52 protein-coding genes, 1 tRNA gene and 1 pseudogene are annotated in these 55,730 nt (G+C 54.6%); 25 read left to right on the top strand and 29 right to left on the bottom strand.

The window, feature by feature from the left end:
- The 12 genes and pseudogenes from M0Q23_07955 to M0Q23_07900 all read right to left on the bottom strand — a co-directional run.
- A partial coding sequence (locus tag M0Q23_07955; protein MCK9528557.1) for a hypothetical protein occupies positions 1–325 on the bottom strand: 325 nt, incomplete at its 3' end.
- Positions 322–1,641, bottom strand: coding sequence for a 4Fe-4S binding protein (locus M0Q23_07950; protein ID MCK9528556.1), 1,320 nt, complete (start codon positions 1,639–1,641; stop codon positions 322–324). The genes M0Q23_07950 and M0Q23_07955, both read right to left, overlap by 4 nt.
- Before the next feature lie 107 nt (positions 1,642–1,748).
- Positions 1,749–2,210: a 4Fe-4S dicluster domain-containing protein gene (locus tag M0Q23_07945; protein ID MCK9528555.1), complete on the bottom strand. Its 462-nt coding sequence runs from the start codon at positions 2,208–2,210 to the stop codon at positions 1,749–1,751.
- The gene (locus tag M0Q23_07940) at positions 2,210–2,509 is read right to left on the bottom strand and encodes a hypothetical protein (GenBank protein ID MCK9528554.1); all 300 of its coding nucleotides are present in this window, start codon (positions 2,507–2,509) and stop codon (positions 2,210–2,212) included. The genes M0Q23_07945 and M0Q23_07940 overlap by 1 nt, the downstream gene beginning before the upstream one ends.
- Before the next feature lie 360 nt (positions 2,510–2,869).
- A pseudogene (locus M0Q23_07935) lies at positions 2,870–4,246 on the bottom strand (molybdopterin-dependent oxidoreductase).
- Position 4,247: 1 nt separating this feature from the next.
- Positions 4,248–5,087, bottom strand: coding sequence for a 4Fe-4S binding protein (locus tag M0Q23_07930; protein MCK9528553.1), 840 nt, complete (start codon positions 5,085–5,087; stop codon positions 4,248–4,250).
- A gap of 10 nt (positions 5,088–5,097) precedes the next feature.
- Positions 5,098–5,583, bottom strand: coding sequence for a hydrogenase iron-sulfur subunit (locus M0Q23_07925; protein MCK9528552.1), 486 nt, complete (start codon positions 5,581–5,583; stop codon positions 5,098–5,100).
- Between the two features lie 19 nt (positions 5,584–5,602).
- Positions 5,603–7,306 carry an FAD-dependent oxidoreductase gene (locus tag M0Q23_07920; GenBank protein MCK9528551.1) on the bottom strand — a complete coding sequence of 568 codons (1,704 nt, stop codon included), beginning with the start codon at positions 7,304–7,306 and terminating at the stop codon, positions 5,603–5,605.
- A 4-nt stretch (positions 7,307–7,310) separates the two neighbouring features.
- Positions 7,311–8,549 carry a 4Fe-4S binding protein gene (locus tag M0Q23_07915; GenBank protein MCK9528550.1) on the bottom strand — a complete coding sequence of 413 codons (1,239 nt, stop codon included), beginning with the start codon at positions 8,547–8,549 and terminating at the stop codon, positions 7,311–7,313.
- A 59-nt stretch (positions 8,550–8,608) separates the two neighbouring features.
- Entirely contained in the window at positions 8,609–9,298 is a 690-nt protein-coding gene (locus M0Q23_07910; GenBank protein ID MCK9528549.1) for a 4Fe-4S dicluster domain-containing protein, read from the bottom strand.
- A 187-nt stretch (positions 9,299–9,485) separates the two neighbouring features.
- A complete protein-coding gene (locus tag M0Q23_07905) occupies positions 9,486–11,309 on the bottom strand; it encodes a hypothetical protein (protein ID MCK9528548.1) in 1,824 nt (607 codons plus the stop codon).
- Positions 11,310–11,314: 5 nt separating this feature from the next.
- Positions 11,315–12,016 carry a 4Fe-4S dicluster domain-containing protein gene (locus M0Q23_07900; GenBank protein ID MCK9528547.1) on the bottom strand — a complete coding sequence of 234 codons (702 nt, stop codon included), beginning with the start codon at positions 12,014–12,016 and terminating at the stop codon, positions 11,315–11,317.
- Positions 12,017–12,839: 823 nt separating this feature from the next.
- On the opposite strand from M0Q23_07900, the gene M0Q23_07895 reads away from it, so the two are divergent.
- The 6 genes from M0Q23_07895 to M0Q23_07870 all read left to right on the top strand — a co-directional run bounded on the left by M0Q23_07895 (position 12,840) and on the right by M0Q23_07870 (position 18,396).
- Positions 12,840–13,622, top strand: coding sequence for a DUF364 domain-containing protein (locus tag M0Q23_07895; protein ID MCK9528546.1), 783 nt, complete (start codon positions 12,840–12,842; stop codon positions 13,620–13,622).
- A 7-nt stretch (positions 13,623–13,629) separates the two neighbouring features.
- Positions 13,630–14,133 carry a molybdopterin-guanine dinucleotide biosynthesis protein B gene (mobB, locus tag M0Q23_07890; GenBank protein MCK9528545.1) on the top strand — a complete coding sequence of 168 codons (504 nt, stop codon included), beginning with the start codon at positions 13,630–13,632 and terminating at the stop codon, positions 14,131–14,133.
- Positions 14,134–14,318: 185 nt separating this feature from the next.
- A complete protein-coding gene (locus M0Q23_07885; protein ID MCK9528544.1) occupies positions 14,319–14,678 on the top strand; it encodes a hypothetical protein in 360 nt (119 codons plus the stop codon).
- A gap of 118 nt (positions 14,679–14,796) precedes the next feature.
- Positions 14,797–15,279 carry a transcription elongation factor GreA gene (gene greA, locus M0Q23_07880; protein ID MCK9528543.1) on the top strand — a complete coding sequence of 161 codons (483 nt, stop codon included), beginning with the start codon at positions 14,797–14,799 and terminating at the stop codon, positions 15,277–15,279.
- Positions 15,280–15,324: 45 nt separating this feature from the next.
- Positions 15,325–16,284, top strand: a complete 960-nt coding sequence (locus M0Q23_07875; GenBank protein ID MCK9528542.1) for an MBL fold metallo-hydrolase — start codon at positions 15,325–15,327, stop codon at positions 16,282–16,284.
- 87 nt (positions 16,285–16,371) lie between these two features.
- Positions 16,372–18,396: a long-chain fatty acid--CoA ligase gene (locus M0Q23_07870; protein MCK9528541.1), complete on the top strand. Its 2,025-nt coding sequence runs from the start codon at positions 16,372–16,374 to the stop codon at positions 18,394–18,396.
- Positions 18,397–18,590: 194 nt separating this feature from the next.
- On the opposite strand, the gene M0Q23_07865 is transcribed toward M0Q23_07870, so the two are convergent.
- The 5 genes from M0Q23_07865 to M0Q23_07845 form a co-directional block, all read right to left on the bottom strand.
- Positions 18,591–19,025: a hypothetical protein gene (locus M0Q23_07865; GenBank protein MCK9528540.1), complete on the bottom strand. Its 435-nt coding sequence runs from the start codon at positions 19,023–19,025 to the stop codon at positions 18,591–18,593.
- A 276-nt stretch (positions 19,026–19,301) separates the two neighbouring features.
- Positions 19,302–19,757, bottom strand: a complete 456-nt coding sequence (locus M0Q23_07860; protein MCK9528539.1) for an ACT domain-containing protein — start codon at positions 19,755–19,757, stop codon at positions 19,302–19,304.
- A 5-nt stretch (positions 19,758–19,762) separates the two neighbouring features.
- Complete coding sequence (locus tag M0Q23_07855; protein MCK9528538.1) at positions 19,763–21,061, bottom strand: phenylacetate--CoA ligase; 1,299 nt, start codon at positions 21,059–21,061, stop codon at positions 19,763–19,765.
- 109 nt (positions 21,062–21,170) lie between these two features.
- Positions 21,171–21,566, bottom strand: a complete 396-nt coding sequence (locus tag M0Q23_07850) for a universal stress protein (protein MCK9528537.1) — start codon at positions 21,564–21,566, stop codon at positions 21,171–21,173.
- 236 nt (positions 21,567–21,802) lie between these two features.
- Positions 21,803–22,282, bottom strand: a complete 480-nt coding sequence (locus tag M0Q23_07845; GenBank protein MCK9528536.1) for a polyhydroxyalkanoate synthesis regulator DNA-binding domain-containing protein — start codon at positions 22,280–22,282, stop codon at positions 21,803–21,805.
- A 281-nt stretch (positions 22,283–22,563) separates the two neighbouring features.
- Here M0Q23_07845 and M0Q23_07840 point away from each other — a divergent pair, with 281 nt between their 5' ends.
- The 5 genes from M0Q23_07840 (at position 22,564) to M0Q23_07820 (ending at position 24,390) form a co-directional block, all read left to right on the top strand.
- The gene (locus M0Q23_07840; protein MCK9528535.1) at positions 22,564–22,842 is read left to right on the top strand and encodes a hypothetical protein; all 279 of its coding nucleotides are present in this window, start codon (positions 22,564–22,566) and stop codon (positions 22,840–22,842) included.
- A 73-nt stretch (positions 22,843–22,915) separates the two neighbouring features.
- The gene (locus M0Q23_07835) at positions 22,916–23,197 is read left to right on the top strand and encodes a hypothetical protein (GenBank protein ID MCK9528534.1); all 282 of its coding nucleotides are present in this window, start codon (positions 22,916–22,918) and stop codon (positions 23,195–23,197) included.
- Positions 23,198–23,353: 156 nt separating this feature from the next.
- Entirely contained in the window at positions 23,354–23,554 is a 201-nt protein-coding gene (locus tag M0Q23_07830; GenBank protein MCK9528533.1) for a hypothetical protein, read from the top strand.
- A gap of 25 nt (positions 23,555–23,579) precedes the next feature.
- Positions 23,580–23,876, top strand: coding sequence for a hypothetical protein (locus tag M0Q23_07825; GenBank protein ID MCK9528532.1), 297 nt, complete (start codon positions 23,580–23,582; stop codon positions 23,874–23,876).
- 10 nt (positions 23,877–23,886) lie between these two features.
- Positions 23,887–24,390: a hypothetical protein gene (locus tag M0Q23_07820; protein ID MCK9528531.1), complete on the top strand. Its 504-nt coding sequence runs from the start codon at positions 23,887–23,889 to the stop codon at positions 24,388–24,390.
- 207 nt (positions 24,391–24,597) lie between these two features.
- Here the strand turns inward: M0Q23_07820 and M0Q23_07815 are convergent, their stop codons facing one another.
- From M0Q23_07815 to M0Q23_07795, 5 genes are all read right to left on the bottom strand, one after another.
- Positions 24,598–25,650, bottom strand: a complete 1,053-nt coding sequence (locus M0Q23_07815; GenBank protein MCK9528530.1) for a GAF domain-containing protein — start codon at positions 25,648–25,650, stop codon at positions 24,598–24,600.
- Entirely contained in the window at positions 25,647–26,900 is a 1,254-nt protein-coding gene (phaC, locus tag M0Q23_07810; protein MCK9528529.1) for a class III poly(R)-hydroxyalkanoic acid synthase subunit PhaC, read from the bottom strand. The genes M0Q23_07815 and phaC overlap by 4 nt, the downstream gene beginning before the upstream one ends.
- A gap of 29 nt (positions 26,901–26,929) precedes the next feature.
- On the bottom strand, positions 26,930–27,817 hold the full coding sequence (locus M0Q23_07805; protein ID MCK9528528.1) for a hypothetical protein: 888 nt from the start codon (positions 27,815–27,817) through the stop codon (positions 26,930–26,932).
- A gap of 191 nt (positions 27,818–28,008) precedes the next feature.
- Positions 28,009–30,222, bottom strand: coding sequence for a TerB family tellurite resistance protein (locus M0Q23_07800; protein ID MCK9528527.1), 2,214 nt, complete (start codon positions 30,220–30,222; stop codon positions 28,009–28,011).
- A 114-nt stretch (positions 30,223–30,336) separates the two neighbouring features.
- A complete protein-coding gene (locus tag M0Q23_07795) occupies positions 30,337–30,771 on the bottom strand; it encodes a MaoC family dehydratase (GenBank protein ID MCK9528526.1) in 435 nt (144 codons plus the stop codon).
- A 326-nt stretch (positions 30,772–31,097) separates the two neighbouring features.
- On the opposite strand from M0Q23_07795, the gene M0Q23_07790 reads away from it, so the two are divergent.
- Positions 31,098–32,993, top strand: coding sequence for a GNAT family N-acetyltransferase (locus M0Q23_07790; GenBank protein MCK9528525.1), 1,896 nt, complete (start codon positions 31,098–31,100; stop codon positions 32,991–32,993).
- Between the two features lie 12 nt (positions 32,994–33,005).
- Positions 33,006–34,079 carry a mannose-1-phosphate guanylyltransferase gene (locus M0Q23_07785; GenBank protein ID MCK9528524.1) on the top strand — a complete coding sequence of 358 codons (1,074 nt, stop codon included), beginning with the start codon at positions 33,006–33,008 and terminating at the stop codon, positions 34,077–34,079.
- Between the two features lie 128 nt (positions 34,080–34,207).
- Here M0Q23_07785 and M0Q23_07780 read toward each other — a convergent pair whose 3' ends face one another.
- Complete coding sequence (locus M0Q23_07780; protein MCK9528523.1) at positions 34,208–35,086, bottom strand: helix-turn-helix transcriptional regulator; 879 nt, start codon at positions 35,084–35,086, stop codon at positions 34,208–34,210.
- Positions 35,087–35,557: 471 nt separating this feature from the next.
- On the bottom strand, positions 35,558–37,621 hold the full coding sequence (locus tag M0Q23_07775) for a LysM peptidoglycan-binding domain-containing protein (protein MCK9528522.1): 2,064 nt from the start codon (positions 37,619–37,621) through the stop codon (positions 35,558–35,560).
- Positions 37,622–37,758: 137 nt separating this feature from the next.
- Here M0Q23_07775 and metF point away from each other — a divergent pair, with 137 nt between their 5' ends.
- The 3 genes from metF to glk all read left to right on the top strand — a co-directional run bounded on the left by metF (position 37,759) and on the right by glk (position 39,974).
- The gene (metF, locus tag M0Q23_07770; GenBank protein MCK9528521.1) at positions 37,759–38,646 is read left to right on the top strand and encodes a methylenetetrahydrofolate reductase [NAD(P)H]; all 888 of its coding nucleotides are present in this window, start codon (positions 37,759–37,761) and stop codon (positions 38,644–38,646) included.
- 62 nt (positions 38,647–38,708) lie between these two features.
- Positions 38,709–38,785, top strand: a tRNA-Arg gene (locus tag M0Q23_07765).
- A 187-nt stretch (positions 38,786–38,972) separates the two neighbouring features.
- On the top strand, positions 38,973–39,974 hold the full coding sequence (gene glk / locus M0Q23_07760) for a glucokinase (GenBank protein MCK9528520.1): 1,002 nt from the start codon (positions 38,973–38,975) through the stop codon (positions 39,972–39,974).
- Between the two features lie 213 nt (positions 39,975–40,187).
- On the opposite strand, the gene cfa is transcribed toward glk, so the two are convergent.
- From cfa to M0Q23_07745, 3 genes are all read right to left on the bottom strand, one after another.
- Positions 40,188–41,303: a cyclopropane fatty acyl phospholipid synthase gene (gene cfa, locus M0Q23_07755; protein MCK9528519.1), complete on the bottom strand. Its 1,116-nt coding sequence runs from the start codon at positions 41,301–41,303 to the stop codon at positions 40,188–40,190.
- A gap of 230 nt (positions 41,304–41,533) precedes the next feature.
- Positions 41,534–41,842, bottom strand: coding sequence for a hypothetical protein (locus M0Q23_07750; GenBank protein ID MCK9528518.1), 309 nt, complete (start codon positions 41,840–41,842; stop codon positions 41,534–41,536).
- A gap of 40 nt (positions 41,843–41,882) precedes the next feature.
- Entirely contained in the window at positions 41,883–42,116 is a 234-nt protein-coding gene (locus M0Q23_07745) for an SDR family NAD(P)-dependent oxidoreductase (protein ID MCK9528517.1), read from the bottom strand.
- 543 nt (positions 42,117–42,659) lie between these two features.
- Here M0Q23_07745 and M0Q23_07740 point away from each other — a divergent pair.
- The 5 genes from M0Q23_07740 to M0Q23_07720 all read left to right on the top strand — a co-directional run bounded on the left by M0Q23_07740 (position 42,660) and on the right by M0Q23_07720 (position 46,533).
- A complete protein-coding gene (locus M0Q23_07740) occupies positions 42,660–42,899 on the top strand; it encodes a hypothetical protein (GenBank protein ID MCK9528516.1) in 240 nt (79 codons plus the stop codon).
- 102 nt (positions 42,900–43,001) lie between these two features.
- On the top strand, positions 43,002–43,892 hold the full coding sequence (locus M0Q23_07735) for a hypothetical protein (GenBank protein MCK9528515.1): 891 nt from the start codon (positions 43,002–43,004) through the stop codon (positions 43,890–43,892).
- Between the two features lie 70 nt (positions 43,893–43,962).
- A complete protein-coding gene (locus M0Q23_07730) occupies positions 43,963–44,715 on the top strand; it encodes a DUF554 domain-containing protein (protein MCK9528514.1) in 753 nt (250 codons plus the stop codon).
- Between the two features lie 553 nt (positions 44,716–45,268).
- Positions 45,269–45,799, top strand: coding sequence for a hypothetical protein (locus M0Q23_07725; protein ID MCK9528513.1), 531 nt, complete (start codon positions 45,269–45,271; stop codon positions 45,797–45,799).
- Positions 45,800–45,843: 44 nt separating this feature from the next.
- A complete protein-coding gene (locus tag M0Q23_07720) occupies positions 45,844–46,533 on the top strand; it encodes a transglutaminase family protein (GenBank protein MCK9528512.1) in 690 nt (229 codons plus the stop codon).
- Positions 46,534–47,173: 640 nt separating this feature from the next.
- Here the strand turns inward: M0Q23_07720 and M0Q23_07715 are convergent.
- Both M0Q23_07715 and M0Q23_07710 read right to left on the bottom strand, forming a co-directional pair.
- Positions 47,174–47,719, bottom strand: coding sequence for a macro domain-containing protein (locus M0Q23_07715; protein MCK9528511.1), 546 nt, complete (start codon positions 47,717–47,719; stop codon positions 47,174–47,176).
- Between the two features lie 567 nt (positions 47,720–48,286).
- Entirely contained in the window at positions 48,287–48,571 is a 285-nt protein-coding gene (locus M0Q23_07710; protein MCK9528510.1) for an integration host factor subunit alpha, read from the bottom strand.
- A 1,629-nt stretch (positions 48,572–50,200) separates the two neighbouring features.
- Between M0Q23_07710 and M0Q23_07705 the strand changes: the two genes are divergently transcribed.
- The 4 genes from M0Q23_07705 to M0Q23_07690 are packed head-to-tail and all read left to right on the top strand — an operon-like array spanning position 50,201 to position 55,713.
- Positions 50,201–51,058: an NAD(P)H-dependent oxidoreductase subunit E gene (locus M0Q23_07705; protein ID MCK9528509.1), complete on the top strand. Its 858-nt coding sequence runs from the start codon at positions 50,201–50,203 to the stop codon at positions 51,056–51,058.
- 22 nt (positions 51,059–51,080) lie between these two features.
- A complete protein-coding gene (locus M0Q23_07700) occupies positions 51,081–54,254 on the top strand; it encodes an FAD-dependent oxidoreductase (protein MCK9528508.1) in 3,174 nt (1,057 codons plus the stop codon).
- A complete protein-coding gene (locus tag M0Q23_07695) occupies positions 54,247–54,918 on the top strand; it encodes a 2Fe-2S iron-sulfur cluster-binding protein (protein MCK9528507.1) in 672 nt (223 codons plus the stop codon). Before M0Q23_07700 ends, M0Q23_07695 begins: the two co-directional genes overlap by 8 nt.
- A gap of 27 nt (positions 54,919–54,945) precedes the next feature.
- Positions 54,946–55,713 (top strand): hypothetical protein, encoded by a 768-nt coding sequence (locus tag M0Q23_07690; GenBank protein MCK9528506.1) that lies wholly within the window; start codon positions 54,946–54,948, stop codon positions 55,711–55,713.
- Positions 55,714–55,730 lie beyond the last annotated feature (17 nt).

Here is a 55,730-nt window from a genome sequence, read left to right as displayed (position 1 = left end):
TCGTCAGAACCAGGAAATCAATGCCGGCGAATTTCAGCTGGGGGCCCGTCCGCAAGGTGAGGGGAATGGTGCTGATCCGTCCCTGGGGCGTAGGAAAAGTGGCCGCCAGGAGGCAGGAAGCCGGGGCGAAGCTGCCCGTCAGGGGCCCGGTTCCGAAGATGATCGGGTTGTCGTCTTTGTATGTTTCCAGGAGGGCAGTGTTGAGAGCGGCACCTCCCAGGTATTCGTCAACGAGGGACTGGTCCAGGGGGTGAATGTCGACGGACTGGCCGTCCAGATCCACCACGGCGATCGTTTTATTGTAGTGGGTATCGAAAAAGGTCATAGTCTTCCCTCTTCCGGAATCCCCGGAACCCCCTTCTGCCATCGGAATCGGACCTTGGCCGCTCCGTAGGGACATCGATCAACACAGCGCAGGCACATAATGCATTCCGTCATGGGTATTGTCGGTGACACGCCTTCCCGCAGCAGCCCCCGGTCGATGATGCCCATGGGGCAAACGTCCACGCACTGGGTGCAGGAGAATTTCTTGCAGCGTTTGGCACCGATAACGATTTTGAGGAGCCCGATTCTTGTGAGAATCGCCAAGAAGGCGCCCACGGGACAAAAGTAGCGGCACCAGGAACGTCGCTGAGCGATTTCCGTGGAAGCCAGGATGGGAACCACGGCCAGTTCGGCGCCGCGCATAAATCCTTGAACGCCGTAAGAACGGCAGAGAGTTCCGATGGGACAGACGACGCAGAAGGCTTGGAATCCCATCACGGCGCTGGCACCGACGGCACCGCCGAGAATACCGTATTTCGTGAGACGGCTCGAGAGAAACTTCGGCCAGCCGAGCTTTTTCGGCACGAGAGTGCCGATCACATCGAGGACAAAGCCGAAGGGACAGACCCATCCACAGAAGACGCGGCCCAGGAGGAGGGTAAGTATGGTGAGGGCCAGGGCCGCGGAGACGGTCGTCAGTACGATGGTTTTCGAGGCGGCGATGTTCTGAAGTATGCCCGTGGGACAACTCAGGGTTACTTGGCCGACTCTGAAGAAACAGAAGGTGCCCATAAGTATCATAACCAGGAGCAGGAATGAGACAAGTTGGACAGTCCAGCGGAGACCTTTGATCCAGCGGACAAATTTTCCTCTGGTGAGGGTGAGGGCCTTCTCCGGGCAATGCTTGACGCAGAGGGGATCGCCGTCACAAAGATCGCACTTGTTGATTCCTCGGGTTTCATTGTCTCGAAGGGGGGCCGCTTCGGGACAGGCAAGAATACAGAGACCACATTCAACGCAAAAGGCCTTGTTGATGCGGACGATACCGTTTTCTTCAGATTTTTCTATAGCCCGGGTGGGACAGACTTCCAGGCAGAGGGGCTTCCGGCAATGTTGGCAGTAGAGGGCGAAGTTTTTTCCTTCCCTCTCGCGGCGGATGACCTTGATGCTTGCAGAGGTTGGCGCGATCTTCGTCCGGTTCCTCTGGGAGCAGACCATCTCGCAGGTGCCGCAGCCCGTGCATTTGGCGGGATCGAAGAGTATGCTGGGATTCCTGGCGGGCATGACGTAGTCCGCCAGGAATGCACGTTCCTTATGGCGGGGGCGCAGTTCTTCAAGTCCCAAGATGGTGTCCTGTTGTTTCACTGGTTCCGGCATCGGTTTTACTTCCTTAAGAATAGGGACGTACTTAACTTATTAACTTACGTTATGATGCAGCATCAGAGACGAACAAGTTAATAAGTTAAGTACGTCCCTCCAATCTGTCAGGCGTTCCGTATCACGTAGACGTTCCGTCGACAGGCGGGGCATACCTTCAGGAGCTCAAGCACCCGGGGAACCTCTCCGGCCAGACGGGAGATAACGAAGTCTTCCACGGGAACGGCGACGAAGCGGTCACCGCAGTGAGCACAGACCCGTATCCTGTCCACTGCCCCTTCCCTGAGGGCGATGTTCCGCATACCCCGGATCAGGTCACGACAACTTACGCCCTGGGGGCACACATCGGTACCGGCATTGCATTCCGTACAATACCAGAGGTTCTTGTCATGAAGCAGGTCTTCCCCCATGAGGGCCCTCTTGATGATGCCCCGGGGCGACATGACGATGGAGAAGGTTTTGTACATCTGTGCCATGGGGCAGACGCCCACACAGCGGCCGCACTCCACGCACCCGTAGATAGCGGCGTCACGCTTCACCTGGCTGGCGGTTTTGTTCGTCCCTTCCATCAGGACCCCTCTTTTTTTACGCGCACGGCGCAGACTTTATATTCCGGCGTTTGCGCCCGAGGATCCAGGACCGGGTTGGTAAGGGTGTTGACCCGGGCCTCGGTGAAATGGAAGGGAATGAATATGGACCCCTTCCTGATCCGATCGGTTATCATCGCGTCCACGACGATGCTGCCCCGGCGGCTGGAGACATGCAGGGCATCACCCTCGGCAACGCCAAGGGAACGGGCGTCTTCAGGGTTGATCTCTCCATAGGCCCGTGCCGCCTCGCGATTGAGCCGCCCCGAACGGCGGGTCATGGTACCCGTGTGGTAGTGGGCAAACATGCGGCCCGTGTTCAGGTAAAAGGGATAATCCCCGTCGGGCAGCTCATGGGGAGGGGTGTGGTTCGGCACCACGAAGAGACCTTTACCCCGGGTGAACCGGTCTTGGTGAAGAAATCTTGTTCCGGGATGCTCGTCGTTGGGACAGGGCCACTGCAGCCCCTGCCGCTCCAGGCGGCCGTAGGAAATGCCGGCATAGGAAGGCGCCACGCGGTTGATCTCCGCCAGGACTTCCCCGGGGCCGCCGTAGGTAAAGTCCAGGCCCAGGGCGATTCCCAGAAGGCAGAGTATCTCCAAGTCGGTCTTGGTGGCGGCAATGGGATCAACGGCCTTTCGGACCAGTTGAAAGCGCCGCTCCGTGTTGGTAAAGGTCCCTGACTTCTCGGCAAAGCTGCAAGCCGGAAGGACAAGGTCGGCAAAGCGGGCCGTCTCGGTCATAAAGATGTCCTGCACGATGAGGAAGTCAAAGCGTTGGAGCGCCTCGATGACCTGGGTCACATCGGGGTCCGAAAGGGCCGGGTTCTCGCCCATAATGTAGAGACCACGGACCTCCCTGCCGGCTCCATTGATCATCTCCATCAGGGTAAGGCCCGGTGTGTCCGAGAGGGACCGCCCCCAGGCCGCCTCGAATTTCTGCTTCACGGCCGCATCGGCCACGGACTGGTAGCCGGGATAGACATTGGGCAGGCTACCCATGTCGCAGGCACCTTGGACGTTGTTCTGCCCCCGTAACGGGTAGACGCCGGAATGTTCGGTGCCCACGTGGCCGCAGAGCATTGCCAGATCACAAAGAGCCGCCACGTTGTCGGAGCCGCAAACGTGCTGGGTGATTCCCATGCAATAGACGATGGCCGCTTCCCTTGCCCCGGCATAGATTTCGGCAACCTGCCGAATGATCTGCGGCTTTATGCCCGTGTGTCGCGCTGCCTCCTCGACAGGCCAATCCTCCAGGAACTCAAGAAGCGCGTCGAAACCCTCCACTCTGCTTTGGATGAAATCCTCCTTGTGAAGCCCCGAATCAACAATGTGGCGCATCATGCCCGCGATGAGAGGGATGTCCGTACCGGGCTCGGGGGAGAGGTGCATATCTGCATTGTCCGCAACGGCTGTTCTTCGAGGGTCGACCACTATGACGGTGGCTCCCGCGTCCATGGCCTTGTAGATCTGCCCCATAATGATGGGATGACTTTCCGCGGCATTGGAACCGATGATGAAGACGCACTCCGCTCCGGCAAGGTCGGCGATCGAGTTTGTCATCGCTCCGCTTCCGAAGGTCTGGACCAGACCTACAGTCGTCGGAGCGTGTCAGAGCCGGGCGCAATGATCCACGTTGTTGGTCTGAAACCCTGCCCGAATAAGTTTCTGGAAGAGATAATTCTCTTCGTTGGTACACTTGGCCGACGAGAGCCCTCCGATGGCGTCGCCGCCATGGGTATCGGCGATCTCTCGGAGTGTGCCCGCGGCGATGGCGATGGCATCTCCCCAGGATATCTCCTGGAAGGAATCACCCTTCTTCACCAGGGGATGGGTCAGCCGCTCGGGGTGGTAGACGAATTCGTGGGCCGACCAGCCCTTGATGCAGAGCTGTCCCCGGCTCACAACGTTCCGACGGTCCGGTAGCGTGTCCACGACCCGGCCGTCGACCGTCTTCAGCAGCACGCCGCATCCGGTTCCGCAGTAGGGACAGATTGTTCGTGTAAATCGTACGTCCATTTTAATCTCGTATCGTGTTGATCCATTCAGGCAGGGCCCGCTCTTTCTCGGGCGCCGTGATGAAGTCTGCCAGAATGGGCGATCGTTCCGAGGCATCAAGCCCCGGTTCATATCCGTAGGTTTCCTTCAGGGCCTTTCGCATGGAGTGCTGGAGTGCCACCAGAGGAATGCCCGCGGGGCAGGCTTCCTGGCAGGCTCCGCAGGCCACGCAGGTGTCGGAGAGGTGAAAGGCTCGTATGAGGTGGAAGGAAAGTATCTCTGTGGGGATCATCCCTCGCCGCACCCAAGGCTCACCCTCCAGTTTGCAGGGGTCACAGACGCAGATGGGACAGGAGTTTCGGCAGCCGTAACACTTGACGCAGCGCCTCAGCACCCCGGCCCAGTGTTTCATGCGTTCGTGACTGTCTCCCTCGAGCAACGCCCGCACGATATCGTCCTGAAAGGGGTCCACCCCCGGAACGGCATTGCCGACGTCGAGCTTCGACGGAACGGGACGGTCGCAGAGGCAGACCCGGGCCTGTTCTTCGCTGCAGGCGATGCCGACGATGATGAGGGCCTCCGCATCGACCTGGTTTCTCTTGATGAGTTCAAAGAGCGCCCGCTCATCGCAGCCACGACAGAGCACGGCAAGCCGCCATCCCTCGGGAGCGGTCCGGAGGATTTCCATGGCCGGTTTCGCCAGGGGCCACTTCGGATCCAGCACGAGGGAGTCCAGAGCGGCGGAGACGGTAAAGACATGGGGCACGATGACGCCGGCCGGGCCCTGCATGAGGCCGAATACGGCCTGCGCTTCCCCGTCCATGAGAATTTTTTTCAGTTTTTCCCGTGCTTCGTTAACCATGGCGTCCCGCTTATCTATACTCCTTCACAGCTCCAGCTCTGAAGGGTATCCAGGGTGAAAGGGGCTTCTTTGTTTTGATCAGAGCCGTGAAATCCTGTATGATACCGGCGAACTGGTGGTCCTCATGGGCCGTTCCGAAGGAAACCAGAAGCCTGTCCCGACCGATTCCCGTACCATCAAGAAGTTCGCGGAGGAGCTCAAGCCGTTTGACGGCCGTATGATTCGCGTCGTTGAACCGGCAACCACCCAGGTGGCACCCCATGACGACGACACCGTCGATGCCGTCGGCAAAGGCCCGTATTACCGCGTCGGGCTCCACTGAAGCGGCACATTCCACAGGAATAACCCTGAAATTCGGGGGCAGAGCGATGCGCTTCCGTCCGGCGCCGTCAGCGCCGATAAGACCACACCACTTGCAGGCGAAGACCAATAGGCGGGCGTCGACTGCGGGTCGGGTCGTTTCAATCGGAATTTCAGGAGTGCCTGTCTTCGTCATCGGTTCAGTCGGTCCTCGTTCATGAAAAAGCTTTTTCTATCATGCCGAAGATGGAACGGGTGCTTGCCTCCGGTATCTGCATGGTCCCGTTGGGGCAGACGGACAGGCAGCTGCCGCAAGCCTTGCACCGGAACTTGTTCACCCTGCTCACCATTCTGAAAGTTCCCCCATCCCGGCGCCGCTGCAGCCGTATGGCATCGAAGGGGCAGACGGCAGCGCAGTTGCCGCAGCCGGAGCAGGAATCGTTGTCCGCCCTGGCGTGACCGAGTTTCGGGCCCGGGACGCGGCTCAACTCCGAGGCCGCCAGGGTTTTCCCGGCCAGGAGGCCCACCGCCTTCATCGCTGCCGCTTCACCCTGGAGGGCAGCCTGCTCCGATGAAACAGGCCAGCGGGCGGAACCGCAGATGAAGACACCGTCGATACGGGTCTCCACAGGATGGAGCGGGTAGATCTCTCGAAAGAAACCGTAGCTGTCGAGTTGAAGACCAAAGTGGACTGCCAGGACAGGCGTGTCAACCCCGGCCACAAGGGGCGTGCTGAGAACCACAAGATCCGCCGGAATCGTCCGGGTCACGCCGCTGATGCTGTCCCGGACCTCCACGGATTCCACCGTATCGATGCCCTTAACCTTCGGCGGATCTTCCGGGGAAAACCGGATGAACTGGACACCCATGGCCATGGAGCGGCGGTAGTACGACTCCAGGACGTTACCCGGCGTCATGATATCCCGGTGGAGAATCCATGCCTGGCCCTCTTCCTCCTCAATGATCCGCATGGCGTTTTTGATGCTGGCGGGACAACAGGTAGTGGCACAGTAGGGGCGCTCGTCGCAGCGGGCACCGACACACTGGATGAAGACGGCTTTCTTGCCCTCCACCAAGTTCTTCTTGAAACGGCCTTCCAACTCCATCTGGGTTATGACCTTTTTGAGTTCGCCGTAGCGGTAGTGGCCTTTGGGCAGAAAGATCCGCCCGCCCGTGGCGAGTATGACAGCACCGAAGGTTTCCTTGTATTCCCTGTCGCCGGAGGTGTAGCGGACTCTGAAGTTGCCTGCGTAACCCGAGACGGAAACAATGTTTGCCCGCGGGCGGAGGGTAGAATCGGGATGTGCCTCGATGGCCTCCCGCAAAGGACCGAGTCTTTCCGCCGGGGTGATGTCGTCGGGATAGATTTTTGAAATGAGGCCAAGGGTTCCCCCCGGCTCAGCGCCCCGCTCCAGGATGGTAACGGCGATACCGCATCGGGCCAGAGCGGCGGCGGCGGCGAGACCGGCAGGACCGGCACCGATCACGAGGACTCGGCCGGCCGGCTTCACGGTCACGTCGGCGGAGGCCTCTTTGTTGTGCAGGGAAATCAAGCCCATCTCAAGGAGGTCCACCGCCTTTTTCTCTGCCTCCGGACCATCGTTCGCATGTATCCAGGAACAGCCTTCACGGAGATCGACGAGTTGTACCCGGGAGGCGGGAATACCTTCTTTAGCCAGATCCTGAAGGAGCCTGTCACCACGCGCCAGGGGCGAACAGGCGGCAACCAGAACGGATTCGTCGTGCTTGTTCATTGACTCGGCAAGGCCGGTCATGCGGCCCTCTCGGCAGAGTGCTTCGTCGACGGTCACCGAGGCTACACGAGGATCCTTCAAGAGACGGGTGCGCAGTGCCTCGCAATCGACGACCCGATCGATTTCATCGTAGCAGGTGCAGAGAAAAACGGTGCTTTGTTTCATCGCTTTATCCCCTGCCTTTTTCACGCGTTACACACTGCATAACCGACGAAGAGGCATGAAGAACAGCCTCGGCGATATCGGCCGGCTCGCGGCTGAAGCCGCAGGCGAAACGCGAGACATCATCCCCTGCCCGGTCTACGAAGCCGTCACCGTCCAGGGCGACCGGTGCAGGCGCTCCCGGACTCGATGGAACCAGTGACGGCCGCAGATTTCCATTCAGTACTACCAGGTCGAACCGCTCCAGGCGGATCTTCTGTGCTTCCGTGTCTTCATAGTTCAGGGCAAGGGCGGAGCCGTCAGGCATAGGCCGGATGAAGCCGGGCCGGGCCCTGACGAGATTCACGCCGGTGGCCATGTGAAGGCTTTTCAGGCCGTAGTCGTAGTAATCACGTCCAATAGTACGCAGGTCGGTATAGAAAATGGTGCAGTCGATCTCCGGGGATCGCCGCTTGACCCACTGGGCCTGCTTCAGCGCGTGCATACAGCAGACGCCGGAACAGTAGGGAAGCAGACGGAGGTCCCGGGCTCCCGCGCACTGTATGAAAGCGATGGAACGGGGCGGCTGCTTGTCGGAACGGCGCAGGATACGGCCCTGGTTGGGGCCTGACTCGGCTGTCCATTTCTCAAACTCCAGGGAGGTCATTATGTCCCGATGGCTTCCGTAGCCGAATTCAGCCAGCGGTGTCAAGTCGGCCTCCCGGAATCCCGTGGCCCAGACTATGTCGGCCACGGACAGCACCACGTAGACGGAGGGCCGCCTGGTATCTATGGCATCAGTCGGACAGACGGCTGGGCATGTGCCGCATTGTGTGCACTGTGTCTTGTCGATAAAAAAAGAGGGTGGGCTGGCATGCTCCCAGAGAGGACGGATAGCCTGTTCCGGGCAGATGTCTCTGCATCGGCCGCAGAAGACACAGAGCGATTCGTCGATCCAGCCGGGCTCACCGGTTATGGTGACGGTGTACCCCTCCGGCTCCGGATTGATGGTGGTAACGTTCGATGTGAGGTAGATTCGAATATTCTCATTCTCCTCAACACGTTTAATCTCCGTCCAGAGAGGGCAGAATGCACAATGATCACCGGGATAAATCTTGTCCAGCTTTGCCACCTGGCCGCCAAGTCGGGGGGCGCTGTCAACAAGCTCCACCTCCCGGCCCAGGGCGGCAAGGTCCAGGGCGGCGATAAGCCCCGCAACACCGCCACCGACGACCAGAACAGGTTTATGTGATCCACTTTCCGTCATGAACAATAGCCTCTTACAGGATCCTCGCGGGAATGCACTTCGGGGCGATCGGACCGCCGTCAGTCGATCAATCCGTGATATCGTGCCAACTGCCTGATTCTCTCCACGAACCAGGTTTTGAAGTCCGGCGGAGGGAACCGGAGGGGTTCCGTACGGTTTTCAAGCTTTACAGTCACACGCTTCCCGGGCTGTTCAGAGCGCGTGTACTTTTCGTAGAAGATGACGATGGACTTGGGGTCCGTGGGACATCGTGCCTCGCACCGGGCACAACCGTTGCAGTTCTCCTCAATGACGACAGGGTTACCGTCCACCATTTCTATGGCGTTGTACCGACAGGCCCTCAAGCAGTTGTTGCACCGCCTCTGCCCCGACCACGGGAGGCAGGTCTCGCGGTTGATACGGGCGTTGCCGATATCGATTTCTTCCTCAGGAATTTTCTGGATGGCGTTAGTGGGACAGATACGGATGCATTCCATACAGAAAATGCATTTTTTGAAATCCAGGACCGGTGTTCCCCAGTTCACCATACCGTCACTGAATCCCGCCGGGTGGAGGGCATTCACGGGACAAGCCTCGATGCACTGATGACAGCGGGCACAGAACTTGAGGAACTCTTCCTCAACAAGTGATCCCGGGGGGCGGGGAACAGCCCGGGCTCCGGTAATTCCGAAGCCCGAGAAAACAACACCCGAGGCGACACCGGCGCCCAGAATATACAGGGCGTCCCGGCGCGACCACTTCTTGGACATTTCTTCAACTCCGATGAGGTCAGGTCTTCTTTTTTGTCACTCTTGATTTCCCTGTCAAAGGCGCAGGGCCTCGCAGAATAGAGGAGTATACCATGCTCCAGGAGCCATGAACATGAAAAAGACAAAAAAAAACCTGACCCCTTGAACAGGGCAGGCATGTAAACCTGCCCTGCCGGGGATGCAGTTTTTACAGTGTATATTTTTTCCGGGCTTCCTTGACATCGTCGATCATGAAGTCAAGCCCGTAGTTCTTGAGGGCCTTCTCCGTGGGGACACCCTTATCATCCCAGCCGAAGTGGGCATAGACAGAATCGTGCATCTTCCTGGTGTCCTCGTCGGTCCAAACGGCACCCTTCTTCGGACCTTCCGGAAGCGGTTCTTTCCGCAACCGGGCGGGAAGCATGTCGTCCTTGGAGCTGATGCCTTCCCGTACCTGGATGCAGCGTTCGATTGTCATGATCCGCTTTGATATGGCCCAGTATTCGTCATCGGTCATGTTCCACCCGCAGAGAGGGTTGAGCATGGCCACGTGGGAGGCCGGAATTTCCGCTCCGTGAGTCAGCCCCACGAAGGAACACATGACAAGGGAATTGAACATGGCCATCAGTCCCAACCCACCGGGGCTCGTCCCCTCATGGTGGTCCCCGCCGCAGGTGCCCATGGCATAGCTGTAGCCGCGGGACTTGTCGCCCCGGGGATCGTGGGCAGCGAACTCCTTACCCTTGGTGACAACGGCCCATGCTTCCGATCCCTTGCCGATTTCTCTCGACATCCCGGCAACGCCCTTGGCAAGAAGCTTGCCCGCCCTTCCTTCCTGTTTTGTTATTTTCTTGATAAGTTCCATGTAGGCATCGCCGTCACCCCACTTCACGTTGATGCCGTCAAGGTCGGCCGCTTTCAGAACACCTTTCTCGACACATTCCGTAGTAAAGGCTAGAACACCGCCAAGCGAGATGGCATCGAGACCGTAGGCGTCAGCCGCTTCAATGAGGCCCATCATGGGGGCAAACTCCCTCATGCCCAGGTTGCTTCCCAGAAGACCGCCCGTCTCGTACTCGGGGCCTTCCGCCACCAACCCGTAGTACTTGCCCTCTTCCCGGATGACACCGTATTTCATGCAGTGTACCGGACAGTTGTTACAAGCCGCGTGGCGCTTCCAGAAGGTTCGGTTTGCCTCCTCGCCGCCGATGTTATAAATATCCGGCCACCAGGTGGTCTGGAAGTTTTTTGTAATCAGTGATCCGTCAACCCAGTGTTTCAACTCCAGGAGACCGGCTGAGCCCCAGCGCTTTATACCCTGCCAGGCCTCTCGTTGCGTGGCGAATTGCTTCACCGCCACGGCCGCGGGCAGAAATTTGGCGTTGTCAACCACCGGAACGGCTTTTGTGCCGCTCATCGCGATTCCCTTCAGCTTCTTGTTACCCATAACCATACCCGTGCCTGTTCTCGCCGCGGCCCTGAAGCGCTCGATGATGACACAGGAATAGGGAACCCCGTTTTCGCCGGCCGGTCCGATAACGGCCGTTCTGGCGTAGGGATTGCAAACGTCATGTTTCATTGTCTCTTCTGTTTCGTAGGTATCCTTACCCCATATCTTCGACGCGTCCCGGAACTGGACCTTGTCATCCTGAATATAGAGCCACACGGGCTGGGCCGACCGGCCCGTGATGTAGATGCCGTCCCATCCGGCCCATTTGATCTCGTTTCCGAAGTGGGCCCCGACTTCGGCGTGGCTGAGAAGGCCGTTATGGGGGTTTATGTTCACGAAGCTGGTCCGGGTCGCCACACAGAAGGTACCGTTCAGCGGACCGGTGCCGATGAAAATGAACGCGTCTTCCGCCAGCGGATCTTTCCCCGCTTTATACTCCGAGGCAATGTAGTAAGCGCCCAAACCGCAACCACCCATGAACTTCCGGGCTGTTTCGTCAGACAGGGGACGCACTTTCGATGTCTGTTTCGTAAGATCAATCTCGAGTACTTTTCCGAAATATCCTCCGTTTGGTGTCGCCATCGTGGTCACCTCCTTCCGCCGTCTGTATTGGGATAGAAGAGGAGTTTAACCAAATCCTCCCCTGCTTCCTCGGGTGTTACGTTGCGGAATGCCTGGTTGACACCGAATCCCAGCCTGTTACCCAACAGGCAGGGCCCCTGCGGATTACCCGATTGGGCAAGACAGGCCTTGACGCACTGGGGGTCACCGCCGCATAGATCGCAGAAAAGCGGCTGTCCCGTATCGGGGTTGACGCGGAGATAGTTGGCGGGACAGGCGTCTATGCACTCGAGGCACCGTGAACCAAGACAGGTATTCTCGTTGAGAATGATTCCGTTCGTATCCTTGTCTTTGTGAATTGCCTTGGGGGAAATCGGACAGGCCTCGATACAGGGAGCATCATCACAGTGCCAGCAGATTACGGGAACATCGACAATACCCTTGTGTTTGTAGACGTGCACCCTGGAAAGAGCCGGGCGGGTCACGCCATAGTGGTAGGTCGAACAGGCATACTCACAAGCCCGGCAACCCGTGCAGTTCTGACGTTCCGCGAACAGGTAGCGGCTCATAGGGCTCGGTGCCGCCTGTGCCTTCGCGGTTCGGGGGACTGCCGTGGCTACCGTCGCAAGAGCAACCACCCCGCCGGTTGCCGCAACGGCTCCTTTCAGGAATCCACGACGAGTCGTCCCACTTTCTAACACTTCCGGTATCCTCTCATCCTTTTCCATTTGTTACCTCCCTTCGCCACATGTCCTTTTCACAGGTTTAGCAGCATCGGATGTTTTCGACTTTGTACGAGCTCGCGCAGTGTCATAGTCTCGTAAACAGCCACTGGAACCATCAAATGCGATGGCTTTGTAAAAAAATCTGCGGGCAAGACGGGCAAATCCTGAAGAATGAGTAACACATGCGGTGCGCCGCAGTGACGAGTGATGCAACCCAACACAGCATCCGGCGATAGTGCCGGAGGTCATAGCCCGGTAACTTTTTACGAAGCCATCCTGTTCACGTTATTGAATTCACATACCTAACTCAAACACATGACCCGACGTATCGCAGGGCGATTCCTGAAAAGCCCTTCATGGTGATCAGTATGCCTTGAAAGGCTCCGCCTGTCAATAGGGGGAAAGGATTATTGTAAATTATTTCATAGGCTTAGAACGGACAACATGGTTATTATTGGTTTGTATTGGGTAGTAAGGGTTATATTTGGTTATATTTAGTGCGTCCTGAGAAAAAAATGAGTGGTCATCATACGGAAGCAACGCGGCATCCGGATATAGTGCCGGAGACATGCCTCCGGTACCATGTTACGAATCCGTCAATCATGACGGTCCCGTAAAAAGTCGAAAAACATCTGGTTGAGGATGGCTTCGTAAAAAGCTCCGCAGGCAAGGCGCACAAATCCTGAGGAATGAGGCGTACTTAGTGGTACGCCGCAGTGACGAAGGATGAAGCGCAACGCAGCATCCGGACTTTTTACGAAGCCATCAATCATGCCTTGACCGAGCGATTCCCCTTAGGTAAGTAAGATACTATGAGAGGTGGAAAATGATGATCACATACGGCTCAATCAGCAAAGCTATCCATGAAGAAGCGTACAAAAGGGCATCGTCTCTGGCCATTGAAGACGTCCGCATCGGTCTGGGCTATGTTGTCGTCCTTCTGGAAGGAAAGCGACTGGGACTGGCGGCGATGCTGAGACACAACCTCGGTCCGGGGTGTTCTGTATTCAAGAAGGCGGGAACTCTCGCCGCCGGTCGGGCTTCAACCCTGCTGAACCTCCTTGTGGATGGAAGAAGTTCCCTTGAAAAAGCCCTGGGTCTCGCCACGGCAAACGCGGTTCTCAATACAGATCATTCCGTAGCACAGGCCGGCACCGACGGAGACACCCTCGACCTGACAGGCCTCTCTTCCCGTGACCGGGTTGCCATGGTGGGATTTTTCGGACCTCTCGTCAAAAAAATAGAGAAGACGGGCGCGACCCTTACCATTGTTGAGCTTGACCCGGCCCGACCCGGCTACCGGAATGGCCGGGATCGGGACGAGGCTCTGGAGGGAGCAACAGTGGCCCTTGTCACAGCCACGAGTATTCTCAACGACACGGTCGAAGCAATCCTTAACCGACTCACCGGTACCCGGCATGTGACGGTATTGGGTCCCTCGACGCCACTGTACCCCGGCGCATTTCGGGGAACTCCGGTCAATCATCTTGGAGGTTCGGTCAGCCTGGACAATGAGACAATTTTACGGGTCGTGTCCGAAGGGGGCGGCACTCCGGCAATGAGGCCCTGGCTTCACTTTATAAACCTTCTGTGGCAGAGACAGGGATAATCGGGCGATGCCGTACATTTTGTCAATCGTGGGAAAATCGAATTCGGGGAAGACCACTCTTATTGAAAGGCTGATACCGCTTCTTGCCGAAAGAGGGTACCGGGTCGCCACGATCAAACACAACCGCCACGGCTTTGAAATCGACCACGAAGGCAAAGACAGTTGGCGCCACAGGCGTGCCGGTGCCGTGACGACGGTAATCGCTTCTCCCCACACGGTGGCCGTCATTGAAGACAGCAACCGGGATTACGACATACAGGAACTGGTAGACCGCTTCATTCGCGATGCCGATTTTGTCTTGGTGGAAGGATTCAAGGAAAACCCCTTCCCGAAGATCGAGGTGTCTCTGGCGGCGACACATCACGGCCTCATCTGCCTGAACGACGACACGCTCATCGCGATAGCGACCGACAGGCATCTTGATGATGTTCCTGTCCTCTGTTATGACATCAACGATGTGCCGGCACTCGCTGACCTGATGGAACGTCGTTTCAAGCCGACGAAAACATAGCCGGAAAGAGCGGGAATCGGCTGGTGAAATGTGCGAATACCCTGTCACGCCGAATGGTTCCCACGAGCGGGAACCGACATTCCACGCGACGGGTTCCGCTCTGAAGGATCAGGTACTGCACGGCATTAAGAAAGGACATTGCTCGACGTTGTACGAGGTCGTCAAAAAAGAGAATGCATCGTTCTATGGATCAGATACGATCACTTATTGATTCTATTACAGTTGCTGATGTTATAACGTGGGCGGTGGTGGTCCTGGTGGCCGGATTCATAGGTCAGTTCGGCAGAAAATTCGCGGAGCATCTCATAGAAAAAGCAAGGGGAAAAGAACAGAAGCCTCCTCGGGAAACGAAAAAGATCGAACGCGCCGGGAGTCAAACCGCCCTTTCGACTCCTGCTCGAACGGACGGACGTTCGCTGGAAAAAACAGATGCAGTGCCGACACCATTGAAAGACGACAAAGCTGCCAAGGAACGAAGCAAGATTGAGAAAAAAGCTGCGAAAGCGCTGCTCAAGCAGAAAAAGAAAGCCGCGTCTTCCGACTAGTGCCGTGTAAGGCCGAATCTTCCGGAACGAAGCTGCCGCTTAAGCACTGAACCACGATGCCCGAAGGAATAATAAAGCGTGACACGGTACTGAAGAGGAACGTACCGGAGGGGGTATCATGCAGAAAGTCCCGATCACGAAACCGGGATTTGAAAAGCTGAAAAAAGACCTGGATCACTTGAAACGGGTGGCGGTTCCGGAAAATATCCGGGCCATCGAAGCGGCGCGATCCTACGGAGACATTTCTGAAAATGCGGAGTATGAAGCGGCGAAGACAGAGCAGTCCTTTATCCAGGGAAAGATTCAGGAAATCGAGAACAAGCTTGCCGGTTCCCACATCATCGAGGTGAAGGACCTGACAAACGAACGGATCGTCTTCGGCTCAACGGTCACACTGGAAGACATGATGCGCAAAGAAACCATCGAATTTGTCCTCGTGGGCCCTTATGAATCGGATGTCAACAACGGTAAAATTTCAGTAACCTCGCCCATTGGGAAAGCCCTGATCGGGAAGGAAGTGGGACAGGAGGTTTCTGTCAGAACACCGGGAGGACTCAGACGGTTTGAGGTCGTAGACATCGCGATCAGGCCGCACCGCTAGTCTGGCGTTCCCTTCACAAAAAACAAGTGAAAGAGAGGAAGTGCAATGACTGACCCGCGCTCTATTGAAGCAGTGGACACCGTCGAGGTTCTCTGCCTGCAGGACAACTATATCGACATGGCCCTTCAAGACAATTCAACCATGGTGCGACGCGCGTCAATTCTGAAAAATGGTGAAATCAATAATTCAATACGAGCCGAGCACGGATTCTCGGTCGTGGTGAGAACAGGTTCGGGTGATACATGGCGCACCATGCTTTTTGATTTCGGCTTTTCCCCTGACGGCGCGGCCTGCAACGCGAAACTTCTCGGAGCTCCGCTGCATGAGATTGACAGTATGGCCCTCTCTCACGGTCACAGCGATCACACGGGGGGCATAGCACAACTCACTGACATGACCGGCAGGAACGGAATCCCGCTTTTCTGTCACCCCGGGGTATTCACTCCATTCCGTTATCTCGAACCTCTACCCGGATTCCTCATGCATTTCCCCCGATTTGATCGAAAACCCCTGGAGGACCGGGGAATCAGGATCGTTGAAACAACGGAGCCACAACCGCTTCCGGGAAACCATGTCCTGTTTCTGGGTGAGATTCCGAGAAAAACGGATTTCGAAAAGGGATTCCCCATCGCCTATCGGGACACCGGCGGGACAAAAGCATGGGACCCCATCGAAGACGATTCGGCCATTGTCATCAATCTCAGGGACAAGGGCCTCATCATCATTTCGGGATGTGCCCACGCAGGTATTGTGAATACGGTCATCCACGCAAAACAGGTTACCGGTATCGACAGTGTTCACGCCGTCATGGGAGGATTTCACCTCACGGGACCTCTCTTTGAAGCCATCATTGAAAGGACGACGGAGGAACTGATAAACCTGAATCCCGAATTTGTTGTGCCCTGTCACTGCACCGGCAGAAAGGCCACCATGTTCATGGAGCAGAAAATGCCGGATCGTTTTATATTCAACATGAGTGGCACCAGGCTGACCTTCCGGGCATGACCGGCCCGCAACAGGGCCTGACGGCCATCGGACGTTTTGCGATTTTTTACAGGATTATCATTCCTGATATGTAAACCAATGGAACGAATGGTCTTTGAAAAGGATACCCTCTGCGGTCTTTTTCATCGCCGGGCCCTCCGCCTGGGCGATGCGCGACGGTTTCTTTCCTCCCGCTTCAATGACCTCGGGGTACTCACAGACGAGTATCACCACATGACTTGGAAGACTGTACGGGACCAGGTTATTGATTTCGCCCGGGGACTGGTCGTGCTGGGTGTAGCGGCCGGTGACCGTGTTGCCCTGTTGTCTGAAAGCCGGCCCCGGTGGATCATTGCCGACCAGGCCATACAGGGAGCGGGCGCCATCGAAGTCCCCCTCCACACGACACTGACGGAGGATGAACTCGCATGGATGATGGCCGACAGCGGAGCACGGGTTATCGTCACCTCAACAGCCGACAAGGCGTCCATGGCCCTCAGAATGGAAGAGAAGACAGCCCCCCTCCCGGCGATTATTGTCATGGAGCCCTGGAATGGAGACAGGCCCGGCAATCTGTTGACCTTCAACGAAGTGATGGAGCTGGGGCGACAGGGAATATCCATACAGGAGATGGAAGACCGCATCGACAGTGTTGACCCCGATGATATCACGTCCATTATCTATACATCGGGAACAACGGGAACTCCCAAGGGTGTGGTCCTGAAGCAGAAACACTGGATGGCCAACATGAAGCAGGCCGCCAATTCCATCCTCATGCGGCGACAGCGGGAACGGGGAATCACCCTGACGCACTTGGTCCATCTCCCCCTGAGCCATGCCTACGGGAGAACGTCCGACTATCACGTTGGAGGACTTTACCAGGGAAACATTCTTGTCTTTACCGAACGTTTCGAATCCCTGGGAGAAACCATTCGGGAAATCCGTCCCAATGTCATCATCAGCGTTCCCCGCTTGTACGAAAAACTCTACGATCGGGTCCATTCAAACGTTGCGGGCCGGTCGCCCCGGGTACAGTCGATATTCAAATGGGCGAACACGGCGGGTATGGATTTTACCGGGGCAATGGCGGAAGGCAGAGTGCCCTCTCTTGCGTTAATGCTCCGGCTGTGGATTGCCAACGCGCTTGTTTTCGACAGCGTCAGAAAAAGGGCCGGCCTGGACCGTCTTGTCCTGGCCGTTTCAGGCGGCGGCAGTTTGTCCGGAGACGTCTGCAACTTCGTTCGATCGCTGGGAGTTCAGCTCAACGAAGGGTACGGCCTCACGGAAACCTGCGCTGTCCTGAATTTCAACGAACCGGAATTCAGTGACCGCTCTCTCAAAGAATCAACGGCCTGGCGCGGCCGACTCATTGATGGGCTTGTCAACCTCCTTGTCAGGGGACAGTCACAGGGCAGGAATCCCTTTGCCAGTCTCTCCCGGATCTGTACGCTCTATTTTATCAGCAGGAGTATCGGTTCCATGTTGTGTATAAAACCCGGCACGGTGGGGCGCCCGGTCATCGGAACAGATGAGCGGATAGCGGATGACGGGGAAATCCTCGCCCGGGGTCCCCAGGTATTCGAGGAATACTGGAACCTTCCCCATGAAACAGGACAGGCTTTCACTGAAGACGGGTGGTTCCGGACGGGTGATATCGGATGGTTCGACGATGATGGGTTCCTCTCTATCACTGACAGGAAAAAGAACCTCTTTGTCACGTCGGGAGGGCAAAACATAGCCCCTCAGCCCATCGAGCTGGCCCTGACGGCCCAACCCGGTATCGATCAGGCCATTCTGATCGGTGACGGAAGAAAATACTGCACTGCTCTTATCGTTCCCGACTTCGAAAAACTTTTCCAGTTCGCTGAATCCATGGGTCTCGCGGCATCTACACCGGAAGGGCTGGTGAACACCCCGGAAATCCAGGCACTCATACGAAGTCGGGTGGACGAGGTGAACCGCCGCGTGCCCCGTCACGAACAGGTGAAATATTGCTCCATCCTGACGGAGCCATTCCGGATCGAAACCGGCGAGTTGACACCGAGCATGAAGATGAAGCGGCGGGTCATCGAGGAGAAGTTCAGCCGGGAAATCGAGGCAATGTATCGGGATAGGGGCGGCGAGGATACCTGACCGCCCGAGGCGGACTGGGACGCTTTTTACGAGGGCGGAGACCTTTTGAATTTTGTCATTTCGAGGAGCATCGCGACGAGAAATCCCTGTCCCGGGCAAAGCGAGGGATCTTTTAGACTTCTCACATGCGTTCGAAGCGACGGGGGAGAGGTCGAAATGACGAAATCGATAGTTTTAAAGGTCTCAGCTTTCCATTAGAAGGAGCCCAACTGGCATACACTGATTTTAACTGCAAGAGCCTCGCAGGCCGAGGCCACGTCCATGCGGGCACAGCCTAATCTCCGGGCGACCTCCCAGCAGGCGGCGCAGGATATTCTGCCGTCCTCAAGAGCTTCTTCGATGGCCTGTTTCATCTCGGGTCTCACCTGAGCGGCGGGCTCGACAATCCGCCTTCGGGACCCGTACCCGAAGAGCCCCAGTTGGCATCGTGAAATACGGTACTCCAGGAGATCAATCGTCATCCCCACATCGGCGGGGTTCCTATTGAGTCTGGCGGCCGTCTTAAAGGCGTTCGCGCAACTAATCGTGCCGTCGCGGGCCAACTCTTCAAGCACCTCGGCCACCCTTCGGTCCGGTTCGGAACCCTTGGGGTGTTTCCCCGCGTAATTTCCTGCATCTTCATGGGTCATACCCTACCCCCCTTGTCATGAGACAGCGCTCTCCTTCGGAGGCGCGGATAACCGTTCGTCACTACACAGGATGATTTTACGGATTCATCGGTATTTGCCAAAGTCGAAAAACGTCCGATAGAGGACGGCTTTGTAAAAGGCTCCTCAAGGCACGACGCGCAGATCCTGAGGAAAGAGACGTACTTTGAGGTACGACGCAGTGACGAAAGAGAGAGCGCCATCAAGCCTCCGGCTCTCGTGCCGGAGGCATACCTCCGGTACCATTTTACGAAGCTGTCAGTATTTCATGTAATGGAACGGTTCGACAGCAGCCAAGGCATCCCTGTCGAGGGTCTCGAACTTTTCCGCTTTCAGAATATCCAGTGTTGTGTCTATCTGATCGATTTCGAGGACGAATACAGCCTTTTCCCAGCTTTCCAAAACAAATCCATATGCATTTTCAATATTTATGTTTTCTCGTGACAGCAGTTGAATCAGCTTGTCCAGTCCACCGGGCTTGTCCGGTATAACAACGGCCACCACGGGCTTGAGGCTGACCGTCAATCCCGCTTCCGCCAGGATCGCATGAGCCCGGTCGGGATCATCAACCAGCATGTTTATGACACCGAAAGCATCGGAACTGGAGATGGTAATGGCTCGAATGTTTATCTTGCCGGCCGCCATGAGTGACGTTACCTTTGCCAGGCGTCCGGGTTTGTTTTCAGCGAAGATAGAAAGCTGGTAGGCAACCATGAGACTCAGTCCTTTCTGTTGTCGATGACGCGAAGGGCCTTGCCCTCTGTTTTCGGCAGGCTGCCCGGTTCCACCAGTTCGACCCGGGGCGTTATGAGAATGTCACTCTGCAGCTCTGCCGCAATCTTTTTTCTCAATTGTTCCAGCTGTTTGAGGTCCCCTGAAAAAAACTCTTTCAACACCTCGACCCGAACGATCATCCGGTCATTATATCCTTCCCGCTCCAGAATAATCATGAAATCGTTACCCACTCCGGCGATCTCCATCAGTTTCTTCTCTATCTGTATGGGAAAGATGTTGACGCCCTTCAGAATCATCATGTCATCGGTCCGCCCCGTAATTCTTGCAATGCGACGGTGTGTTCTACCACAGCCACAGGGTCCTGGTATGAAACGGGTCAGGTCTTTCGTCCGGTACCGGAGAATGGGCATGCCTGTGCGTTTCAGTGTGGTCAGAACCAGTTCCCCCTCGACGTCGTCCTCGACAGGCTTCAAGGTATCGGGATCGATGATTTCAACAAAAAAATTATCTTCCCAGACATGGAGGCCCTCTTGGCAGGGACATTCGAAGGCTACTCCGGGACCGTTCATTTCTGACAGGCCGTAGGAGTTGTATGCCGTAAGGCCATAAAACGCCTCTATTTTCTGCCTCGTCTCTTCCGAATGGGGCTCCGCTCCCAGAAAGGCGATGCGGAGGCCGGTGTCCCTGCGAGGATCCAGGTCCATTTCCTCAAAGATCTCAGACAAATGCAGGGCATAGCTGGGAATGATATGTATGACGGTTGTTTCAAAGTCTCTCATGAGTTGTATCTGCCGTTTGCTGTTCCCCGCACCGGCGGGAATCGTCAGGGCTCCGATTTTTTCGGACCCATAGTGAAATCCCAAACCGCCCGTGAACAGGCCATAGGTCATCATGTTCTGAAATACATCAGTTTTTCTCATGCCTGCCATGTACATGGACCGTGCCAGAAGATTCGTCCAGGCTTCGAGATCCCCGGCGGTGTGAAATATGACCGTTGCCCGACCCGTAGTTCCCGAAGATGAATGCATTCTCACCAGTTCATCCTTCGAAAGGGCAAGGAGCCCATAGGGCCAGGCTTCCCTGAGGTCATCCTTGGTGGTAAGCGGTAATCTCTGAATGTCGTCAAGGGACCGGATCGATTTCGGATCGAGGTTCGTACGTTTAAAGAAATTTCCGTAGAACACCGAATCGGCGGCATTGTTTACGGTCTGTATCAACCCTTCGAGCTGCAACTCCTTCAGGGCTTGGGGATTCATGGTTTCCACTGCCGGTTCCCAGTACATGGTGCATCCAACCTCCGGAGATTTTTCTGCTGCGATGTATACATTGTCAGTTCCGCCGTATCTTCGTCCGACATGGCCGGCCACGGAGTTATCGGAACCCGGCGGAATTTTAAAACTTTATTGCTATGACAGGGCAACCGGCATTGAGAATGACATGTTGAGCCGTCGATCCCATGAGGAACTTCCCCACCTTTGATTTCTTCTGTACACCGACAATGATCTCATCGGCTTTTTTCTGTCTGGCATATTCCACAATATCTTCTCCCGGCGAAAGACCTCTCACCAGAAGACTTACTTCGCATGGAATTCCTTCCTTTTCAATCCGTTCCCTGGCCCGGTCCAGGGCGTCCCGCGCAGAATGAACGGTGTCGGCGCTGTCTTTCGAACCTCCCTCGAGGGATGTTACGAGGTATATGGTTCCATTGAAGGTTCGTGCATGCTCGATGGCCTTTTCGACCATTTTCTCCGACTGCTTCGAATGTCTGTAGGCAACAACAATATTCATATTCACCACACCTCCCTCGATCGAGAAACCCTCTGGATTATGCCGGCGGGCCTCCTCCGTCACACGAGTATGACCGGACCGCACTCACGCCGTACAGGGTGATATCTAGCACACATTGCGTGTGAGCTCAATTACACCGGGCGGACGGGAGCGGCTCTTCAGCCGGAGACTGGTCCCCTTACAGCAGAGTACTCGATTATGACACGCCTCCGGGAGGAAAGAATACAAGAACATGGTCACGTTTCGTTTTCGGACGAGGAAGATTCCGCCGTTTCACTCTCCCTGAAGGGATTGAAGCGAGGCTGAAAAACGGGCAGAGTCGCCATGGATTTCTCCGTCAGGGCCGACAGATCCATTCCAAGCCGCAACCATGCGCGAAACTGCTCATCAGCGGCGGCCCTGTAATTGAGATAGTTTTTTATAGTCTGCTCAAGATAGCTCTCAAAAAACTCGCTCAAGACCGTCTCCCCGTACTGAACGATGAGATGCAGCAGGGACACCGGCAAGAGGCTGTTTCTCCTTCGAGATTGTTCCAGTATGATCTGCGTCAGGATAAAAGCGGTCACATCCTCCCCGGTCTTGGCATCGGCAACGGCAATACGTCGTCCTTGTCGTATGGCTTCCATAACGTCATCAAGTTTCACATAGGCGCTCTTCTCCGTGTCGTAAAGGCGCCGGTTGGTGTATTTCTTCAGATTCAGCGTATTATTGTTCATGGGACTCACTTCGCATCTTTCTCTATTAATCACTATTCATACACAATGCTCAACCGCATTGCAACAACAAAGTGGCGAGCTGACGTGACTCATTGATGGGAACACATAGCATAATATCTTATATTACTTGATCTTTAGACTGACATCAGAAAAAATTTTACCGGAAACATTACAACAGAAAAATATGTTGCGTTGCAATAAATAATGCTTGACAAAGAAAGCGGCTCTGGTGTATTGCAAAAACATACATTCAAAACAACGTGACGAAAGGAAACAAATGTATGAACCAGACAAAGCTTGCCAGACAAATGATCGAGTTTTACAAGGCGACCTTTGATAACAGTTTCAACGCCCTGACCATTCTCCAGGAACAGACGGAGAAAATGGCCGGTCTCTTCCTGGATCAGTCGCCCTGGATCCCCAGGGAGGGCAAAGACACCGTAAAAGAATGGATAGCAACCTATAAGCGCGGCCGAGATATTTTCAAGCAAAATGTTGATGAAAGCTACGGAAAGGTCAAGGAATATTTCGCGACCGCCGGCAGGACTGAAGATACATAACCCGGCAGAAACACTGTACGGCACGGGAAACAGGGGACGAATAACCGCAAACAACATACCTAAGGAGGACGCTATGATGGATCCAAAGAACGTTGCACGACAGATGATACAGTTCAACAAGACCGCCTTTGACAACACCTTTGACGCCATGACTGTTCTGCAGGATCAGACGGAAAAGATGATGGGTTCCTGGATGGATCAGAACCCCATGTTGCCCGCCGAAGGCAAGAAAGCCGTCAACGACTGGCTCAAAGCCTACAGGAAGGGGTGGACCGATTACAAGGCAGCCGTCGATGAAAGCTACAGAAAGGTGGAAGAATTTTTTACCATCGCTGAAAAAGGCAAAAAAGGTTGAACGCACCGTGAGGTCCGCGTCGAAGCAATGATCTATCCGCCCGGCAACGATCACGTTTATCGCCTTGTTATGGAGTGCCAGGAAAAAGTGGCCGATGTCAACGAAACGTTGACTCAGGCCACTTTTGACTCCTTGAGCAGGCTGAACCGTCACTGAATGAGTCTTCTCGCCCAGGTCGGCACCATCGCTTCCGCTTGGGGAAAACCGGCTACGTCTCTGGTTGAACTTGAAAAGGCGGAACGTGAGTACACCGCGGAAACTACTCTGGAAACCATGCGGGCGGGCCAGCTTTACCTGTTGAGCCTGCTGGTCTATCTTCACGACTTCATACGGCACCCGAAGCATTGCCCTGGTTGAGTGCATGCGGCATCTCCCGGTGACAATGTTCGACAATCAATTGAATTTCAAAGATATTCAGGACAAGAGAGTCCGGTGGCTGATCTGTTATGCCGAAAAGGATGACCTTGTTGACAGGGACGCCGCTCTTGCGCCGCTGGATTTTGTTGATGCGGAAGTCACTGTTTTCCCCAAGGGGCACGGGGCCATTGCCACGTCCTGGTCCCGCCCGAAGTCTGAATTCGCTCTGCATAAGCGCTTCGGTGCCTATCGCGGCCCGGTCCGTTTCCAGCTCGACCTGGATGAAGAAGGCGACTCCCGTAACCGTTCAAGAGTATCATAGGAGGTGTCTCATGGACTCGCAATTTCTGGAATTCTGGGGTCAGTCTCTGCTCAACCTCGCTCGGGGGCAGCGCCGGCTTGAAGAGTTGAGCCGATGGATGAGCGGGACGGCTGGAGGAGCGGGTACCGACCGTCTCATCGATCTTTTTCGTACCTCCTACGGCCTCGACAAGCTGGAAAAAGACGGTCCCGAATACCTGAAACTCTTCGAAAAGGCGTCCCGTTCCTACCAACAGTCCCTTCGGGAATATCTATCACTCTTTAACGTGGTGCCCCGGGACGACATGGAAGCCCTTCAACGGGAATGCGACGCTCTGAAGGCTACAATCGCCGATCAGGAAAAGATCATCGGGCGCCTTAAGAACATCATCGACACGAGCGGCCGGACACCGGAAGAAGCAACCCGGGAACTCAAGAACCTGCTCGAGAAGCAGACCCTTGAGTTCCAGAAAATGATGAAGACCATGGGTCAGGCCTTCGTCCGGAAAGAAACAAAAAAATCAAGAAGCAGATAGGACGAGCTCGTAGAAAGTCTCCATACCTGTCGAACGCGATCGCTTTGTGAAAAAGCCCGCGGCAGGACGGGCAAATCATGAAGGATGAGACGTACTTCGAAGTACGTTACAGTAACGAAGGATGCGCCCCGACACGGCATCCGGCTGTAATGCAGGATGTTGCGTCCTCCGGTACCTTCTTATAAATCCACCGGACAGGAAACCAGGTCAGAACCAGCTGCGGTGTCTCCAGGTTTCCTCCTTCAGCTCCTTCATGTCGCTCTGTAGCATCAGATACAGGACAGCATTCTGGATCGCCAGCCCCCCCTGGGATGCCAGGGCCGTTACGTGCATTATCTCGTCCTCCGTAAAGTCCTTCAAAATACTGCTGTATAGACGAAGGACACCGATGACCTCGTCCTTTGCCCTGATGGGAACACAGAGGATAGAAACAATACCTTCTTTTTTCTTCGCCTCCCTGTACTGCACGCCCTCGTTCCGGGAAGCGTCTTTAATGACCACCGATTTACCCGAAAGGGCCTGGGCGATGCTTTTCTCCGCCGAAACGGGTCCCTTGTTCAGATACGTATCGCTGAGGCCGTGGCTGGCGACAAGGGTCAGATGCTTTCGCTGTTCATCGAGAAGGCGGATGCTTGCCGCCTTGACGCCGAGGGCCTCGGCTACATTGCTCGTCAGCGCCTGCAGAATGTCCTTCAGGTCCAGGCTCGCGTTGATATCCGCCGCGAGCTCGATGAAAATCCGGTTGTTGTCCCTGAGTTTCTGAATCAGACGGGCAGTTTCTATTGCCATGCCTCCATGCTCCGCGAGAACGGTCAGGAACGCGATTTCTCGATCGGTGAACTCCCGAGGCTCCGCCGTGTACAAGGCAAGGGTACCGATCATTTCCCCCCGGACCATCACTGGTACAACAAGAAGGGAGACGATGCCTTCCCGTTTCTTATGCTCCCGGTTGTTGTCACTCGATCCGGGATCCGTGGCGGCATCACGGTAATAGATAAAGCCCTTTCCCGTGAGCTCCGGCATTATCTTCCTGATATGGCTGATATCCGAATGCACATAGCCTTTGGAAAGCCCGGTGCTGGCCGCGAGAACATAGGTTCCCCTGTTCTCGTCGAGCAGAAACAGGGCGGCCGCCTTGCCCTCCATTGTCTCTGCCGCACTGCGCACTATCAGATTCAGAATTTCGTCTCGCTTCATGGTACTTCCAAAGACCCGCGAAACTCTCGTTATCGTTTTGAAATAGTCGTTTTGATCGCTCATGGTTTTTCCCCCACAGCCCTTTGTAACTCTTCCTGTTCAGAGACGGTTGTTCCGGCCGCCATTTTTCCGGCCGGGGAAACCCCTTCCCCCCCGGACTTCCACCCGGTTCCTCCGGACTTCTTCCCGGGCGCTTTTCCCTCCGGGGCACCTTTCTTGTTTCGAGACCGTTTCGGTTCGTCCCGTTCTTTGAGCCACTGGGCGATCCTGGGCGCGAACTCCCTCTGACTTTTCGAACTGACATATATACCTATGTGGCCTGTATCGAGTGCGATGTTCGTTGCGTCGGTACTGCCGGTCTTATGAATCAGCATGTCACAGGCCGCGGGCGGAACCAGGTGATCGTAAAGGCCATAAAAATTGAGGATCGGCATGGTAAGATTCTTCAGGTCAACCCTGCGCCCGCCGACCTCCATCCTGCTCTGGATCAGCAGATTCTTTTGATAACCGTCTTTTATAAACTGCCTGAATGTTTCACCGGGAACATCGGGACTGTCAAAAATCCACTTCTCCATACGAACAAAGTTCTCCACGAAGGCTTTGTTGTCCATGTTCTCAAAAAAACCAACGTATTTGTCAATCATGAGCCGAGGCGGGTTCATCAGGAGAAACCCTAAATTCATCAGGTCTGCGGGAATATTGCCGTAGCTGTCCACGAACCGGTCCACATCGATGTTTTTCATCCATACATGGAGGAGGCCCGTGTCGGTGTCGAAATTGGTCGGGGTAACGGTGGTGATGAGGTTCTTGATTTTTTCGGGATACAGGGCCGAGTAAATGACGCAAAAGGTGCCCCCCATGCAGATGCCCATGAGGTTTATTTTTTCAAGATCGTGCCGTTTGCGGATCAGGTCGACCACGTTGTTCATATAGCCGTTCACATGGTCATCGATCGTAAGGAACCGGTCTTTACGGGTAGGATAGCCCCAATCGATCATGTACAGATCGATTCCCTCATTGAGAAAGGTCTTCACCACACTCCGGTCGGGCTGAAGGTCCAGCATGGTCTCTCGGTTGATAAGCGCGTAGACAACCAGCAGCGGCACTCTGAGCTGCTGTTCGCCTTCGAGCAGGTAGTGCTTGAGTTTGACCCTGTCTTCTTCATAGACCACCTCATAGGGAGTCTCGGCAATATTCGACGACAGGGGACCAAGAAGAACCTCCGAGGCCCGCGCAACCCGCTCCTGTGTTTTTTCAGCATCTTCAGACAACTTGTCCAGGATGAGATCAAGGGGTATCTTTGGCTGTGTCATTGATCCGGCCTCCTTTCACGTCAGTCGAATCATCGCGATCCTTTCTCAAGCCGACTTTCCAGTTCCCTGACCTTTTTCTTCATCAGGTAGAGTTCTTTGTACAATTCATCCATTTCCCTGTAGGTCGGTATGGGCATGGACTGGAGCATATCCTGCAACACCTCGTTTCGGGATATGATGTATTCCGACAGATTACTCAAAAGAGTCTCCAGGGTCCTGGTGTATTCCGGGGACTTGAGAAGCGTCATGAAGTGACCTTCGAGAATCCTGATAAACATGGTGTAGTATTCCCGGGTTTCCTCGGGAAGCTTTCCATCTCCGGCCAGTTCGTCCAGACGTTGCTGCATGACTTTGAAAGATTGTTCGAAGGGCAGAAAGAGGAGCGACAGGAACTCAATGGCGACCATGTTCATCAGATTCACTTTGTCGAGAAACTGGTTTGCCCGTTCCTGATAGAATCTGGTCAGGCCCAGCTGGGGAACCTGCAGAAATTGTCTCAACTCCTCTTCATAAATATCTTTGAGGGCCTTGAAGAAATCCTGATCTACGGATTCAAGCTGGTAGGCTTCCACCCGTTGCCCGATGGTTCCGGCCCGTTCGATGGCTTTTTTTTGCATTTCGAAGCAGGCGTCCCACGTTGTTTCGGCAATCTTCATGAGTATGTCGGGCATCATGGCGGTTCCCTTTAAAACAGCATTGGCCGTTTCGGGTTCACTCATGAGCGCCTGCAGCGACTGCCATGTTTTCATGGCCGCCTCCCACGATTCGACAGACCGGCCCTTCTTCCCCGACTCCAGGCCGGATGAAGGCACGGCACTCACCATCTTTATAAACGTGGACATCATGTCACTGCCTGTTTTCAGCCAAGCCTCCGCGAGGGCCGGGCCGTCAGAACTATCCTGCCGACGATCATCCATCCCACACCTCTTTCGCTGTGGTCCCTGAAGTGCTGACTCTCTTTATCTGCAGATTAACATTGCAAAGAAGTGCTGTCAACTGCCGGGACCGCAGGAGGAGCAGCAAATGGATGTGCCCGGTTTGTGTTCTACGATGGCAGAAGGGGCGTTATATCCCCCGTCCTGGAAACCCACCGGAGTTTGCGGACTCCTCACCGTACCGGGAAGACGTTTGAAGAAGATTTCCCCGGCTGTTTATCGATTTCCAAAGCGTAAGAAATTTTTTCAAGCATTTCCTTTTCACGGTACGTGTACACACCGTCTGCGAGAGCCACCCGCCTGACGATCCCCATGGCATCCCGCCGTTCCTCCTCGCTCCGGATAAGCTTCGCCAGCGCCGCTATCGCCCGGCCTTCATCAATCTCCAGTAATCTCGCCTGGACCCGAATCATGCGCCTGAAATCACGAGGATGCAGCTTCTGCAAGACTTTGTGCGTCTGCGCTATATCCAAAGCTATTCCGTAGTGACGGCGGCTGATGGTAGGTGTCGATCGAACCATGGCGGCAATCGCGCGGATCAGCCCCTCTCCATAGCCTCCCTCTTCCGGTTCGGGAAGGGGCTTTACTGCCGAAATGTCCGGTTCTTCGACGGTCATCCCCCCCGCTTGAGACCCCACGTCTTCGGCAGGTCTGAAGAACGTCTTCAACAGATCGTTTTCGTAGACCATCCGGAACGTCAGCTCCTGGTAGCGGTCACGGGCATCGCGGTAGAGATTGAGGATGCCCGCCATATACTCGGAAAAGCGTTTCTCCATTTCGAGAAAAGGATTTCCCCCGTTGAGAGGTTTTCTGTGTCTGCGGGCCAGGTCGGCGATGTGCTTCAGGGGTTTCAGTGAGGGGTTCATGTCAGATATCATGACTCTCTGAAGGCGCAGAGGGTGCATCCACCGCATCAGTTCCCCCGTCAACTCCGTCGTCCCCATCTTGATCCACGGCCTCAAAAACACCCCGTACATGGACTCGTTCCAGTCCGAAACAGCATGGACAAACTCGAAGCTTTTTTCACTTTCCCCATCGTCGGCCATGGATGTAATGTCCGCCATGGTACGTTCTTCGAAGCGAGCTGCGAATTCTCCCGTTTCGGGGTCACCGTCGATCACCATTTCGTAGAGCCCGGGCGGAAGATAATCGATCATATCAAAATGGCCGATTATATTGCGATGTTCTTTTTTCGCCACACTTTTTGAGACAAAAATGCCCAAGTGGCCGATGTTTTCGTGGATAATGTACACTATGACCTGGCCCGCCTTTTTGAGTTCTTCCACTGAACCGTAAACGCGTGGAATCCAGTTGAGGGCCTGTTGAGGCGGTGTAATATTGTCGCCCCAGGAGGCAAATACCACGATGGGGCTTTCTATGTTCCGTATGTCGATGGTTTTGCCGGGGCGGAGCTCCAGCCTTCCCCGCTCCAGTTTATTGCCCACAAAAAGGTTGCTCACGATAAAATGAATTTCCTCATCGGAAAGATTGAAAAAACCACCCCACCATTTTTCGAATTCCAGGTACCGCTCTTCCTCTGTGTCAACATTGGCGTAGAGGTAGTATTGTTTGGCCCAGAGGGTGTTCGCCGGGTTCAAGGATTCGAAATTGTACACCAGGTTGGCACCGTCAAAGATGCCATGCCCAAGGTCGCTTAACAGTGCAGTCAACCAGGCACCGCCCAGGAGACCTCCCCGATAGCGCATCGGATTTGCCCCCTCGACGCCCGCCCAGTACGAAAGGGGAGCGCCGTTCAGGACCAGGGGACCGGTGATGTCCGGCCTGTCGGCGCAGAGCAGCGCCGCCGCCCATCCGGCTTGACAGTTGCCGATGATGATCGGACTGTCATCATGAGGGTGCAGTCTCATGATCTCCTCGATAAACCTCACCATGGCGTGCTCCACGTCTGCCAATGTCTGCCCCGGCATCGGGTTCGTATAGAACAGTACAAAGTAAACCGTAAACCCGTTATCCAGGGCCTTGCCTACTTTCGAGTCCATGCTGGACCCGCCTATTCCCGGGCCATGGCCGGCTCTGGGATCGATAACGACGATGGGCCTCTTTCTCAAGGCAGGTCGCTTCGGGGGTTTGCAGCGCCGTTTCATGTCATCGGTTCGAATGTCTTTTCTTTCTCCCCGATCCACGATACGGACCAGGGCGTGATTGACGGGTCTCTCAAAGTGGCGCCCGTCAAGAATGATCTCGTAATTGAACGCCAGGACGGGAGGCTGGCCGCTCCGCAAGTGGTCAATGTAACCGTTGCCCCGCTTTCTGAGGATATCCATGAAGATGGCAAACCGCTGGGCGGTATCGACACTGTAGTCGGCACCGTCCTGTATCCATTGTTGAAAAGTCGCTCCCTGTCGGCTGATATTTCCTGTTCCCATACACCTGCTCCTGTGTTCTCACATCATGTATTCAGGGGAGATTACTGCTTCGGACCGCCTGTATCGGGTTGGAAGAAAAAAGAAAGGGAGCGAGGCTCCCCTTCTTTCCTTACTCTAGTGTTTTTCAGGCCTTGGTGGCATGACCACCGCTTCTCCATCCATCACCATTGTTCCATTCTGATTTTCGCACCAGGTTCGAAAGATCACGCGATTTTTTTCGGTTATGACTTCCTTCGCCTCCACAACGGCCGTGATGGTGTCGCCTATATAGACGGGTGCCGTAAACTTTGAGAACTGACTGATGTAAATGGTTCCCGCACCCGGAAGCTTCATTCCGAGGACCGCCGAGACCAGGCTCGAACTCAAGGCGCCATGGGCGATTCTTTTCTTGAACATGGTCGTTTTGGCGTATTCCTCATTAATGTGCGCGGGGTTCTGGTCCGTGGACACACCGGCAAAAAGGATGATATCCGCATCGGTTATGGTTTTCTGAATCCTGGCTTGATCCCCTGCCCTGATACGGTCGACGGGTATTCCGATAAGGTCCATAGGATGCTCCTCCCCACATTCTGAATCCTGTTTTTTGTTGGGGCAGTCTACGCCAAGAACCTTTCTGTGTCAAGAACGACGACTTCGGGGATACTGTCTTTCCTTTTTTCTTGCAACTTGAAGCTGCAATACTTACAGTGGTGATGAACGTGCAAAAAGCTCCTTGAGGAACGGCGCCCACATCCTGAGGAATGAGGCGTGCTGTGAGGTACGACACAGTGACGAAGGCCGGAACGCAATCAAACATCCGGTACTCATTGTACGAAGCCGTCAGTAATGATTCCTGATATCGTACAAGGGTTTGCGTAGGGCCGGGGTATGGAGCCATGCCTGAAATTTCCATTGACACTTGGAGAAACGCCGTGGTTTCTCCCGAAAAAATTATTGATAACATCGATCCGGGGATGAAAATATTCCTGGGAACCGGCGCGGCGGAGCCGCGGACCCTCATCAAGGCCATACTGAGCTCAAAGGCGAGAAACCTCAGGGATCTCGAATTAATACAGTTGATAAGCTTGGGAGACGCACTCCCCCGGGACCAGGACCAGGATTACAAGTATCGCCTGAAAACCTTTTTTTCGGGCTACGTTGCAAGCGATGCCATCCGCCAGGGGCGGGTCGATTATATTCCCACGATATCGTCCCGGGTCCCCCGCCTGATCAGCGCGGGGATTATTGATGTGAATGCCACTTTCGTCCAGATCACCCCTCCGGACAAGCGCGGGTACGTAAGTCTCGGCGCCGTCGCCGATGCCTCCCGTCAGGCCATGGAGCGGTCGACTCTGGTTGTCGGGGAAATCAGTCGGGACATTCCCTACACCATGGGGAACACCTTTGTTCACATAGACACATTCGACTACCTGATTGAAGCCACGGAACCGCCTCTGTACTTCCCCCGCTGGCCTGTCACGGAAGTGTATAGAGACCTTGCCCTGAACGTTGCCTCCATGGTGGAGGACGGAAGCTGCATCGGCTACACCTTCGGCCCCCTTTTCGAAGCCCTCGTGGAACCGCTGTCACGGAAGAAAGACCTGTCCATTCACTCCCTCATCATGACGGATGCCCTCATGGAGCTTATCGAAAGCGGTGCCGTGTCAAACAGAGGAAAACGGTTTTTCACAAACAAGAGTGTCATCTCTTATGCCCAGGGCACGAAGGAGTTGTATCGATGGCTTGACGGGAACCCCACCATTGAATTCCAGGGTGTGGACACGATAATGGACCCTCTTATCATGGGCAGTCTCGAGAAATACGTCAAGATCCTGCCGGCGCGGAAAATCGACCTGACGGGCATCGTAGCCCTGCAGGTGGGAAAACAGAACGTGACCCTGGATCCCGGCGAAGTACACTCAGTGTTCATGGGTGTTGCCCTTTCCCCGGGCGGACGTGCCATATTCGCCCTTCCGAGCCGCAACCGGTTCGGTACTCCTAATATCATCCTGTCGGCAAAGGAATATCCCAACCAGTTTACAAACCAGGAATCACTGGATCTTGTCATCACCGAATTCGGAATCGCCTCCATGCGCGGGCGGACCCAGCGGGAACGGGCCCTCGCGCTGATCGACATAGCCCACCCCGATGACCGGCAAAGCCTGGTGGAAGCGGCGAAGGAGGCCAACATATTGTACAGGGATCAGATTTACCTGACGGAGTCGGGCCACTGTTACCCCCATGAAATCTCCTTCCGCCACACCTTCAAAGACAGACTTTCCGTATGGTTCCGTCCCATAAAACCTTCCGACGAAGATGACATGCGCAAGCTGTTTTATCGGTTCTCCGACCAGTCCGTCTATTACCGGTACTTCACACCCCTGAAAACGATGCCCCATATGCAGATGCAGGAATATGTCAATATCGATTACCGCGATGTCATGTCCATCGTGGGCATTATCGTGGAAGAAGGAGTGGAGCGTATCATTGCCGAGGGACGCTATGCCCATCTGCAGAACAGTTCCTATGCCGAAATGGCCATCGTTGTCGATGAACAGTATGTCGGCATGGGGATTGCCGCCTATCTGCTGGACTTGCTCATCAACACGGCAATCAAGCAAGGCATAAGGGGCTTCAAGGCCGATGTGCTGACGGAAAACAAGCCTATGCTCAAGGTCTTTGAAAAATCCCGGTACCCCATGCACGCCGTTGTCAAGTCCGGTGTTTATGAAGTCACCATACCCTTCACCACGGAGAGAGGGGAAGTCCCGTCAAAAAACGACGGCTCGTGAGGAACAAGGCCCATGCTGCACGCAGTTATCATGGCGGGGGGACGGGGAACCCGTTTCTGGCCCGCCAGCAGAGAGACACGACCCAAACAGTTCCTGGCCATAACGGGCGAGAAATCTCTGTTGCAACAAACAGTTGACCGGATTCTCCCCCTGATCCCCCCGGAACATATCATCGTTGTTACCGGCGAGGTCTGCCGGGAGGAAACCTGCCGGCACCTTCCTGAACTGCCGGCTGAAAATATCATTGCTGAACCCTTGGGCAGAAACACGGCTCCCTGCATCGGGCTGGCCGCCCTTTTCATCAGGAAAAAGAATCCCCGGGGGATCATGGTCGTGCTTCCCGCGGACCACGCGGTGACCAATGAAGACGCGTTCCGGGGCGTGATCACCCGGGCGGCGGCGGCGGCGGCGGCGGAGCCCTCCCTGGTGACCATCGGTATCAGACCGAGCTTGCCGGAAACGGGCTTCGGCTACATCGAGCGCGGTGAACCGGCAGCCCTCTCCACGGACGCTGATATTTACCGGGTCGCCGCCTTCAGGGAAAAACCCGATGCAGAGACTGCCCGCTCGTTTCTCGAAAAAGGGACTTTTTACTGGAACAGCGGTATCTTCGTCTGGACGATACCGGTCATCATGGATGCCATCGCCGGGAACCTTCCCGACTTGTACGGCGAGCTCCTGGCTCTGGAACCCACCTTGGGCACAGACGGCGAAGCCGCTGCTATTCGAGCCGCTTACGAACGGATCAGCCCCGTATCCATCGACTACGGTGTCATGGAAAAAACACCGAACGTTCTGATCGTCACCGGGGATTTCGGCTGGAACGATCTGGGAAGCTGGGACGCCCTGGCCGAACTGGCGCCGAAAGATGAACGGGGAAATGTGCTTCGGGGGACCGTCGTGGCCGTCGACACAAACAACGCGCTTGTCCTGGGAAGGGGAAAACTGATCGCCCTCGTCGGGGTGGAGGATATCGTGGTCGTAGAACAGGATGACGCTATCCTGGTGTTGAAGCGCGGGAAATCCCAGGACGTGAGGAAGGTGGTGGACCACCTGGAACACAATGACCTGAAGAGGTTTCTCTAGCATATGGAGGCCGCAACGATTGTCGGTCTGTCCCTGGCCCTGTACGTGGTGATCATGAAGTTCAGGTACGGATAAACTCCCGCCACAGGCCAGGCAAAGAGGCATCGCACCTCACGGCATGCGTTGGATTACTGAGAATATATGATTTTCCCGGCCTCCCGCACATCGTATCCGGGAATGTTCCGTGTCAGCTTCGACAGGGATGACGGCTCGAGAAATTCGATGAAACGCTTCATGGGCGCCGTCGCCACCAGCTCTCCGGGAATGACAAGATCAAACCGCTCGTCCTTGAGGGGAATGAATTCGAGACCCAGGGGGTGTGTCACATACTCAATGCCGAGACCACAGTCGGCCTCTTCAAAAAAGACCGTCATGGCCGTTTCCATGTGGCTGTCGACAGTACCCGTATTCCGGGGACGGTTATTGTCGTTGAGTCCCTCTTGTCGAACGAGATATTCAAAAAGCACCGCGGTTCCCGATTCTTTATTCCGACCGACGAAGCGGACATCTTCCGCTGCCAGGTCCCTGATGCCCTTTATACCCTTGGGATTGCCCGCCTTGACGATAAGACCCTGCTTCCTGCGCCAGAGCGCAATGACGCTCAGGTGATGGTCGCCCAGGTGGCGCTTGACGTAGGGGATGTTGTATTCACCCGTTTCCAGGTCCAGGATGTGCGCGCAGCAGGCTTGGCACTTGCCCTGCACCAGGGCATGAATACCGGCGATGCTTCCTACGGGGGCATAGAAGGCCAGTGCTTCGGGGAGATTTTCCCGGGAGTACCTGGCGAGCAGCCTCGACAGGAGAACATCGTCGCTGCCGGCAATGGAAATATCCCGTTCACGCTCAACGTTTTCGTCGATCCACCGCGTTATGTGATTACGAGGAAAGAGCCATTTGCCGGCTATGCGCACCCGCGGAACATTACCGTCGCGAACGAGCTGGTACACCTTCTTTTCATTGAGCCGAAGCATCTCTGACAGTTCTTTGGTCGTAAGCATTTCGTTCATAGCAGCGTCCTCTTTTTCAGATTTCCCGACCGTCCTGATTCCCCGTTCCAGCCTGATTCCGGAAGTAGCCGAAGAATTCTCTGATATCGGACCCGGGATCGTCCAGTTTCGCCTTCAGTATGGCCGCCGCTCCCGCCGCAGCCACCAGCGGAGGTTGTCCGCCGCCACGGCTCCTAGATCACCGATTCTCCCGCAGGGGCTGCTTGAAGTCAAGATCACAAAATCGATAGTTTTTCACAGGTCTTTAGTCCCCTCCTGCAGCCGGCTCCAACCGCCGATCCTGATACAGCTCCGACAGGGCTTGAGGCAGGATTCTCATTATTTCAACTACCATGCGGCACCTTTTCTTTCGAAGCCTTCGGCAGAGCATGTATCGGTGAACAGTAATCATCAACACCGGTGACTGCCCCGGTATTTTGGCGGTGATCACCCCAATCCCGCGTCTCCTGAAAAAAAGGCCGACAGCGATGATCATCTCGGGATTGTAATTTGTTGCCCCGCGAATATCCGGTCACGAGATTCAAGACTGTTGGCAGCCATCAGCGTTTCTATACTGGTGCCAAACCGTCTCGCGATGGTCCCGAGCGTGTCTCCCCGGCTGACGGTGTAGAGCTGTTCAGGCTTTCGGACGCTTCCGGTGTTTTTATCGCTTGCGGCGGGGATGATAATTTTCTGCCCTGCCTGGATATGGTTTCGTGACTTGAGGTTGTTTGCGTGAACCAGGTCATCCACGGCCACGCTGTAGCGGTGCGATATCCGCTCCAGCGTATCGCCCCGGGCAATAACATGGGTCGATGGACGGTCCGGAGAGGCGGATGCCCTGGACGACGAGGCGGCGCTCTTAAGAGTGAGACGCTGACCGACGAAAATGCGGTCACGGGAACGAATATTGTTGAAACGCATCAACTCACCCATGGAAACGCCATAACGGCGTGATATCTGCTCCAGTGTGTCACCCCGGGCAACGACATGGGTCGATGGACGGTCCGGAGCGGCGGATGCCGTGGATGACGAGGCGGCGCTCTTAAGAGTGAGACGCTGACCGACATAGATGAGGTCATGCGAACGGATGCTGTTCATCCTTGCCAGATCCGTCATGGACACACCATACCGCCTGGCCACCCGTTCCAGGGTGTCACCCGCCTCCACGGTATAGACCGCTGGAGTCGGTTCCGGAACGTCGGCTAAGCCCCCGCCGGGAATGTTCAGCTGCTGGCCCACGTATATACGGTCGCGGGAACGAATGTTGTTCATTTCCATAAGCGTCCGCACGGTGGTCCCGTGATCGACCGCTATCCGCTCCAGCCGGTCCCCTTTTCTGACTGTGTATGTGATTTCCTCCCGCGCGAGAACGATGGAGGGGGACTGGGGACGGTACCGGACGTCACGCTCCCTGAATTCAGCGGATACCTGGTTAGGCAGGTATTCCGTGACGGAAGCGGCTATGGCCCAGGCGATATCTTTTCGGAACTCCGTGTTTTTAAGCAGGAGTTCTTCCTGGTAATTCGACAGGTAAGCCGTTTCGACCAGAACTGATGTTATGTCTGGAAGCTTGAGGACGCGGAAAGGCGCTCCCTGGACGGTCGCGAACTTGAGATCGTTTGCCCGCTTGAGGTTCGCAAGGGCTATGGAACCGAAGGAACGGGACTGGTTGAGAGATTCCGTCTGCAGCATGTTCAGGATGATGGGATCCGCTTCATCGTTGCCTCCGGTACCGGGATCACCGCCAAGAATGTCGGAAAGATTCTGGCTCGCCGCGAGGAGCCGCGCCGCTTCGTTGCTCGCGCCTATGGTCGAGAGGCAGTACACCGATGATCCCCGGGCCGATCGAACCGGCGCCGCGTCGGCATGGATGCTGATGAAAAGATCGGCATTGTACTGGCGGGCAATCCTGCCCCTCTGTTCCAGGGAAACGAAATAGTCGCCGTCGCGGGTCAGAAACACCTGGTACCCGCGTTCCGCAAGCATCGTCCGCAGCTCCCGGGCAATCATGAGAACGATGTCTTTTTCACGCGTTCCAAGACGCCCTATGGCACCGGGATCTTCTCCACCATGCCCGGGATCGATGACAACGATCCTTTTAGCTTCGAGGTCGGCGATTCGTATCCGTTCATCGGCTTCCCTCTGTTCCACTTCGGGGATTCTGACGTCAATTACAATCCGGTGGGGCTTGTCAAGGATTTGACCGAGCGTGAAGACCTTCGCAACAACCTGCTCCCCGAGGGCCACCTCAACGCGGGTGGTGTCTCCCGGCAGGGGAACGACCTGAATTCCCTTGACGGCAGGCACATTGAGAGGGTATTCAAGGGCGACATCGGGCAGCAGCTCCGAATGAAAAATGTCTATGACAAGTTTCTGATCCTTCTCCTGGACGTCATAACGAGCCTCTGAACCGGTGTCGATGACAATTCTGGTGTTGTCGGGAGCTGTCCAGTGCCGGACGTTGATAATGTCGCTGAGTGCAAAAACAGGGGTCGGGGACAGAGAAAAACAGATCATGACCGCCGCACACAATGAAAGGGTATTTTTTTTCATCCGCTTTCTACCTGTTTTTGAGAGTGCATGGTACCAGTTTCATATCGATATCACAATAGAATCTGAAAAACAATTTGACAATTCCCCCGCAGGATGACATTTGCTGGTTCCTTTGATTCCTGTGAGAGAGGAACACGATGAAAATTAAGGATATCCTGAACCGGAACACTTTCAGCCTCTCCTTTGAAGTGTTCCCGCCGAAACGGGACGGTAATGTCAGCGGCCTGTACCGCACCATTGAAGAACTGCTCGTCTGGTCGCCCGATTTCATTTCTGTAACCTACGGGGCAGGCGGTGGAACCCGCGATACAACAATACAGATCGCTTCAAAAATCAAAAACGAGATGAAGGTCGAAACGCTGGCTCACCTAACCTGCGTTCAGGCTACCGCCGCGGACATCGCGGACATTCTGAGACAGTTCAAGCGCAACAATATCGAAAACATCATGGCCCTGCGAGGAGATCCTCCGGGTGATGACAAGACCTTCGTCACAACCGAGGGTGGCTTCAGCCATGCGAATGAGCTGGTTGAATTTATCAGATCCGAAGGCGATTTTTCGATCGGCGTCGCCGGATATCCCGAGGTTCACATCGAAGCGGTCTCTGCCGAGGCGGACCTGGATTATCTCAGGAAAAAGGTGGATGCCGGCGGGGAGTTCATAGTCACCCAGATATTTTTTGAAAACGAAGTCTTCTACCGATTCCGTGATCGGGCGGCGCGGCGGGGTATCCGGGTTCCCGTTATTCCCGGCCTCTTCCCCATATTCAACGCGAAACAACTTCCCAAGATAACCGAACTCAGCAACGCACGGATTCCGGTATCCTATTATGAAAGCCTCATGGGCGTCATTGACAGGCCCGAGGAGGCTGAAAAATACGGTATCGAATTCACCATTCGACAGAGCGAGGATCTGTTGCTGAACGGTGTGGCGGGACTCCATTTCTGCAGCATGAACAGGAGTGCCCATGTGATGAGCATATTGTCGGAACTTCCCCTGCCGAAACGCTATGTCCCGGGGCAATAAAAGTATTGAATCTCGCGAAAAGACGTAGTATCTAAAGGTCGTCTCCAAGACTGTTCGCAAAAGGGCGATTAGCTCAGATGGATAGAGCGTTGGCCTCCGGAGCCAAAGGCCATGGGTTCGAATCCCATATCGCCCTCCATGTATGATGTCATCGTACAATGCAGCCCGAACCATCGAACGTGATGATTTTGTAAAAAGCTCCTTGTAATAATGCCGCGTCTCGATCACATCGGCCTTCTTGAATTCTACCGCGTGGAGGAAACCATTGAAGAAGGAAAGGAGCGGACCCGAAACATGGAATCTTATGTACGGGAGCGTGTGGAGTAATGCTGCTTTTTGCCGGTGATATCGGCGGAACCAATACAAGACTGGGAATTTTCTCCTGGGACAAAGGTTTCCGGACCCCCCTTCATGAAGCAACGTACAGGAGCACCGACTACGCGAGCCTCGAGGAGGTCTGTGCCGACTTTCTTCCCTCCACGCAGGTGACGGTGGCCGGCGGGGTCTTCGGTGTCGCCGGCCCCGTAGGGGAATCCCGGATACGGCTGACCAATCTTCCCTGGGTCATTGATAGAGACAGCCTGGCCTCCAAACTGTCCCTGCCGCGGCTTGTGGTGCTCAATGACCTGGAGGCCATCGCCTTCGGCATCGATGTTCTCACAAAAAATGACCTCAAAAAAATCTCTTCAACCGGCGCGATCAAGCCTCACGGCACCCGGGCCATACTGGCGCCCGGAACGGGTCTCGGCCAGGCTTTCATGACCTGGGACGGAAGCCGGTACCGTACACACCCTTCAGAAGGGGGACATGGGGATTTCGCACCCGGAAACGAACGTGAGAGGGCCTTGCTTGCATATCTTCTGAGGCGGTTCGACCGCGTAAGCTGGGAGCGTGTCTGTTCCGGCAGCGCCATTCCCGCTATCTATGAGTTTCTGAAAGACGAAGGCTACTGCGTCGAACCGGAGCGGCTCGCCGAAAAACGCGCCGGTGCCGAGGACATGACGGCACTGATCCTGACAACCGCTGTCCACGATGTACACCCGCCGGACATCTGTAGAGAAACATTGCACATGTTCCTCTCCATACTCGGCGCTCAGGCAGGCAACCTCGCCCTGACCCTTATTCCCACGGGAGGACTCTACCTCGGTGGAGGGATCATTCCCAGGATAGCAGACAGTCTCGAGGAAGGCCCCTTTATGGATGCGTTTTTGAGCAAGGGGCGCCTGGCCCCTCTGCTGGCTACAATACCCGTGATCATCATCCTCGATGAAAAGGTTGCTCTCTGGGGAGCTGCGCGGCGGGGATTTGAACTGATGGCAGGCGGGTGAACGAGATTACCGGCGATGCAACCGGGGACGATAAACAGGACGGATTGTCCGCAAGAAGAAACCATGCCGTCGTTATGACTGACGGCTTCGTACAAGGCGTCTCTGGCGGGCTGGAGCGCTTTTTACGAAGCCATCATCTACGGTGGTTCACGGATCCTCCCGTAAATTCATCCTGTTCAATCTGTCTTTGATGAAGCGTCCCCGATGCAGGTGCTACCGGACCGGACGGTACTGCTGTCCGATACCAGGCTTGGTCAGCACAATCTGCCACACCTGGATGCTCCGGGCCCGAAAAGCGCCCGCACAACTGAGGAGATAGTATTCCCACATCCTCTTGAAAGTTTCGTCAAACCTGGAGGCAAACCTGGGCCAACTCTTCTGAAACCGGTCGTTCCACTTCAGAAGGGTTTTTTCATAGTTGGTGCCCAGGTTGTGAATATCCTCGACAACAAACCGTCCTTCGGCGACTCTTCCGAGCTGGGCCACACTCGGCAGCATGCCGTTCGGGAAAATGTACCGATTGATCCAGAGGTCACAGTTGATGCGCGACTGGTTCCCTCCTATGGTGTGAAGTAGAAAGATACCTCCCTCCTTCAGGCAGCGGTCAGCCACTCTCATAAAGGTCCGGTAGTTTTTCTGCCCCACATGCTCGATCATGCCGACTGACACAATTTTGTCATAGGAACCGCGCATGCTCCGATAGTCCTGGCTGATCACCTTCACGGGCAGACCCGCGCATTGTTCCCTGGCGTAGCGGATCTGCTCCTCGGAAATATTGACCGCCGTGACGGTGCACCCGTAGTGTTCGGCGGCGTATCGGGCAAAACCGCCCCAGCCGCACCCGATATCCAGGACATGATCACTGCTCTTGAGGTCCAACTTCCGGCAAAGGAGATCCATCTTCTTCTGCTGGGCTTCTTCGAGATCGTCCGTTCCCTCGAAGTAGCCACAACTGTACTGGTCGTAAGAATCCAGGAAGGAAAGAAAGAACTCGTTATCAAGATCATAGTGACGCCGGGCGATGATGCCCGCCCGTGACCGGGTCTGGAGATTGAACATACGGGCTCGCAGGTACAGCAACAGGATTTTGAGATTTTTTTTGACCTTTTCTTCCAGGTTTCCCGCAAGTATCCGGCAGATAAGCTCGTCGATACGGGGGCAGTCCCACCAGCCTTCCATGTAGGATTCGCCGAGTCCCAGACTGGCATCCCTCAGAACACGACTGTAAAAACGGTCATCATGAACCTGGATATCCCAGGGATTTGAACCATTGACTGTTGTTCCCGTCTCGGCAAGCAGTCGTTCCACGATTCTTTTATTCGCTTCCATAGATCGTCTCCTCACAGGAAACACAATGCAGCCTGCCCGCACCGCCCCGCGTTATAGTGTCGTTACACTCCGGTTTTCAGCGGGTCTTCCGGAAGCTATGAGAAGCAGACACGTTTTGTGTTCCTACGTAATGCCGTCATGTTGTGCAATAAGGCCTTTCCCAGTGTTATGATTCAAAGTACGGTACGGATCTCTTCAGTATCGGATGGCATGACGTACCACCGGCAGCTTTATCGTAACCGTTCTTTCGCCACCCCAAGAGCCAACTCCCTGTCTTTCGTAAAGAGTCTCCACTCTTTTTTTGATGAATGAATGCCGTCGGCATCCCTGTCCCGCCCCCTGGCACAATACCAGTGTCCAAAACGCTCGACCGTGGAAAAGGGATGATCCTTGGAGCAGAGAACTCCGCAACGATTGATCTCGTTAAAAAATATCGTCTCGTCGGGAATCTGATCATAGGACATGTCTTCAGGCAATTCTATGTGAGACACATCCACATTCCGCGCCTCCTGTTCATCCAGCCAGTCCGATATCTTCATGTGGGTCATCACCTTCCTGTTCTACTTGACAATGAATCCTTCAGGCCACTAACCGCCGCATGAAGAGCCGCTCCAACACAGTATCTTCGCCGGCGTCACCGGCTACTCCGCAAAACGCATCACCGAGTTCGTTCTCCAGCTCAACCAGCCTTTCAGCATTACGGCCGTTACCGACAACTCCAAAACCGGCGGCGATGAACCTTCGGGCCGTCGCTTCACCTATACCGGAGGTCGCCTCGGTGACGATCGCATTACGCACGTATCTGCCAAGCATGATATATGCTCCTGTCAGTGTTTTCTTTTCCGCGTCGAGCAGCACCGGCTTTATGCAGACAACTATACCACAATAGAAGCCAGGAAGTAACCCCCGTGGCAGGGGAGGATGCCGCCGCATGCCGGCCTTGATCCATTCGCTGAACCTGTGACCCATTCCGCGGACAGTGAATGTACAGCTGATGTTGACGGATTCTGCTCGATTCGGGACCGAAGCGGCGGATGTGAATATCGACTGTACGGGATGCCCTGGAGGCATTATCAGCCGAGACCCTATCAAGAATCCGGTTCCGGTGCAGATCCGGCCTTGACGGCGAGTAAAAAACAAAGGGCTCAATCAGAGGTTCGAACAGCCCCGACGGCGCGCGTGTCATTGAAACCTGTTCCTGCACATTGCGGGCGGACGAGAGGTTTCAAAATATGTGACATTTTTACAGCCTCCGTTTGTTCCTGAATTTTGAGGAGAACAGAGCAGGCAAAGGTTACACAATGATGACGGTTGGGCACATATTCGGTGAAACTGACGGTACACAGAACAAATGATATGAAGGCGGCAATTGACTTTTTTGAAAAACATGCGAAGTTATGGACGTTCATCACAATGCCCCGTTGCGCGTACATCCCGGTGACCGATGAAGCCCGGGAAGGAGTGGTTATGTCAGGCATAAAGACTCACACGAAATGCAGCGACAGGACTCTCGATGCAACCAGAAAGACACTGGAGTACAGGGCCGCCGGGCATGGCGTAGCTGTGGGAAACTTTGTGAAATCAGGTTCAGGCTGACATGACAGTTCCTGAGGCATTCTCTTTTCATGATGTTCTCTGCCTGTGGACGACGAGAATCGGGCATCTGTCCCCTGAAGCCGGGGGCGGAAAGAAAGTGTAATGAGTACCCTACCCGCACTGCGAAATGCCGCGACCGTCATACTGACCCGGGATCGGGACGACGGCTCCTGTGAGATTTTTTTCATGCGCCGTCATCACAGCCAGGCTTTCATGAGCGGTGCCTTTGTCTTCCCCGGGGGCCGTCTGGATGGTGAAGATTGCCATCCCGCGCTCAGACGCCACATCAAGGGAACAGGGCGGGAAAACCTGTCCCACCGGCTGCAGGAGCCGGCCTTGCCCGAATCCATCGCCAGGGGACTTCACCTGGCGGCCATCAGGGAAATGTTCGAGGAGGCCGGTGTCCTGCTGGCCGCTGACTCATCGGGAAGTATTCTTGATTTCCGAGATGTTGAATGTAATAGGCGTTTTACCGCCTATCGGGATGCCCTGCACCGGGAAGAGATAACCCTCCTGGATATTGCCGGTCGGGAAAATATCCGCTTCCTTCCAAGTCTCCTGCTGCCCTACGCGCACTGGATGACCCCGGAGGTCGAACCGAAACGGTTCGATACACGTTTTTTCATAGCCCGCCTGCCGGCGGGACAACACCCCAGCCATGACGGGAACGAACTCACTGCCTCTGCCTGGATGACTCCCGCCCAGGCCCTGTCCGACCATGGGGCCAGCCGAATCGTACTTATGCCCCCCACCCTGAAAACGGTTGAGGAACTCAAAGCGTTCAAGACAACAGACGAGTTGCTCCAGGCTGTCAGCAGGCATACTATTCTTCCCATCCTGCCCCAGGCCTTCGAAACGGAGGACGGGGGCTTTGGTGTAAAACTGCCTTTCGATCCCGAATATAGCATCGACGCTTACAAACTACCGATCCGGCCCAGTGAACCTTCCCGGATCGTATGCCGAAACGGGATCTGGAGAACAGCGACGGCCTGACCCGGAACCGGTGAAAGGACCCGTCAATCCAACTCCAGTCACATTTCGACGGCCCGGGACAAAGGACGACATGAGCGGCGTCATCATCAATGTAATCGCAGTTTTGGCGGGAACGTTCATCGGCCTGCTGTTCGGTGGGATCATTCCCGACCGCATGCGTTCAACGGCGTTCACCGGCATCGGACTTGCCACAACAGTCATCGGGGCAATGATGGCCATCGACGGGATCGCGGACCTGACCGGATCATCCATGGGCGGCTATGCCCCTCTCGTACTCGTAGGCAGCCTGGTCCTGGGCGCCCTTGCCGGAGAGGCCATCGGCATCGAGGCGGCACTAGAGCGTGCCGGTCACTGGATGCAGGAAAGAGCGGGGCGCCTCCCGGTCCCGGCTGTTTCTAAAAGAAATCCCCATCAGAGGTCATCGGGACATACTCTCGTCGATGGTTTCATCACGGCGAGCCTGCTCTTCTGCGTGGGCGCAATGGCCGTGCTTGGATCAATTCAGAGCGGACTCGGAGATCCCTCAACGCTGCATCTCAAGGCAATGCTCGACGGGTTCGCCTCAATCGCCCTGGCATCAACCCTCGGACCCGGAGTCGGTCTTTCCGTTCTGCCCCTCTTTATTTACCAGGGAGGCATAGCGCTTACGGCGTCTTCTCTTGAACCCTTAATGACCGTTGCTGTCATCGATGCCATACGGGCTACGGGGGGAGCTCTTATCCTCGCCATAGGCTTCGACATCATGGGAATCCGGCGACTTCCCGTGGGAAATCTGCTTCCCGCAATTTTCGTAGCGGCGGTTTTCGGGTGGTTTCTAGGATAGAGCGCGACTTGGAGGGATGTTGTTGACTTCATTGACCCAAGTGAACGTTGTGGACGTTGTTCACCACGGCGCATTATAACCATACTTAAAATCGGCGGGAATAGAGGTAACCATGTCACGACGGGCACGCCTGGACGCTCCGGGCACGTTGCATCACATTATTGTCAGAGGTATAGAAAAAAGAAACATTGTCGATGACGATTCTGACCGGGAAAACTTTGTATCTCGTTTAGGAGATTTGGCTTCTAAGACTGGAACCCGGATTTACGCATGGGCTTTGATGTCGAATCATGCGCACTTTTTTCTGCGAAGCGGAACGAGCGGTCTTCCCGAATTCATGAGACGGTTTCTAACAGGATATGCCATATCGTATAATCAACGGCATTCGAGACACGGGCATCTGTTTCAGAATCGTTACAAATCAATTGTCTGCGAAGAAAACACCTATTTCAGGGAATTGATTCGATATATTCATTTGAACCCGCTTCAGGCCGGTTTGGTAAAGAATATGAGTGGTCTGGATCGATATCAATGGTGCGGACATGCTGTCGTGATGGGTAACGTCAGGAATGACTGGCAGGATCGTAACTATGTTTTAAAATGGTTTGGTCCAAGAGAAAAAGAAGCGAGGCGGGCCTATCGCAGGTATGTCGAAGAGGCGCTCGGTGAGGGCCGGAGATCGGAACCGGCAGGAGGTGGCCTGATCCGCTCACGGGGAGGCTGGTCGGAAGTCGTTTCCATGCGCAGACTCGGTCTCACAGAACGATCGGATGAGCGAATTTTTGGGAGTGGGGATTTTGTGAATGACATTGCCCAAGAGGCAGATGCCCTACTGAGGAAACAATTTGAGGCAAAGTACCGCATCGAAAAAATTGAACGATACATAGAAGAAAGCTGCCGTGACGAGGGAATCAATATTGAAGAATTACGGTCAGGCAGTCGGAGACCTGCAGTTTCCAGGATGCGGCGACAGATCACCATGGTTCTGCTGGAAAAGTACGGTGTTCCCCTGGCTGATATCGCTAGAAGAGTGGGTGTCACCACCTCGGCGATATCGAAGAGCATGCGTCGACGAGGACGATAATTCATCGAAGTCAACAACGTCCCCCAGGGAGGAGGGAGGGAATTATGGAAAATCTAAGTCCCACGGAATTTATCGACTGCACTTCTGATGAGGTGTTGCACCATACCCGTGAAGTCACGGCAGGACTGACTTCTTTCCGTGCCAAGGCAGTCAGTCTCTATTACGCTGTTCGGGACGGAATATCTTATGATCCCTATCGAATTGAACTCACACGTGAAGCTTTCCGGGCCAGCACGATTCTGAAGAAGGGTTACGGGTATTGTGTGGCCAAGGCGATTGTTCTCGCGGCTCTGTGCCGAGCCTGTGGCATCCCCTGCCGCCTTCATTTCGCCGACGTCCGTAACCACCTGACAACCAGGCGTCTCAGGGAAATGATGCAGACCGACACGTTCTATTGTCACGGCTACAACGATATCAATCTTGACGGCCGCTGGCTCAAGGTTACCCCCACGTTCAACCTGTCTCTCTGCGAGAGGTTCAAGGTCAAACCGCTTGACTGGGACGGCACAGGTGATGCCGTCTTTCACCCCTTTGATACGGAAGGGCGCCGCCACATGGAATATATTCGTGATCGGGGATCCTATGCCGACGTTCCCTATGACGAGATCGTAGAACTGTTTCAAACCCGCTACGCCCAGATCATACTCAGCCAGAAAACGCATACGCCGGTCGGCGCATTTGGCCGGGAAGGTCAGGAAGAATCCGAATCATCCCCGACGCTCAAAACAAAATGACCGGTACATAACAACGGATTATAGCCACGGGATCATGATCATACCCCCCCCCCCTGGCTTCCGTGACGGCGGGCCGATTCCAGGTCGACCCGCCCTGTCGGCGTCCGTTTCCCCTTACAGCACAACCCGCACCAGGAGCGGCCGGTCCGGCAACACTTCCTCGACTCGAGCGATGACATCTCTGATGTCATGACCATGTTCCGACATTTGGAAAATCTGCTTTCCGCCCCGGAAGAACCGGTTTGCTTGCGGACGGCTTCACCCTGCTCTTCCCAGCACACTCGCACAGTTTGTACGCGATATCAGGACCCGGAGCGCCGCTGGAAACACCCATGCCGGTGCCGACTCCAAAGGAAAGGCGTCGATCGGGACGCCCAGGAAAAACAGTTTCGCCGGGGCATCCTCGTCGAACACGCCGCCGGCGAAAAATCTTCACGGTTTCCAAACCGACCTCGTCAAGCACAGCCCGTGCTGAGACCTTTATTGCAAAACTATCGATTGTGTCAATTCGACCTCTCCCCTGTCACTTCGAACGCATGTGAGAAGTCTGAAAGATCCCTCGCTTTGCTCGGGACAGGGATTTCTCGTCGCTACGCTCCTCGAAATGACAAAATGAAAGATCGGTAAAAAGCGCCCACCGTCACTCATGACCGGCCATCTCCGCCATCTTTTGAAGAACCGCCGCATGCAGCCTTTGATCCTCACTGTCAAATAGAACAAACCTGACAACGGTGATCCTAGATAAACGCCCTGCTTCTCCAAAGACCGTCCCGAAAGCGATACGGGTGGCATCTTCCATGGGATAGCCAAAGGCCCCTGTCGACAAGGCCGGAAAGGCTATGGACCTGATACTGTTTTCCTCAGCCAGCAGCATCGCGTTTCGGTAGCAGTCGGCCAGGAGCTTGTCCGACGGCTCATCGACACCGTAGACCGGCCCCAGGCAGTGAATCACCCAGCGGTTCGGCAGGCCATGGCCGCTGGTTATAACCGCCTGGCCGGGCCTGATCGGGGCAAGGGGACGGCACTCCTCTTCAAGGCCCGGTCCAGCTGCCCGATGTATCGCGCCGGCAACTCCTCCCCCGGGACGCAGCCGGGCATTGGCGGCGTTTACGATGGCATCCATGTCCTGCTGGTGTACGATGTTTCCCTGAACACATTCAATCGTCACTCCGTGGAACAGTACCATGCTCACAGGTCACCTCCCTCTCAGGAATGATATTAATCTATCAGAGTATCTCAAGAATTTCTCCGAATTTCCGGAGATCATCACAGGCCTCTTCGGGGCGAATAGTGTACGCCGAAACCCTCCTCCCGACAATTTCTCAACGATGATCCGGAGTTGTGCTTCTGAAGGAATCCGGCCGGACGGGGTATTCATTCCCGTTTTCCCGCGGATCAGGATCATGCAACCGATCCTGTCATTCTGAAGGGCTTTTTCATGAGGGGATGGATCCAACCCGACCAGGCATCCGGTTATAATGCCGGGGGCAGTGCCTCAAGGAGCTTTGTACAAAACAGTCCTCTAGTGGCTCTTTTGTGAAGATTTTCCACAGCCTCCGGTTGTGCCGGCACGTCCATACTCAACGATGCCCGCTTACGGCACGTCAGTTGTATGGTGCAGGCCCGCCGGAGGCGGGTCGGGACGCTTTGTACGGAGACGTCACTATTGCACGTCCCATGGTTCCTCGGAAAAACTCCCTCCCCCCTGAAGGCACTTCTCCCCATTGCCGGAATATCCCGATACGGTCGGAGGTTATTCGTCGTTTATGCTGGTTTTCAGTTTTTCGGAGGCTTTGAAGGTGATGACCTTCCTCGGCTCTATGGTGATCTTCTCCCCGGTCTGGGGGTTCCGCCCCTTCCTTGCCTTCTTTGCATTGACCGTCCATTTCCCGAAGCCCGAAATCTTCACCGGATTGCCCTGTTCAAGCTCGGACTTGATGATGTCAAAGAAACCCTCCACGATCCTGGCGCATTCGGGTTTCGTCATTTCGAGGTTCTCGGAAAGCTGATCGATCATATCCTTTTTTGTCAATGCCATGGACCTACTCCTGATTGTGATTTTTATTCTTCATGCCGGAGGTCACGTCCTCCGGCAATTTTTTGCGACGCCATCAGTGTTTTAAGGGACGCTCCTTTTCCCCGAGTCGAACCCGGACCTCCATAGGCTATCGATTAACTATCTTCATATATGCCTTTGAACGGTACTGCAATATGAAAAAGCTACCGGTTCAAAGAGGATTCTGAAAGACTTGCGCTGGAAAAGAAAAAACTAACCTACTCCCCGTTCGGCCATAACCCAAGCGGGGTGGGGCTTTGACCTGTCTGAAAATGGACGTTCTTGAGGTGATTATTATTCGGGCACAAGGGACTTATGACCAAGCGGAGCGCCCGTGACCGTTATCCCGCGATGCTCCATGGCGACAGGCGATCTGTATCGCTGTGTGTAAAATAAAGGCACAATGAAAAATCATCATTGAAGCCCTGAACCATTGTCCTGTTACCTGCGGACAACTGAAACAGGGGTAAGATCTTTATTTTGTCATTTCGAGGAGCGAAGCGACGAGAAATCCTGATGATGGCCGTTAGTGAAAGATTTCTCCCTACGGTCGAAATGACAAAAATGGCTGGTATTCAAAGCGCTCCTTGTCATTTCGAGGAGCGAAGCGACGAGAAATCCATGTCCCGCGCAAAGCGAGGGATCTTTCAGACTTCTCACATGCGTTCGAAGTGACAGGGAAACCTTCGAAGTGACGGGGGAGAGGTCGAAATGACACAATCGATAGGTTTTAAAGGTCTCGGAGTCTGAAAATAATTGCCTTCTATCAAAAGTCTGTATCCTGAATGGAGGAGGAGAGATGAGCGACTTTCGAAAGAGATCTCCTGAATCCGTGAAAAACGTTCGGGGTTCGACATTTTGTCGTAGAAACGCTTTATGTTCTTTGATAAATGTGCTACCGAATTCGTCATAAAATCTCACTGGGCGGATAAAGCCGATCTTTGGACAGGGCCTGGACGGTTTTGGATAGCGTCGTCATGCAGCAGGTCCTTCAGAAATCGTAGAGGAAACGGCATTATGTAAAATTCTCATCAGGTACCGCCATGATGCGTTGACTGTCCGGGAACAGGGACTTCAGGCTTATTACCAGGATCCTTTCTGACTTTTTCGCGTCCCTGGTGGGCCGGGGTCCGAACCGGTAAACGCCCGAAAACGGGTCACAGACCGCCTCCATCAAACCACACCACGGATTCGGTAATTGTTCATAAAAATGTTTCCGAAAGGGGGCCAGGGATGAAAAGCACTGTCCGGACAAAGAACAAGATGAACAAAGCCGGCGGGAATGCAGGAACGGGGCAGGAAGGCATCTGCCCTTCCTGTGAAAACGTCTCCCGATGCGGTTTCAGGCATCATTCACGCGGCTCCGTATTTTTTTGCGAGGATTTTACAAGTGGTTTCTCACAGGCCATACCACCGGTATATGAGAAAGGGCCCGGAGGAAAGGCGGCTCCGGATGATCGTGAAAAACTCACCGGCATCTGTAACAACTGTGATCATGCGAAAGCATGTCTCTATCCGAAAGGCGAAGCCGGCATCTGGCATTGTGAAGAATACTGCTGACACATTTCCGCCCATGGATCATAAACACTCTTCAGTTGTGAAAGGAAAGGCATGGACGTAAACAATATTCTCGATATCATTAAAAAAAACAAAGGTGAGCTTATTGCCATCCTTGAAGAAATTCAGCAAGCCTGCACATATCTTCCCGAAACAGCCCTGAGGCTTGTAGCGGAAGAAACAGGCCGTTCCCTGGTTGACATCTACGGCGTTGCAACATTCTACAAAGCATTCAGCCTGAAGCCCAGAGGCAACCACTGTGTGTCTGTTTGCCTGGGAACGGCATGCCATGTTCGAGGCGCACAGGGCATTGTGGATGAATTCAAACAACAGTTGGGCATTATGCCGGGTGACACCACTGCCGACAATGAAATGAGTCTCGAGACGGTAAATTGTCTTGGAGCCTGCGCACTGGGGCCGACCGTTGTGGTGGACGGTCGTTATTTCCCCCATGTGACCAGGAGGAAGGTGAAGGAGATCATTGCAAAAACCCGAGAAGGCCTCGAAAAAGTCGATGTGAAAACTGACAGCCGGATTTTTCCCCTCCACGTTTCCTGCCCGTCCTGTAAGGAGACCCTTATGGATGATGATTATGGTATCGACGGCCATCCCTGCATCAAAATCGATGTTTTTTCCAACGGTAAAAAAGGTTGGCTGCGCTTATCTTCCCTCTACGGCAGCACGGCCATCGCCCTGGAAAACGACATTCCCCTGAACGACGTGTCACAATTCTATTGCCCTCACTGCCTCAAGGAAATACCAAGTTTTTCAAGCTGCCCGGAATGCGGAACTTCAATGGCAAGTCTGTTTGTCCGTGACGAATGTGCCTGGGAAATCTGCACGCGACGGGGATGCCGGGGGCATATGCTGAATCTGGATCAGACAAAGATGGCGTCTTCGTACAATATGTAAAAAATATATGAAGGGAAAATATATGAAGGCTTTTCAAAGCGTTTCTGAGTTCAGGGCCTACCGCACAGCAATTATGGCCGGAAGAAATAGTGAAAAACCCTGCATTGTAATATGCGGAGGAACCGGTGGACAAGCCAGCGGTTCCAATGATCTGATACGGATATTAAAGCGACAGATTCTTGAGGAGAACCTGCATGACAAACTCTCCCTCAGGATAACGGGCTGTCTGGGTTTCTGTGAGATGGACCCCTTCATAATCGTGGAACCGGGATACAACCTTTATCCGAAACTTACCATGGAAGATGTACCGAGAATAGTCGACGCCGCAGTTAAAGGCGAAGTTGTGGAAGAGCTCCTGTACCGGGAACCCGGCTCTACAATCAAGCGGTTTTCAGAAAAAGAGATTCCCTTTTTTCAAGGACAGACACGGCTGATTCTCGGTCAGAACCAGAACCTCGATCCCATAAGAATACATGACTACCTGAAAATGGGCGGATACGCGGCTCTGGAAAAAGTATTGGGCAATCCGGACACTGAATGGATCGTTGATGAAATCCTTAAATCCGGGTTGCGGGGCCGAGGCGGAGCGGGATTTCTGACCGGAAGAAAATGGGAACTGGCCAGGAACGTCAACTTCGGACGTGGCCCAAAATATATAATCTGCAATGCCGATGAAGGAGACCCGGGCGCATACATGGACCGGAGCATGCTCGAGGGCAATCCCCACGCTATCATAGAAGGCATCACAATAGCGGCCCTTGCAATCGGAGCCGGCGAAGGCATCATTTATGTGCGCACGGAATATCCCCTGGCTATCAAGCATGCGGCTATCGCGCTGCGGGATGCCCGACGTCTCGGCCTCCTTGGAGAAAATATTTTAGGCCGGGGTATCGATTTCGACATACGGATATTCCATGGAGCCGGCGCCTTCGTGTGTGGAGAAGAAACTGCACTGATAAAATCCGTAGAGGGGCAAATGGGAGAACCGCGCCAGCGCCCGCCCTACCCTATTTTAAAAGGCCTTTTCGGTCACCCCACATGCATAAACAACGTCGAGACCCTGGCTAATATTCCCTACATTATAAACAATGGCGCCGAAGAGTACGCGAAGATCGGCACACGAAACAACACCGGGACAAAGATCTTTTCCCTGGTCGGAAAAATCAAGAATACCGGGCTGGTTGAGGTCCCCCTGGGAACACCCATAAGCAAGGTCGTGTATGCAATCGGAGGAGGATCGGCAAGCTCGGCGAAAATCAAGGCCATACAGACCGGTGGACCATCCGGCGGCTGCATCCCCGCTTCGATGTTCGATCTTCCAATCGATTATGACAGCCTGACCGGGGCCGGCTCAATTATGGGATCGGGCGGAATGATCGTAATGGACCAGGACAGCTGCATGGTGGACGTGGCCAAATACTTTATGAGCTTCCTGAAGAACGAATCCTGTGGAAAGTGTTTTACATGCAGGAAGGGAACGCAGAGGATGTATGAAATTCTTGAAGACATAACGCTGGGAAAGGGAATTCCGGAACACCTGGGCCTACTGGAAGAGCTCGCCCTTACCGTAAAAGATACCTCCATGTGCGGGCTGGGGCAATCCGCGCCAAATCCTGTTTTGAGTACTCTTCGGTATTTCCGCAAGGAATATGAACGGCATATCATCGACAAACGATGTGATGCCTATGTATGCAAGGAACTGACAGGGGCCCCCTGCCAAGCGGCCTGTCCCGTAGACACAGAACCGTGGCGGTATGTAGCCCTTGTCGAAAAAGGCGATTACGAAGAAGCCTACCGGGTAATACGTTCTGCAAATCCCTTCTCTGCGGTCAGTGCCAGAGTGTGCAATCGTGAATGCGAAAACCGTTGCAGTCTCGGAAAGAGTGGGAGTGACGCCGTAGCTATCCGGGACATCAAGCGCTTTGTAACCGACAGAGTTGAACCTTCTGTGTTCAAACTAAAAATGGCGAAGAAAAATGGCAAAAAAGTAGCCGTTATCGGCGCGGGACCGGCGGGTCTGACCGCAGCTCATGAGCTTTCTCTGCTCGGATACAGCGTAACCGTCTTTGAAGCGCAAAACATGCCGGGAGGGATGTTGACATGTTCCCTGCCCGCTTACAGACTTCCCCGGAGTATTGTCGACAATGAAATTAAAACACTCCTGAACAGGAATATCAGTATTGAGTATGGCTGCGCCCTGGGGAAAGACATGACCATCGAAGACCTGATTCCCGGGCGTTTTAACGCACTGTTTCTGTCAATCGGAGCCCATGGAAGCCGGCGCCTTGACCTTGAGAATGAAGATATAGATGGCGTCTTCCCTTCGATTGAATTTCTTAAGGCCTTCAATGTGAGAGGAGAAGAACACGCGCGGGGACATGTAGGCATACTAGGGGGAGGAAATTCAGCCGTGGACGCCGCGCGAGTGGCCTTGCGGCAGAAGGCTGTCACAGCTGTTTCCCTCTATTACAGACGAACCCGTGAAGAGATGCCCGCTTATAAAGAAGAAGTGGCCGAGGCCCTGGAGGAGGGCATAGAACTGGAAACACTTGTAACTCCAGTAAGGATAGTATCGAAGGAAGGTCGTTTCACAGGCATTGAATATATTAAAAACCGTCTCGGAGACATGGATGCCACGGGGAGGCGCAAACCCGTTCCCATGCCCGGAACCGAATTCAAGGTGGAACTTGACACGCTCATCGTTGCCATCGGCGAGAAGCCCGAGAGTGAGTTCCTCTCATCGATGGGGGTTGCGATAGACAAAAGTGGCAGGGCACTCGTAAACAATAAAACCCTGGAAACGAATCTTAAAGGCGTTTTTGCGGGCGGCGACCTCGTGACAGGCCCAAATACCGTGATCGATGCTGTGGCGGCGGGGAAAAAGGCGGCTCGGAGCATTGACCTGTTTTTGAGCGGCAGGCAGCTGGTAACGTCGGCAATACCGAAAATTCCCAATGTCTACATAGAGCCCCCGGTCATCAGCGAATTGGATGAGCAAACAAACACCCGCGTCGAACCTGAGACGTTGAAACCTTCTGAAAGAATTAAAAATTTCAAGGAGGTGACAATGACCTTGCCGGAAAATCCGGCCCGCGCGGAATGCAGGCGCTGTTTACGCTGCGATCTGGAATTCACGAGGAGAATATCCACGGATCAACCAGACATTACTGCAACTAGAGGAGCTCACTATGGTTAAACTTACGATTAACGGACTGCCCGTATCAGTTGAAAAAGGCACTACGATCCTCGAGGCGGCACGGTTTTACGGCTTTCCCATACCAACTCTATGCCACAAGGAGGGGCTGTCTCCCTATGGTGCATGCAGACTGTGTATCGTCGAGATAGGCGAGGGACCCGGCGCGAAGCTCGTTTCATCCTGCACCTATCCTGTTGAGGAGGGGCTGAATGTCAGAACGGCCTCGAGGCGCGTTTTGTCGGCAAGGAGAATGATCATCGAGCTTCTCCTTGCCACATGCCCACAATCCAAGACCATACAGGATATAGCCTCCCAGCACAACGTGAGGCAGCAGCGGTTCAGGCAGGAGTATGAGGACTGCATTCTCTGCGGATTGTGCGTGCGGATGTGCAAGGAGCAGATGATGGCAGGCGCCATCGGCTTCCGGGGCCGTGGAGAAGGAAGAACGCTGGGAGCTCCCTTTGACGCGCGTTCCGATGTCTGCCGATTATGCGGTGCCTGCATGGAGGTATGCCCGGCCTGCCAGGCCCGATGCACCTTCAACGAACCGGAAAAGGCCGTTTGCGGAGCGTGCGCGAACCTTTCCCCTCCCTGTATAGAAAAGGACCGGTTCAATGACCTGATGTGTTACATGTCGCCCTGCGCGGCGTGCGAAATAAAATAAGCATAAACCCTGAAAGGAGCACCATATATGTCTTTTTCGAGAGTGAATACCTCCAGTGCAACCCTCACCAAGAACAGGACCGAGGAGTCGATATCGTCCAGATCGGGGATGTGCGTAACCTGTATCGACGGTTGTATAGGCATGTGCGAAATAGGAAAGTCCGCTTACCGGGGACACGAAGTGATATATCCCCAACCTTTTGGCGTTATTACGGTTGCCGCCGAGAAGGAATATCCCGTTGATTACTCACATTTCAACATTATGGGAACCGTGGTCGGCGCTCACGGAATTGATGCTGACAGCGACAAGGCCATCTTCCCCGCCGTAAATATTGAAGTTACAATCGGCCATGACAAGGGACTGAAATTCCATCTTCCGTGGCTGATTTCCGGCATCGGATCCACCAATATCGCCAAAAACAACTGGGAAGGACTGGCCATAGGCTCCGCACTGGCCGGAACGGCTTTGACTATCGGGGAAAACGTCGTGGGCATGGATCCGGAAGTCCTTTTTAAAAAGGGGGAAATCTCCAATACCGTCGATTTGAAGCGCCGCGTCAAGCTCTATAGGGATTACCAGACCAATGGCTATGGGGCCATTGTCGTGCAGGCCAACGTGGAAGACAGCCGTTTGAAGGTCCACGAATACGCGATCCAGGAACTTGGAGTCGAATGCGTGGAAATCAAGTGGGGTCAGGGTGCGAAGGACATCGGCGGTGAAGTTAAAATAAAAGATTTAAAAAAGGCTCAGATGCTCCAGGATCGAGGCTACATTGTACTGCCGGATCCCACTTGATTTCCACGCATTCGACT

The sequence above is a fragment of the Syntrophales bacterium genome (assembly GCA_023228425.1).
In the GTDB taxonomy this organism is placed as follows: Bacteria; Desulfobacterota; Syntrophia; order Syntrophales; family UBA2210; genus MLS-D.
Note: the sequence above shows the minus strand (reverse complement) of the source record. Positions and strands in the feature narration are given on the sequence as shown.

Bases quoted from the DNA above. Each gene is read 5' to 3' on its own strand.
- M0Q23_07910 (MCK9528549.1), bottom strand. From the start codon at position 9,298: ATGTCCAAGAAGTGGTCGCGCCGGGACGCCCTGTATATTCTGGGCGCC.
- phaC (MCK9528529.1), bottom strand. From the start codon at position 26,900: ATGACACAGCCAAAGATACCCCTTGATCTCATCCTGGACAAGTTGTCT.
- mobB (MCK9528545.1), top strand. From the start codon at position 13,630: ATGCCGTACATTTTGTCAATCGTGGGAAAATCGAATTCGGGGAAGACC.
- M0Q23_07945 (MCK9528555.1), bottom strand. From the start codon at position 2,210: ATGGAAGGGACGAACAAAACCGCCAGCCAGGTGAAGCGTGACGCCGCT.
- M0Q23_07715 (MCK9528511.1), bottom strand. From the start codon at position 47,719: ATGGTACTGTTCCACGGAGTGACGATTGAATGTGTTCAGGGAAACATC.
- metF (MCK9528521.1), top strand. From the start codon at position 37,759: ATGAAAATTAAGGATATCCTGAACCGGAACACTTTCAGCCTCTCCTTT.
- M0Q23_07695 (MCK9528507.1), top strand. From the start codon at position 54,247: ATGGTTAAACTTACGATTAACGGACTGCCCGTATCAGTTGAAAAAGGC.
- M0Q23_07740 (MCK9528516.1), top strand. From the start codon at position 42,660: ATGAAGGCGGCAATTGACTTTTTTGAAAAACATGCGAAGTTATGGACG.
- M0Q23_07895 (MCK9528546.1), top strand. From the start codon at position 12,840: ATGATGATCACATACGGCTCAATCAGCAAAGCTATCCATGAAGAAGCG.
- M0Q23_07735 (MCK9528515.1), top strand. From the start codon at position 43,002: ATGAGTACCCTACCCGCACTGCGAAATGCCGCGACCGTCATACTGACC.
- M0Q23_07940 (MCK9528554.1), bottom strand. From the start codon at position 2,509: ATGACCCGCCGTTCGGGGCGGCTCAATCGCGAGGCGGCACGGGCCTAT.
- M0Q23_07690 (MCK9528506.1), top strand. From the start codon at position 54,946: ATGTCTTTTTCGAGAGTGAATACCTCCAGTGCAACCCTCACCAAGAAC.
- M0Q23_07915 (MCK9528550.1), bottom strand. From the start codon at position 8,549: ATGACGGAAAGTGGATCACATAAACCTGTTCTGGTCGTCGGTGGCGGT.
- M0Q23_07790 (MCK9528525.1), top strand. From the start codon at position 31,098: ATGCCTGAAATTTCCATTGACACTTGGAGAAACGCCGTGGTTTCTCCC.
- M0Q23_07725 (MCK9528513.1), top strand. From the start codon at position 45,269: ATGGGTAACGTCAGGAATGACTGGCAGGATCGTAACTATGTTTTAAAA.
- M0Q23_07860 (MCK9528539.1), bottom strand. From the start codon at position 19,757: ATGGTTGCCTACCAGCTTTCTATCTTCGCTGAAAACAAACCCGGACGC.
- M0Q23_07825 (MCK9528532.1), top strand. From the start codon at position 23,580: ATGTTCGACAATCAATTGAATTTCAAAGATATTCAGGACAAGAGAGTC.
- M0Q23_07905 (MCK9528548.1), bottom strand. From the start codon at position 11,309: ATGGCGACACCAAACGGAGGATATTTCGGAAAAGTACTCGAGATTGAT.
- M0Q23_07775 (MCK9528522.1), bottom strand. From the start codon at position 37,621: ATGAAAAAAAATACCCTTTCATTGTGTGCGGCGGTCATGATCTGTTTT.
- greA (MCK9528543.1), top strand. From the start codon at position 14,797: ATGCAGAAAGTCCCGATCACGAAACCGGGATTTGAAAAGCTGAAAAAA.
- M0Q23_07800 (MCK9528527.1), bottom strand. From the start codon at position 30,222: ATGGGAACAGGAAATATCAGCCGACAGGGAGCGACTTTTCAACAATGG.
- M0Q23_07815 (MCK9528530.1), bottom strand. From the start codon at position 25,650: ATGAGCGATCAAAACGACTATTTCAAAACGATAACGAGAGTTTCGCGG.
- M0Q23_07930 (MCK9528553.1), bottom strand. From the start codon at position 5,087: ATGGTTAACGAAGCACGGGAAAAACTGAAAAAAATTCTCATGGACGGG.
- M0Q23_07730 (MCK9528514.1), top strand. From the start codon at position 43,963: ATGAGCGGCGTCATCATCAATGTAATCGCAGTTTTGGCGGGAACGTTC.
- M0Q23_07920 (MCK9528551.1), bottom strand. From the start codon at position 7,306: ATGAAACAAAGCACCGTTTTTCTCTGCACCTGCTACGATGAAATCGAT.
- M0Q23_07850 (MCK9528537.1), bottom strand. From the start codon at position 21,566: ATGAATATTGTTGTTGCCTACAGACATTCGAAGCAGTCGGAGAAAATG.
- M0Q23_07870 (MCK9528541.1), top strand. From the start codon at position 16,372: ATGGTCTTTGAAAAGGATACCCTCTGCGGTCTTTTTCATCGCCGGGCC.
- M0Q23_07855 (MCK9528538.1), bottom strand. From the start codon at position 21,061: ATGTACTGGGAACCGGCAGTGGAAACCATGAATCCCCAAGCCCTGAAG.
- cfa (MCK9528519.1), bottom strand. From the start codon at position 41,303: ATGGAAGCGAATAAAAGAATCGTGGAACGACTGCTTGCCGAGACGGGA.
- M0Q23_07900 (MCK9528547.1), bottom strand. From the start codon at position 12,016: ATGGAAAAGGATGAGAGGATACCGGAAGTGTTAGAAAGTGGGACGACT.
- M0Q23_07700 (MCK9528508.1), top strand. From the start codon at position 51,081: ATGAAGGCTTTTCAAAGCGTTTCTGAGTTCAGGGCCTACCGCACAGCA.
- M0Q23_07950 (MCK9528556.1), bottom strand. From the start codon at position 1,641: ATGCCGGAACCAGTGAAACAACAGGACACCATCTTGGGACTTGAAGAA.
- M0Q23_07840 (MCK9528535.1), top strand. From the start codon at position 22,564: ATGAACCAGACAAAGCTTGCCAGACAAATGATCGAGTTTTACAAGGCG.
- M0Q23_07820 (MCK9528531.1), top strand. From the start codon at position 23,887: ATGGACTCGCAATTTCTGGAATTCTGGGGTCAGTCTCTGCTCAACCTC.
- M0Q23_07885 (MCK9528544.1), top strand. From the start codon at position 14,319: ATGGATCAGATACGATCACTTATTGATTCTATTACAGTTGCTGATGTT.
- M0Q23_07745 (MCK9528517.1), bottom strand. From the start codon at position 42,116: ATGCTTGGCAGATACGTGCGTAATGCGATCGTCACCGAGGCGACCTCC.
- M0Q23_07795 (MCK9528526.1), bottom strand. From the start codon at position 30,771: ATGGACCTTATCGGAATACCCGTCGACCGTATCAGGGCAGGGGATCAA.
- M0Q23_07710 (MCK9528510.1), bottom strand. From the start codon at position 48,571: ATGGCATTGACAAAAAAGGATATGATCGATCAGCTTTCCGAGAACCTC.
- M0Q23_07805 (MCK9528528.1), bottom strand. From the start codon at position 27,817: ATGGATGATCGTCGGCAGGATAGTTCTGACGGCCCGGCCCTCGCGGAG.
- M0Q23_07705 (MCK9528509.1), top strand. From the start codon at position 50,201: ATGGACGTAAACAATATTCTCGATATCATTAAAAAAAACAAAGGTGAG.
- M0Q23_07830 (MCK9528533.1), top strand. From the start codon at position 23,354: ATGAGTCTTCTCGCCCAGGTCGGCACCATCGCTTCCGCTTGGGGAAAA.
- M0Q23_07925 (MCK9528552.1), bottom strand. From the start codon at position 5,583: ATGACGAAGACAGGCACTCCTGAAATTCCGATTGAAACGACCCGACCC.
- M0Q23_07845 (MCK9528536.1), bottom strand. From the start codon at position 22,282: ATGAACAATAATACGCTGAATCTGAAGAAATACACCAACCGGCGCCTT.
- M0Q23_07785 (MCK9528524.1), top strand. From the start codon at position 33,006: ATGCTGCACGCAGTTATCATGGCGGGGGGACGGGGAACCCGTTTCTGG.
- M0Q23_07780 (MCK9528523.1), bottom strand. From the start codon at position 35,086: ATGAACGAAATGCTTACGACCAAAGAACTGTCAGAGATGCTTCGGCTC.
- M0Q23_07835 (MCK9528534.1), top strand. From the start codon at position 22,916: ATGATGGATCCAAAGAACGTTGCACGACAGATGATACAGTTCAACAAG.
- M0Q23_07875 (MCK9528542.1), top strand. From the start codon at position 15,325: ATGACTGACCCGCGCTCTATTGAAGCAGTGGACACCGTCGAGGTTCTC.
- M0Q23_07865 (MCK9528540.1), bottom strand. From the start codon at position 19,025: ATGACCCATGAAGATGCAGGAAATTACGCGGGGAAACACCCCAAGGGT.
- glk (MCK9528520.1), top strand. From the start codon at position 38,973: ATGCTGCTTTTTGCCGGTGATATCGGCGGAACCAATACAAGACTGGGA.
- M0Q23_07750 (MCK9528518.1), bottom strand. From the start codon at position 41,842: ATGAAGATATCGGACTGGCTGGATGAACAGGAGGCGCGGAATGTGGAT.
- M0Q23_07720 (MCK9528512.1), top strand. From the start codon at position 45,844: ATGGAAAATCTAAGTCCCACGGAATTTATCGACTGCACTTCTGATGAG.